The organism is Rubinisphaera italica, from assembly GCF_007859715.1.
Taxonomy (GTDB): domain Bacteria; phylum Planctomycetota; class Planctomycetia; order Planctomycetales; family Planctomycetaceae; genus Rubinisphaera; species Rubinisphaera italica.
Genome location: NZ_SJPG01000001.1, coordinates 5,129,816 through 5,187,486, shown reverse-complemented (window position 1 = coordinate 5,187,486; position 57,671 = coordinate 5,129,816). Strand labels below are relative to the sequence as shown.

Below are 57,671 nucleotides of genomic sequence, written 5' to 3'. Positions count from 1 at the left end.
TTGGAGTGTGGAATGTCAGCAGGGCAATATTACTCAGTCATTAATGAAGCATGAGAAAACACAAAAAACTGGTACGGAAATCACATATAAACCAGATCAAGAAATCTTTCAGGACTTAAAATTTGATGGAGAATTAATAAGCAATCGATTGCGTGAACTTGCCTTCCTGAATGCTGGTCTGGAAATTGAATTTGAAGACCAGAGAAAGAACTTCAGTGAGAACTTTCATTCAAAAAATGGTTTGACCGATTTCGTAAAGTTTCTCAATGAAGACGAACAAGTCCTGTATGACGAACCGTTTGAAATCTATGAAAATCTGAGCGAGTTGGAAACGGAAATCCATATCGTTTTTCAGAACATTATTGCTAACGAGGGAAGTGTTGCAGGGTTCGTTTGTGATCATCACACCAAGGAAGGTGGGACTCATATTTTGGGGTTCTTTAAAGGTCTCAATCAGGCGATCAGCGAATATGGAAGGCGTCACGGACTGATCAATGGAGAACCTCCCTCGTTTGATGTTTGTGTTTTCGGCGTCTCTGCAGTGGTCTGCTACAATGTTCCGAATCCAAATTACGAGTCTCCTTCCAAGTCCTATTTGGGAAATCGGAAAGTAATTGATTTAGTCTGTGGAGTCACTGAAAAACATCTCTCGCGTTATTATTTAGAACATCCAGAGATAGCAGAACAGATTGTATCCCGAGCCGTATTTCATCAATCGCAAAGGCGAATGTTGAACTCACAGATATAAACATGGAGATTCTTCAGGTTGTTCCTGAGGAATGATGATTTTGATTAATCAATTTAGTTTTTGAAGATCGAGCGTAATGGACGAAACGAAGAAAACCCAGGATTACGGGGCCTCCAATATTCGTGCTTTGGAGGGAATCGAAGGGATTCGATTGCGGCCGGCCATGTACATTGGCGGGACCGATCTGGTTGGACTGCATCATCTGGTCTTTGAATTGACGGACAATGTGCTCGATGAGTATGTCAACAATCATGCCTCGATGATGACGGTCAAAATCAATTCCGATAATTCGGTGACCGTTTCCGATGATGGTCGTGGAATTCCCGTCGGCACGATGGAAAAACAAGGGAACAAGTCGGCTCTGGAAATCGTGTTCACGAAAATTCATGCCGGGGGAAAGTTCGACCGCGAAAGTGGTTACGCGACTGGCACCGGTGGTTTGCACGGCGTGGGGATTACAGCCGTCAATGCCTGTAGCGAGTGGCTGGAAGTGGAAGTCCGTCGTGAAGGTCATGTCTGGACGATGGAATTCGCCAAGGGTGAAATGACAAGTGGCCTGACGAAACTTGGCACAACCGATCAGACAGGAACCAAAGTCACCTTCATGCCCGATCCGACGATCTTTCCGGATACCACTTTTGTCTATGAGACACTTCGCAAACGACTTCAGGACGCGGCTTTCCTGAATGCGGGGGTGAAAATTCGCCTGGTGGATGAGCGGTCTGGCCAATCCGATGAGTTTCATTACGAAGATGGACTTGTTGAGTTCGTCAAGCATTTGAATCGAGCCGACAATCCGCTGCATCCCGATGTCATCAAAATTGAAGGCAAGGATGGTGTGACTGTTGTTGATATGGCAATGCAGTACAACGATGGTTACTCCGAAAATATTCGCTGTTATGCCAACGGGATTTATAACCCCGAAGGGGGAACGCATCTGAGTGGTTTCCGGACTGCTTTGACTCGAACCCTCAATTCCTACGGCAAGAAAGAGAACATTTTCAAGGATGCGACGCTGACTGGCGAAGATTTCCGGGAAGGGCTGGCGGCTGTTATTACAGTGCGAATTCCGAATCCGCAGTTTGAATCGCAGACGAAAATTAAGCTGACGAATTCCGAAGTCGATGGAGCAGTCGCAACCATCGTTCAGGAACAGCTCAACAAGTTCATGGAAGAGAATCCGCAACTGGCCAAGAAGATTCTGCAGAAAGGTATCCTGGCTGCGGAAGCTCGGGAAGCGGCTAAAAAGCAGCGGGAAATGGTCCGTCGTAAAGGTGCCCTCACGACTGGTGGGCTTCCTGAAAAACTGCGGGATTGTCGCAGTCGTGAACTCGATATTACGGAAGTTTATCTCGTCGAAGGGGACTCGGCTGGTGGATCCGCCGATACCGGTCGCGATTCCAATACCCAGGCGATTATGCCTTTGCGTGGTAAAATTTTGAATGTCGAGAAAGCTCAGCTCGTCAAAGTGCTCGACAATGCGGAAATCTCGAACATCTTCAAAGCGATTGGAATTCCCCCAGGAGCCGAACTCGAAGATATTACTAAACGTCGCTATGGCAAAATCATTCTGATGACCGATGCCGATGTTGACGGTAGCCACATTCGCACACTCCTGTTGACCTTCCTGTTTCGTCACATGCGACTGCTCGTTCAGGAACGCTGCATTTATATAGCACAGCCGCCACTTTACAAAGTGACGCAAAAGAACAAGCAGGTCCGCTATGTGCAGACTCACGAAACGATGATGCGGGAATTGATCGAAGTTGCTCAGACAAACTCCAAACTGGTCTTCCGATCCGACGGAGCAATTTTTGAGGGTGAAAACTTCGCGAAGTTGATTGGCATCATGCGGGAATTGAATGAGCCACTCGAAACTCTGGAACGTCGCGGCGTGACATTAAGGTTCCTGCAACAGAACGATCTGTATCAGGATGGCAAGCTGCCACGATACCAGGTGCTCATCGGCAAAGATCCTCACTGGTTTTATGACAAAGCAGGCATGGAACAATTCCTCGAAGAGGAAAAAGTTCGCCGGGGAACCGAGTTTGAAGTGGCCGATGATCAGCAGAAGAAAACCGATCAGGAACAGGAGTTGGACGAGAAAGCAGCCGCGGCAAGCCAGCTGTATATGATCGACATGCACGAAATCCGTAAGATTAATTCCCTGCTGCAACAGCTCAAAGACTACGGCATCCAACTCAACGATTTGATTCCAGCGGGATTAAAAGATGGCGAAGTAGTCTATCCGTACTATCTCGAAACCGAGAAGAAAGAAATTCAACTGACCTCGCTTCGCGACCTGCTGATGGATATGCGAAAGCTGGGCGAAGATTTGATTCAGGGCCGCATCACCCGCTTTAAAGGACTGGGCGAGATGGATGCGGAAGAACTGTGGATGACGACGATGGATCCGGAAACACGAAATCTGTTGCAAGTGACAATGGAAGATGCCGCCGCAGCGGATGAAATTTTCCGTGTGTTGATGGGTGACCATGTGGAACCACGTCGGGAGTTTATTGAGAAACATGCACTCGATGTGAAAGAGTTGGATGTTTAGTAAATGGCGAGCCGTCGCAGTTATGCGACGGGTGGGTTCGAGTCATTAAGGAAGATGTTAAAATTCATTGAACACACAATAATCATGAGAATACCCGAGTCATAACTGACTCGGCTCGCCTTGAAAACTTATCGAGGACTTTGAAATGCGAAACTTGTTGTTGCTACTCCTGATTTTAACATTCGCTATATTCGATTCCTCCGTTCAAGCGGCTCCTCCAAATTTCCTGATCATCCTCTGTGACGACCTCGGCTACGGCGATCTCGAATGCTACGGGCATCCGCATATTAAGACTCCGAATCTGAATCAGCTGGCCAAAGAGGGAATACGATTTACTGATTTCTACAGTGCCGCTCCCGTTTGTTCTCCGGCTCGAGTTGGATTATTGACGGGCAAAACTCCGAATCGCCTGGGCATTTACGACTGGATTCCTCCGGGACATCCGATGTATCTCAAATCGGAAACGCCAACGATTGCCTCTCTGCTCGGTAAAGCCGGTTATGAAACAGCTGTTGTCGGCAAATGGCACTGCAATGGCGAGTTCAATTCCCCAAATCAGGATCAACCCGATGACAACGGATTCCAGCACTGGTTTGCCACACAAAATAATGCCGCACCCCGCCATCAAAATCCTGTCAACTTTGTCAAGAATGGAACAGCAGTTGGTCCTCTAGAAGGGTTTTCCTGCCAACTGGTCACTGATGAAGCAATCCATTGGTTAAATGCTCGAAAGGATTCCGAAAAGCCTTTCTTCCTGCATGTCTGTTTTCATGAACCACATGAACCGGTCGAAAGCCCGGATGAACTGGTCGAACAGTATCTGGATGTCGCAGAGAATCGGGATCAAGCTGAGTATTTTGCGAATGTTGCCAATGTCGATAAAGCAGTTGGCCGTTTGATGAAGCAACTCGATCAACTCGGGTTGAATGAAGAGACACTGGTGATCTTCACTTCCGATAATGGACCTGAAACGCTCAACCGTTATCGCAGTGCCAATCGATCTTATGGTTCCCCTGGCGACCTGCGCGGCATGAAACTGCACATTTACGATGGTGGTATCCGAGTCGCAGGGATTGCCCGCTGGAAGGGGACCATAGCCGAGAATCAAACCTCCAGTGTTCCAGCCTGCAGTCTCGATTTCCTGCCGACGTTTTGCAGTCTGGCTGATGTCAAAGTTTCAGACGATCTGGTGCTTGATGGAACCGATATCTCCGGCTTGCTTCATGGTGAAAAACTGACTCGCAAACAACCGTTGTTCTGGCATTATTATCGAGCGTACAGTGTCCCCAAAGTCGCCATGCGGGATGGTGACTGGAAGATTGTTGCTCATTGGGATGGCCCGCATTTGATTGAAGCCGGCAATTCACTGGGGCGTGGTGTGAATACAGAATCCCAAAAAGTGATCAAGACGGCTCAACTCGTCAAATATGAGTTGTACAATCTGGCAAAAGATCCCAGCGAAACCAATGATCTTGCTGAGAAACAGCCGAAGATACTAAAACGTCTGCAGGATCAGGTCGTGAAAAAATATCAGCAGGTGCAATCGGAATGCCCTGTCTGGGAAACGGACAAATACTGGCAGAATCGATAATCTGCAAATTTGTAATCAACATCTCGACCGACAAGGATGAACGATGGCGATCGTAGCCGGTGAATTTCTTTGCCCAAACTGTGCGGCTCGATTGAGGATTCATCAGTCCGGACAGAAGCAAACCGAAATTGATTGCCCCGAGTGTGCCGCTCATCTGCTTGTTGAAATGACCGCGGACAATCGGATTTCAGTCATTCCCCGTCCTGAGTTCGATGGCACTGTTCCGGTCGCTTCGCTTCATCGATTTCCAATCAGTGTTGCCATTGTCTTGATGCTCATCACTTGCACGGCTCTCTTTTTCCTCGTTGATTTCGATTCGAACGAACAGAAGTCCTCTGAAGAAAATCCTGAAATTGCCAATCAGAATCCTTCCGTTGCAGACCCGGAATTGACATCGAACGCAGTTGGCCCGGTCGCACCCGCTGTCCCAGAAAAAATTTCATTTGAGGACCGACTTCAGAAACTCGGCATTCGCATCAATGAATATCGTCTCAATACCGGTCAATTCCTTGTAGCTGGGTGGAAACCGAATCACGAGCCAGGAAAACCGACCGGACTAAGCTGGTTAGCGGGACTTGATCCCGAACTGGAAGCCGGCAGCAAATATTCACCGAACTGGAATGTGGATTGGCACAGTCCAGTTAATGATCGTTTCGTCAGACGTTCCCGCAGCGACTTACAGAATCCGGAACTGAAAACCGTTGTTGGTTCGGATCGCTATCCTGCAACGCATATTGTCGGAATTTCGGGCGTAGGAGATGACGCTGCTGAGTTACCGAAAGATGATCCGCGGGCAGGCATCTTCGGATGGAATCGTGTGACCCGTACTGAAGATGTCAAAGATGGATTGTCCAACACCTGGCTGGCAAGTGGGATTACTGAGCGATTCTCTTCCTGGGCGAATGCTTCCCAATCGATTCGACCAGTGACTTCAGAACCGTACATCAATGGACCCGATGGGTTTGGAATGGGATCTTCGGAAAGGATGCCGATCCTGATGGCTGATGGATCGGTTCGAGCAATGAATGATAAAACAGCTCCTACAATATTTCGACGACTGGCCGCCATGGCTGATGGACTTCCGCTCGATTCCAAAATTGCCGGGGAACCTGGCAAAACAGAATCAACTCAAGCAGATTTACTAACCAACAAACCAATCATGCCTGAAGTCGTTCCTTCAGAACAGACGACCTCTTCTCCACCGATTCCTCCAGAAACCGTTTCGCCAGAAGTTCAGCAGGCAATGCTGGAGAAATTGAATCAGAAGGTGCTCTCGTTTGAACTCAATCAGCCGACCGCTTTGAACGAGGTGCTTGTGGAATTGGAAGCGCTGGCAGGTGTGACCATCGATTTTGATGAGCAACAAATTGCTCAATCGGATCCCGTGCGAACACATTTGGTGATATTGAGTGGAAAAGGATTGTCAATTTCTGAAATGCTCGATCAAATACTGACTCCGCAAAACTTGATACTGACTCCTGCGAACGGTCGATTGCTCATTCGACGGGCAAAAAATGAATGATGGTAACATCTGATGAAATTTGATGATCTGATTGATGTTCTGAAGGAATTGATTCGTCAGCCCAGTGTCGTGGGTGCAGAGCACGCCTTCTTTCGAGTCCTTCAACGTCTGCTCGAAGAACGGGGCGCTCAGGTGGACTGGTACGATGGTCTTCTCGTGGCTCGAGGAAATAAACCGTTTCAAACCATGTTCTCTGCTCATATCGACCGGCACGGTTTAATCTGCACTGGACCTAATGAATTCCAATACGCCGCTTTCGTAGCTGGGCAACGATCCGATCTACTGGGAAATTCGGTTTCGGAACAGTTGATGAACAAGATTGTTGATCGTTTTGAAACTCAGGCGGTGTTGGCTTATGAGCCCTGGTCAGGGGCGTATCGCGGCAGTGGAGTGGTTGATAAAGCTTACATCTGCGAGTTTCGAAACAACTTGATTTTTCAGTTGCATGGACTCGATCATCTCATAGCCGGTACGCCAGTCGCATTTACAGATCGGCTTTCCATCGAAGACAATCGGTTCATCGGACAACTCGATAACGTCCTGACCGCAGCTGTGCTGGTGCATCTGTTCGCTCTCGATTTTGAAGGAACCGCTTTTTTCACGGCTCAGGAAGAATCGGGCAAGAGCTGGCGGTATCTACTGGAGTGGTTCCGTCGGTTTGGGTCGAGCCGGAATGAACTGATCGTGGTCGATACCAGTCCCTATCCTGATCGAACTGCTTCCGACTTACAGCACGTTGTTCTCCGGGGAAAAGATGCCAACGCCCCCTTCGATCATGAAATCACCGAACGACTCCGCACGAGTTGTGAAGAATTGTATGTGAAGTATTCATACAAAGATCGCTACATCGATGAGTCGAACGCAATTGCCATAGCAGAAGGACGTCAACCTGCCTCACTCGGAAGTACGGAAATGGGCCGTATTATCGCTGCCTCGAATGGGCTGGTCAGGGGCACGACTTTGCAGATTCCAACGATTGGCTATCACACAATGCAGGAGTCAGCCAGCGTGGAGTCCTGCATGGCTTTTCTGAAACTGCTAATGAGAATTTCAGAAATTGACGGATAACAAACGAAGCGTGGGCGGCTGAGGTCTTAGCGAAGTGCAGCCCCCAGAGTTTTCAGCCTGTTCTATGGAGAAACTTGAATAGTAGCGACTCACTCGCTTGCGCTTCGAGCTTGTAAATTATGGAATGGAAATCAATTCCCTGGAGGTTCGGTCGCACTGGAAGCGGTTTTGGATTGTGAGCTCAACTTGTTTTCCATCTCGCTGTTTTCGGAGAGTAGCTTTTCAAAGCGGGCGTGCAGGCTGGCGAGTTCTCCGCGTAATTTTTGAACTTCAGCCAGAGCCGCATTTCGAGTTTCTTCAGCTGCGTTCATCGTCGCAACCAGACCTTTGGTGTATTCATCCCCTGCTCCTTCGGGAGCCTCAGGATTACCGTTAAGTTCCTGCATCCGATTATCAAGAGCTGTCTTCGCAGCGGCCAGACTGTCCTGTTGAATGGAAAGGAATTGACGGCGATCGCTCAGACGTTGCTCAACCGTTGTCATTTTGAGGAGCAATTCACTGACCGATTTTCGCTTAGCAGGAGGGAGGGCATCACGAAAGCGCCACGTATTGTTGAAATTCCAGTTGTTGACTTCACCTTCACGAGGTGTCCGTGACAACTGCAAGGCTGCTCGATTGACATCGACTTGAGTCACACGGAACTCGCCTACGTAGCTCATCGTCCCATCGGCATTTTCCTGAAATGCATACATTTGTGGATACTGATCACCGGTAGCCGTTGTCTGAACAAGACCATCGTTGCGTCCGATTCCAATGTTAATCAATCCCCGGGCAATATTTACTGAGGCGGTGACTTCCACTTCATTCCAGTGTCGTCCCCATCCGAGACGCGACAATGTGATTTCTTCTTCAAGCTGATTCGCTTTATTCTCGACATCGGGCAATTTCGCCAGCGAAGCTTCATAATCGGCTCGGGCTTTCTCGACGCGACGATTCCATTCGTTTTGCTTATCAAGCGTTTTAGCCGTCAAAATGATCGCAGCTACCGCCAGGCAGAGCGTCAGAAAAGCAAAGATTTTTCCGGTAATGTGCATATCGAGTGCTCACGTTTTGTCTGCAGTAGGAGTGCTCACTCCACTGTTTGCCGTCGTTCAGACGCCAAAAGACTGTTATTACTATATTTTCAACTGCAGATCACTGCAGAGGTTTCTGATCCAACTCACTCCACTAGGTCAGGACGTGCCGTACCCATCAGGATATCGACACAATCCTCTATTATCTATGTCAGCATCTTTTCCCATGATACGGAAGCAGAAAATCTCTGGTCAATATGAAAGCTTGTCACTTCGTGGCAGTCCTGCAGAATATTCGGGTTAATCCAGCTGGGAAAAACAGACAGTGACACTGAATTTCCGAAAAATCAGACGAATCGAAAGGACTCAACCGATGCTTGGCAAGCAAGGCGATATTAAATCAGCACTTCCTTTTCAATGACTGACATCGATTTCCATTTTCCCCCACGATATCGCCACCACATCCCTATCCCGACAATAAAAATATAAAACGTGACGACACTCCAGGTACCAATAAGATTGCCACCCCACAGATACCAGATGACAGCCGAAGGGATGATCAGACAGAAAATACTGGACAGTGTGAAAAACAAAAATGGATACAAGGCATCGCCTGCTCCGCGAAGTGCGTATCCATACACAATAGCGAGAACATCAAACAGGCCATAAATGGCAATAAACCTCATCAGAATGACAGCAGTCTCTTCTATTTCCGCAAATTCATCTCCAGCGGCATAGGCCCGAAATGGAGTGATCAATAATCGAGGAATCAGGACATAGGCCACACACCACAGTCCCATGTAGGTGCATCCTAACTGCAACGCATGACGAACAGTTGTTTCGGCAAGAGCCGGGTTCTTTTCCCCGATTCTTCTCCCAACCAGAGTCATCACCGCAGTGCCGAGCCCCAACATCGGGATAAATGCCAATGAGTTCAGATTGAATGCCAGATTGGTTGCTGCCAGCGCAGTCGTTCCCATTTTGCCTACGAAGAGCAGAAAAATCGTGAATCCGAAGATATCGACAAAAATCTGTAAACCCATTGCCAGGCCGTAATACAACATCCGCTGACACAATTCGAAGTCGATTCCGAACTCACTCCGCATGGGGTACTGCTTGCGTGAGACTTCTCGAATCATCAGACCGACAAATAACAGGCAGGCCAGACAATTTGAGATGACAGTCGCCAGACCAGCCCCCCAGATTCCCAGAGGAGGAATGAATGCAAATCCAAAAATCAGCAGGTAGCCAAAGACAAGATTGATAAGCACTGCGGTCAGATTGACCCACATCACGACAGCGGTCTGTCCACGACCAGAAAAGAAACTCGAAAGGGACGTCATCAATAATGCAGCCGGTGCACCTCCGCAGAGCATGGAAAAATAGGTGACTTCATCCCGCTGGACATCGGCAGGGTGTCCTGCAAGCGCAAAGATGAGTGGAGCAGCCAGAGTAAACAAAGCCAGCAAAGAGCCCAGACTCAGACACAACCATATCGATTGCCACACTACACGGGCAACTCGATCCTTCCGTCCTGCTCCTTCATATTGTGAAATGAAGGTCCCTGTGTAACTCGCAACCCCCATTGCAAAACTGACGATTGACCAGTTCAACATACTGGCAGGCATCGTCGCCGCCAGAGCACTGCTGGAATACCAGGTTAAAAAAATCCGATCGATAAAGCTCATTACCGATTGCGATCCAAAACTGATCATCAATGGTAAAGCAATCAACAACAGTTCCTGAGCGGAACCGGGTCGCGCTCGAGTCACTGGAGTGGACGAAGACATGAGAACTGTTTTCAATAGTTGGGTATTCAGCTTGTACCACATGAAAAGTCATTTGGAACAAGAGAAATCATACAAGCACGAAGCGCAAGCGAGTGTGTCATGTCGTCCAGAACACACTCGCTTGCGCTTCGTGCTTGTAACGACACTTCAAACGTGTCGGCGTTTTCGAGGTTCGAACGAGTCGAAATCTTCAAACGTGTACTCGGGAATCATCCGATTGACGAGCATTTCAATGCGGGTCAACTCGCCTCCCTGATCCTTCGTTACGAATGTAAAGGCTCGTCCTTTGAAGTCTGAAGAGAGCCGTCCTGCTCGTCCGACACGGTGCACGTAGTCGTCGGAATGTTCGGGAATGTCGTAATTGATGATGTGCGAAATCCCGCCGACATCAATCCCTCGTCCCACAATATCGGTTGCAATCAGCAGCCGCACTTTGCGGTCACGGAAACTTTGCATCACTCGATCGCGTTTGGCCTGTGGCAAGTCTCCATGTAAAGCCGCCACTTGTTTAATTCGGCTCTTAAATCGATTGTATAACTCATCGGCTTTACGACGTGTGCGACAAAAAACAATCGCCTGTTGAGGTTGTTCTTTCCGCAGAAGTTTGACCAACAAACCCAGTTTGCGATGATTGTCGACGGTACAGAAAAACTGATCGACCGAATTGGAAGTCACATCTTTCACCGAAATATCGATGCGGATCGGATCTCGCATGAAGCGACTTGAGAGCCGTTCGACTTCTGGGGGCAACGTGGCCGAGAGTAATAATGTCTGTCGATCTTTTGGACAGTTTTTCAGAATGTATTCCATATCGGGACGGAATCCGATATCGAGCATGCGGTCGGCTTCATCGAGGACCACGGTTTTCAATCCGGCAAACGAAAGAGATTTTCGTTTGAACAGATCGATCACACGTCCCGGTGTTCCGACAACAATGTCGACACCCTGTTCCACCTGCTTCATCTGATTTCGCAGTGGCCGCCCGCCGACGACTACAACAATATCAATATCATCTTTACAGAGTTTGCGTGTCTCTTCAGCCACTTGCTCGGAAAGTTCGCGCGTCGGACACAGGACTAATACCTGTGGATCCTGCGTCGGATCTTCCAGGCGTTCAATCACAGGCAGCATGAACGCTGCTGTTTTACCAGTTCCCGTTTGCGACTGACCCAGACAATCGGCTCCGGTAACTGCCGGGGGTATAAACTTTTGCTGAATCTCGCTCGGATGAAGATATCCCACGGCTTCGAGATGCTTCACGGTCGATTTCTTCAAACCAAGATCCGCAAAGGTGCCAGCTGATTGATCAAAAAATACAGACTCCACGGGAAACTCCGCCTGATAGGCATTTAAGGTTGTCTACTCGGGTGGCCCAGATAGCTATGCTATCTGGGTGGACGAAGTCCATAAGCAGATTTCAATTAGTTTGTGAATATTATAAAGAACTTCTTACGGCTGCGCCGCCCCGAAAGAAACTTTCGGGGCCACCCAATTTGAGGCACAGCCTGACCTACAGCTTTTAACTCTCACCTTCGGCAATATCGTTCGATTTCCAATCGACTCGTTTGCCCAGAATTCGTTCCAGATCGTCGGAGTCGATAATCTCTTTTTCGATGAGTGCTTCCGAAATTTCATCCAGTTCTCGACGATGCTCGTTCAGTAGATTTGTTGCCTGATCCGAAGCCGCGAACAAGACCCGTTGTATCTCCTGATCCACCAGATGAGCCGTCGTATCGGAATACGATCTCATCTCGTGCATTTCCTTGCCCAGGAAGGGATCCGACTCGGCATGTCGAAAGGCAGCCGGACCGATTGTTTCGCTCATCCCCCAGTGGGAAACCATTTTCCGGGAAAGATCGGTTGCCCGCTTCAAATCGTCGGAAGCATTCGCAGTATATTCGTTGAAGACCAGTTTCTCAGCGGCACGTCCACCCAGGAGCATTGCCAACTGTTGATGCAGTCGCTGTTCTCCCACGCTGTGACGCTCTTCATCCGGTCGCAACTGAGTCACACCCAATGCTCGCCCGCGGGGAACGATTGTCACTTTATGAACCGGATCCAGTTCCGGCGAGAACCAGGCCACTAGCGTATGACCGGCTTCGTGATACGCGGTCATCTTCTTTTCTTTGTCGGACAGCACATCTTCTCGTTTGATACCCATCATCACGCGATCAGCGGCAGCTTCAAAGTCTTCCATCATCACTTTGCTTTTGCCGTTGCGGGTCGCATGGAGAGCCGCTTCGTTGACGAGGTTTTTCAGGTCTGCTCCCGAATATCCAATCGTACTCGCCGCAATACGATCCAGATTCACATCATCAGCCAGCGGAACCTTGCGGCTGTGAACTTTCAGAATGCCGAGCCGACCTTCTTTTGTAGGCAGGTCGACCACAATATGTCGATCAAATCGTCCCGGTCGAGTCAACGCTTTATCGAGAACATCGGGCCGGTTCGTAGCCGCAATCACGATGACGGCATCGTTCTGAGAAAATCCGTCCATTTCACTGAGGATTTGATTGAGTGTCTGTTCGCGTTCATCGTGCCCGCCGCCGTAACCGGCTCCACGCATGCGGCCGACCGCGTCGATTTCATCAATGAATACGATGCAGGGTGAATGTTCCTTGGCGATGCGAAACAAATCCCGCACACGGCTGGCGCCGACACCGACAAACATCTGAATGAACTCGGAACCATTAATGCTGTAAAACGGTACTTCCGCTTCCCCGGCAGTTGCCCGGGCCAGCAATGTTTTTCCAGTACCCGGCGAGCCCATCAGGAGCACACCTTTGGGGATCTGAGCTCCGAGCCGTTGAAACTTCGCGGGGTTTTTGAGGAACTCAACCACTTCCTGAAGCTCAGTTTTGGGATTTTCCATCCCCGCAACTTCATCGAAGGTTGTCAGTTTGTCAGACGGTTTGAACTCCCGAGCAGGGCTTTTCGTGAAGCTGCCGAACATTCCGGAAGACATCGGATCCGCCGAGCGTCGCATCATTGTCAGGAAGAACAACATCAGCAGCAACGTGCCGCCGAGCATGATCAGCATTTGAGTGCCAAAGGAAATCTGGGTCGTCACATCTTTGTAATTTTCAGTTCCAGAAGCCGCCAGCGCTTCCAGAAGTCGATCACTTTCGAGATGAGGAATTTGTGTATAGAACGTCTCTTCGAGAGGCTTGGCTTCTTTATCGGTTTCCTTTTCTGGGTTCTCAGGAACTTTCTTCCATTTTCCGGCTAGAACATTCCCTTCAAACACAACATCGGTCACATTGTCGTCTTGAAGCTGCTTCCAGAAGAAACCGTAATCGACTTTCGAGCCTTCGCGACCATTGTTGGCAGCCCAGATAATTAGAAAAGCGATGCCGACGAGCAGAATCAACGACCACGGCATGCGTTGTTGTTTGCTGGTTTTACTGGCGGACTCATTCGAAGGACTACTGGTTTTCTTCAAACCTTCCTGCAAAGGCCCCTGCTGATCTCGGACATCAGGTTCTGGAGGCAGGTTGGATCCCTCGGGTGTAATATCGTTCATCCGGTCTTCGTTTCTACTGCTCGTTGATAGTCTATGTTCGTTGTTTTGCGGTCAGGCTTTAAACTCAGTCGAATCTACCCTGCTTAATCCGCTAATCCATACCGAATAATGCAGTACAGGGCCTGAAAGCCATCTTTCCAGCCAATTTTTTTGCCTTGATCGTATGTCCGTCCTGAATAGCTAATCGACATTTCAAAAATCCGATGATTTCGACGAGCAATTCTCGCGGTGATTTCCGGCTCAAAGCCAAACCGGTTCTGCTGCAGTTTGGGCGCGATCTCCTGCAGCACTTCCTTGCGGAACACCTTGTAACAGGTTTCCATGTCCGTCAAATTCAAATTGGTAAAACAGTTGGAGAGCTGAGTTAAAAAATTATTCCCCAAATAATGCCAGTAGTAAAGCACCCGATGCGGCTGGTCTCCCAGAAAGCGGCTGCCGTAAACGACATCGGCTTTCCCTTCGACAATTGGCTTGATCAGCCGGGGATACTCGTGAGGATTATACTCCATGTCGGCATCCTGAATGATGACGATATCTCCCGAGGCTCTCAAAAATCCCGTCCGCAAAGCCGCCCCCTTGCCCTGATTCTTCTCATGATAGGCAAACACAAAGCAGTTCCGCGGATCCTGTTCTCCTTCTGCCTGGGCTTTCTCCATCTCCTGCAGTAAATCCCGAGTCCCATCCTTTGAGCAGTCATCCACCAGAATGATCTCTTTATTGATGGGGACTTCCTGAATCTTTTCCAGAATCAGGTGTAATGTCTCGCACTCATTATAGACAGGAACGACCACGCTCAGGAGCAGCGTTTCAGGGATTGCGTAAAATCCCATCTGCTCACAAGCGGCTTTACCCAGAACACTCTGTAATTGTTCCAGCCAACTCTCCGTAAACTGTGTGCCAACACTGCTTAAACTGGTATCTGACATTCTGACGTCTTTATTTCCTGTGCGATTGACGAATCCTGTTCTCTGCTCAATCCACTGTCGAGCGGTCTGCACAATTTGAACTCAAATTCATGAGAGATTGAACAGTATCGTAAGTCGAAGCGTGTCGACAAACAACTATCAGCCAACACTTTAAGTGTAAAAACCACCTCTGACGCACAGGCTTCCAGCCTGTCTTCCCATGATCACATCCCTAATCAACCCTGGTCGCTGGGGTCGCATCGCAGCGAAGACCCCAGAAATTCGATCAAATTAGCTCGGGTGTTTCATGATGATTATGTGTCGGGTTGTGAAAAATGTGATAGATGAACCGAACCCACCCGAGTCATAACTGACTCGGCTTGCCTAAAACATCATGTCCAATGCGACTTCTCTTCATCCGGATCTGTCGTCGCATCCAGTACCGCGAGTTCTTCTGGGGGAAAAATAAGATCCAACAGGCTTCGAACGGGCACCAGGAACGCAATGAAGATCGGAAACGTTAACCGCATCCACTTGTAGGGACTCAAATTAATCAGGCACAATACGATCAGGCACAGCAACTGTACGAGTGTAAACACGTGAATCAATCGAATTGGAACCCGGCGAATGTAGTGAGTTCGCGGGTAGAGTGACGAATCCATCAGCCACAGGCTCAACCGCTCGATAAACTGATTCCCCAGCAGCGAAACCACGCCCATATACAAAAACAGCCCAAACAGAACGGCCATCGGTGTATAAGCCAGAATATTCAAGGCCAACAATGACAGCCCAATCAACGCATGAATCGCAAATGCGGTCAGTCGATTCTCTTCCACGTGAATGAAGCGTTCCTTCTTCTCTCCCGAACTGGAGATCTGTTCTTCAACCGTCGCCAGTCCACGCACATGCGCCAGAGATCGGACCGTCGCAGCGACCAGCCAGGGTAACCCGAACAGTGAACAGATCAGCACAAGCACCGCCAACACCAGCAAATCCAGATGATAAGCCGCCCCCTTTTTCAATTTGAGATCCGGCCCATTGATCAGCCGCCCGGTTACATTCTGCACGAGAAAAATCAGCACAGCCGCCAGAATAGCTGGCAGGATCGCCAGCATTTTCAAGTTGAACGGCAACGTACTCCCATCAATAATCCACGACCGCGGATCGCCCGTTTCGGGATTCACCATTGTCGGTTGAATGGCAGCGGGAACCGCCAGCTGATCGAGCGGAATTTCTCCTCGAAACGCAAACCCAATGCAAGCTGTCGCGGCTATCGCAATGGTCGGCCCGAAGTCGGAAAGAAATTCCCGCATCCACGGCATCAAATACCGACTGCGTCGAAACCGGGACAAATTGAAGGCAATCATCGCCGTCCCGACTGCCAGTATCAGCGAGAGAAACGCTTTATCATGATTCACCGAACTGTCCGCAAAGCTCTCCTGAAAGATCATAGCGAGCGCTTTGACCGCTTCATAAATGAAGATCAGCGACATCAACACCGAAAAGACATCATCACTGAATCGTGTGAAATACCGCATCAAAACGGAAGCATCGCTCGAACAGAGGATCAGCAGAATGAGAGCCGTCCAGAAGCCGATCCACTGATACATCGGCAGAAACGGAATCGAGAGGTCCACGCACATCTGATACAGAATGCCCGTAAACACGAGCATTGGACCAACTCCACCCAGCAAAATTAAAGGCTGCCCGGAAAAGATCGCATAAATCATTCCCCCGGCTGCAGTCGCGATCAGCATTTCGACCACGCCGATCTGCTGATTCGTAATTGCTCCCATAATCCCGCCGAATGTCACAGCCGGTGCCAGACAGGCAAAGAACAAAAACACAGTCGCCGCCGCCGATTTACTACTCCAGCCACGCGTCCAGTCATCCCGATAATGGGGCCAGCGCCGTTTGAAATCATTCCAGACTCCCCCAAACGGTTTGCCGGAGAATTTCAGAACCTCTTCCGCTTTCTTGACCGCATCGGGAATGATGGGTGTATTTCGAAGATGAAAACGTTCAAGGGCATCAAGAACATTTTTTCGAGACCGCGACTGCAGCAGGTCGTAACGAAATTCTTCATCCGACATCAACCGCGCGATCGAAGTCAGCGTATCGAGATGTTCGGCTGCAAATCCGGTGGGGCCCAATAGAATAAAAAAGAACCGCGTCGGTACACCATCGGGAGCCCCGAGATTCAGCGGGCGTTTTAAACGGACAAAAAAGACTCTAGGCTGTTCGATCTCGGGCACATACGCATGAGGTATTGCGACCGCCTGTCCAATCGCCGTCGAGACCGCTTTTTCCCGAGTCAACAACGCTTGATGAATCACATCGCGATGCTCTTTTGCAATCAGATCCCGAGAAATGAGATGATCGAGAGACAACTCAAAAACTTCATTCAGCGACTCCGCTTCCATATCAAGCAGAAACGCATCATCATTCAGGGCGTTGGCCAGAAATTGCATAAAGAATGAATTTAGGTTAGAGAGGAGAGATTAATGTTGAGAGTCTGAGCGAAAATGAGAATTGAAATACTCTCACCTCGAATCTCTCACCACTAATCTATTCAAATAAAGCATGCGTCCACAAGGTTATATCTTGAGTGGTGGGAAAAGTCTTCGTTTTGGCAGCGATAAAGCCCGCCACAAAACGAATTCACAATCGTTGATCGAAAATCTCGATCAGAAACTTTCGCACTGGACCGGTCAAAAATCGATCGCCGTCGCAGATCGTTCCGACAAATACCTCGACCTCAACATTCCTACAATCCCCGATATCCATCCAGAAGCAGGCCCGCTTGCCGGTCTGCATGCCGCTTTGACTCATTCACAGAAAACAACGCAGGATTGTTGGATTGTCCTCATCAGTTGCGACATGACCGAGCTCAAACCCGACTGGCTCGACATCCTCTGGGAACGAGCTCAACAAAGTGAAGGTGCACTTTCTATTCACTTCATGGAAAGGAACTCAAAAAAATCTGAACCACGCCTACACCCTTTCCCAGGCTGCTATCACACCTCGCTGATCCCCATCCTGGAAACTCGACTGGCCACTCAACAGCGTTCGTTTTTCAAACTCTTTCAGCAACTGAATCAGAAATGCCATTCACTCCCGATCCCTGAAAACTGGCCGAAAATCCCTCAAATCAATACACCACAGGAATCCCTAGACTGGCAAAATTCACAGGATCATGACTCGGGATCCCTTCGATGATCCCGTTTCAATTCACGCTTTCCCCTCGCTGACGCTTCGGGTTAAGATGCTGCTATCAATTCCCAGATTGAAACATCCGTTGGGAACGTATAGCGTGCTCTACAGGTCTTAATCCATAAATAGTTAGACCCAGATATTTCTTAAACCTTTGACTTCGAGAATCCCTTGCAAATCATCGGCATCAGTCTCGTTGAACACGAAAATTGTTATGTTGTGGGCATTCGGCCGGAAGGGGCCGTGCTGGCTGGTTTCGCCGAGTTCCCCGGCGGTAAGCAACTCCTTCCTGAAAGTACATCCGAGACCGCCGTTCGGGAATGTCGTGAGGAAACCGGTTTGCAAGTCGAAGCGCTTAGGCTGCTCCACCAGGAACAATTTACGTACGAACATGGCGAGGTTCTGCTCGACTTCTGGCAGTGCAAGCTGGTCGACGGTCAATCTCCCGACTCCTTACAGGCACCTTGGAAGTGGATCCCACGAAATGAATTAGACTCCTATTCTTTCCCCCCGGCCAACGCTGTCGTTCTTGAACAGATTCGCATATCCACTCCAGTTGACTAACTTCAAATGACAAAGCAAACTCCAATCCTGAACGTCGTACTCTTTGAACCCGAAATTCCTCAAAACACGGGAAACATCGGTCGCTCCTGCGTAGCCGTCGGTGCTAAACTCTGGCTCATCCGTCCGCTCGGTTTCGAGCTGGATGCCAAACACCTTCGTCGAGCCGGGATTGATTATTGGCAATATCTCAATTGGGACGTTGTCGATTCCTGGCAGGAACTTCGCCAGCAATTGCCGGATCGAAACGTCTGGTGTCTGACCAAATTCGGCACTCGCACTCCCTGGGAAGCTCAGTTCGCTCGCGGAGATATTCTCCTGTTCGGAAAAGAGAGCGCCGGTCTGCCCGACGAAATTCGTAGCGAATATTCCGAGAACTGCCTGCGATTACCGATGCACCCGGAAGTTCGCAGCCTCAATCTGGCCAGCACCGCCAACACGATAATGTACGAAGCGGTCCGTCAGTTTGGTGGCTTGCCTGATTTGTAAGGGGACAGACAGGATTGATCTTGACGGGCGAGTCAGGATCGGACGTAATAAGGATGCCTATCTTAACCCGATGCGTCAGCGAGGGGACGGCTCTGCATGACTTAGAACGCATTCGGTTTAAGCGGATCGCGTTGACGTCAACAATTCAAGGTGTTTTTGCATCGCCAGCCGCTGCAGTAAAAGTAGACTTGGTCCAGGCCAATTCCAAACAGGATGTTAACAATGACTCACACAATCCGAACGCTTTTCTGCGGAGTCTGCCTCTTCCTGGTGATTTCATCAACCAGCCTTTCCGCCGATGAAAAACCGCCCATAGAGAAAACGGAAGCGCAAACCGCAGCCGCGCAGAAGAGTTTTGAACTTGGCAAATCTGCGATGGAGCTGGAGGACTTTGAAACTGCCATCGAACATTTTGAAGCAGCCGTCAAAGTAGAAGCGGAAAACGGTGAGTATCATCACGCCCTCGGACTGGCATACATGGCCAACCGCAATGCGAATGCAGGTTGGTATCACTTTCGCATGGCTGTCCGATACGCCCCGAAAAACGAAGCGGCTGTGATGGACTTCCTCCGCACCTGGAAATTTCTGGATGATCGCGGCCTCTTCAGCGTTGGTACGACTGCAGACACAATCATGAACGTTTTGGGCAAGCCAGATCAATTCGAGCAGAATGGCATCCAGAGCCGCGCCATCTACGGATTCATGTCCATCAACATGATCAACCAGCAGGTCTTTTCCATTCTCGACTTACGTAATCTTCCCGAAGGTGGATTACGCAGCGAAGATGGTCTCGCGTTTTCACTTCCTGAAGGCTGGCGCGTTGCCTATCGAATATTATCTTTCGAACAGGGCAACACAGAATTTACCAAAGGTGAGGAAACGATTCAAAACTGGACCGAACTCTTTTCCAGCCAGCGATTCATCGGAATTGTTGAAGAGCAATCGGCAAAAAAAATGATGGAAATCATCCGCGAAAGCCTGACCGGTTCCTTCAAAGAGGTGGAATTTGATGTGCTCAATGAAACCCCGGACGATGTGCTCTTCTTCTGGAGAATCAAGGAAACCGATGAGCACCCATCGCAATACGAAATGGTCCGCATCGTGAAAGGCAAAAGCGATATTCATCGAATTGCCTATACGAAAAAAGCCGATCAGAAAGACGAAGAGAACATCAAACTCTGGACCGAAACCCTCCGATCAGCCCGGTTAATGACTGCAGAAGAACTCCGAAAATATCAACAGCAGGCCGCCCTGGAACATGAGATACTTCAGGCGACTCGTTTTCAATTACAAAAGCAGGAAGAGTATATTCGGGATGGAAACATCGAAGAATTGAAGAAATTTATCCTGCCTGAAAAACAAAACGAAATTACGCCTGAGCTACTCAAGAAAATCGACAGCATAAATTTCTCAATTGATGAACAAACGATGGTGAAGCGTGTTGAACTGAAAGAAGAAGACGGCAAACGCAAAGCACGGATTTTCAATTCCAAAGACGAACAGGTCCTCACACTCATCGAAGAAGACAACACCTGGTACGCTACCGAACTCTGGTTTGTTAAACTCGCAGGAAAGCCATAATTCCGTAGGACAGGCTTCCAGCCTGTCAAAATGTGCGTTCCACGCTAGTTGACGTCAGACAGTGCCAGACCTGCAGATTGAGAATCCATTTGAAAATGTTTTAGAATGCCAAGTGAAATCGAAACATATCTCTACCGTGGATTAGGCGTTCATGGTGTTTACATTGCAACATTCCAAGAATCATCGATTGAACTAATGATTGCACCTTTTGAGGAGGAATCCAACAAGTTATTCGTCGAATTTCAAAATTCACGTTTAGTATATATTGATGGCTCTTACTCAGATTCTGATGACGATTGGGAGTTGCCTTGGGATATCATTGCATTTGATTGTAGACAGTCAGGCAAGCAATGGGAGTTCATCCTTCATTCGGATGTAATGGAGTTCACATTCATTGCAGATTGGCCAACAGTAAGCCCAAAAAAACACGCTTGAACGTGGGGTTCTATTAATTTGAAATCAGTAGGATAGCCCTGAAAGATTCTTTCAGGGCGGCGAAGCCGCAAGAACGCGGTGAGAAAATTCCATCATCCAACTGCAGTCCTCTTGTGGACTTCGTCCACCCAGATAGCGGAGCTATCTGGGCTACCCGTTGCAACTCACTTCGAAATCGCAACGCGCATAATCTCAGCTGCCGTCCACTCTTCCGTAGGACGAATCTCTTTCAATCGCCCCCGCGCCATCACACCAATTCGATCACACACCGCCTGCAACTCCGGCAGGTACGAACTGATAAACAACACCGCTTTTCCCTGAGCCGCGCACTCGCCCATCAGCCGATAGATTTCCGATTTCGTTCGGACATCAATGCCACGTGTGGGCTCATCGAGAATTAATAAATCGGCCTGCTGATGCAATACGCGTGCGATCGCGACCTTCTGCTGATTGCCCCCCGAAAGTGCCTGAATCGTCTGCTCGGGAGATTCCGCTTTGACATTCAGACGATTCATCCACTCGCGAGCAGATTTTTTCTGAGAGGTCAAATTCACCACACCGAACCGCGCATAGTCTTCCAGTCGTGATAATGTCAGGTTGTCAGCAATCGAACGATTTTGGGCGAGCCCTTCTGTTTTTCGGTCTTCCGAAACCATCCCCATCCCCGCTCGAATCCGAGCCCGCGGATTTGGAGCCGGTTGGATCTCTTCAATTTTGACAGTCCCCGACTTCACTGGATCCAATCCATACAGACACCGCGCCAACTCCGTTCGCCCGGCTCCGACCAGACCCGCCAGACCGACAATCTCTCCGCGACGAATCTGCAGCGAAACATCGACCGGCTTCTCTGAGCCGGTAAGATTAGTCAGATCCACCAAGAGTTCGCCCTGCTCATGAGGCACTGTCGGAAATAATTCATCGAGTTCTCGGCCAATCATCAGATGCACGATCTGATCATCGCTCGCCTCATCCAGCTTGCCAGCTCCCACACTTTGACCATCTCTAAGTATCACATAGTCATCGCACAGTTCTCGAATTTCTTCCAGAAAATGACTGATGTAAACCAGACCTAACCCACGTTCTTTCAGGATGCGTATTACCTTGAACAACTGCTGCACATCTTCCGACGTCAAAGAACTCGTCGGCTCGTCAAAAATCACAATCTTCGATTGATTGACCAAGGCCCGCGCAATTTCCACCAACTGTTGAGAAGCGGGAGACAGCAGGCGCGCCGGTATCGTCAGCGGAAACTGATCCAATCCAAGCAGGCGAAGAGCTTCCTGCATCCGCTCTCGCTGAGCCTTACGATCGAGCAATCCAAACCGGGATGACTCGCAGCCGAGCATCAAATTGTCTTCCAGACTCAAGTCAGGAGCGATCGTCAACTCCTGATAAATCATGCTCACACCCGCCAGTCGAGCAGAGTGTGGGTCGGCTGGTTCGTAAGCCTGCTGCTCCAGACACATTTGTCCGGAATCGGGTTTGATCGAACCACTTAAAATCCGCATCAAGGTACTCTTGCCCGCTCCATTTTCCCCAATCAAAGCCAGCACCTGGCCAGGCTGCACATCAATCGCGACATCGTCTAATGCGATGGTTGCTCCAAACCGTTTCGTGATTCCCGACATACTCAGAATGGAGGATGTGCTGATTGACATAATCGAAACAGTTTCAGAAAATGAGTGCTTGTGCTGAATTGGGAAAAGCGGAACTCGCTCCGATGAATCATAACTCGAAGTGTCAGCGAGGGGAAAGTGTTGCTTTTACGAACCCTATGTTCAGGCGTAAAAAAAGAGACACCCACAGGCGTCTCTTTTATGAATTCGAATCTGATAAGACAAAACTTTCAGAAATCCGATTTATTCTTAGTACTGACGAATTACACCAGAGACGACACCCATAATTTCGACATTGTTCGAGTAGATAGGTTGCATAGTGGAATTGGCAGGTTCAAGGCGAATCCGGTTTGGTTCTTTGAAGAAACGCTTCAATGTCGCTTCTGTGCCATCAACCAGAGCGACAACAATATCTCCGTCGTTGCAATTGGTGGTTCGTTCGACGACAACATAGTCTCCTTCAGCAATATGATCTTCGATCATCGAATCGCCTTTAACGCGGAGACAAAATTGATCCTGGTCGTTGAACAATCCGGAAAAGTCAATTGTTTCCTGATCTTCGACAGCCAGAACCGGACTTCCCGCTGCAATCTGACCAGCCAGTTTCATGGTTGTGGATCGCATTTGAGAGTGATCCGTCAACTGAATTGCGCGGGACATGTGTGATTCCCGAGTAATCAATCCCTTGCGTTCCAGTGCCTTCAGATGGCACATAACTCCATTGGGGGAACGAATTCCAAAGTGATTCCCAATCTCACGGACAGTGGGACCGTAGCCTCGGTTCACAATTTTTTCTTTTAAGAAATCGTAAATGGCTGATTGGCGTTCTGTAAGCGGTGGATGGCTTTTTTCTATCATGGTTTCATCCTTTAAAGATGTTTGGCCCAGTTAATTTGGATTATTGGTAGGAAGCAGAGCGTATAGTCAGGTCTTCTCGGTATGTTGAAAGCCTGACAACCGGTAATATTACCAATATACCACTGTCTATTGCTGAGGACAAGTACCACATCCACGCAAATGCAGGCATATCCCTGCATTTATAGTCAAGATTGGGCAATAATTGAGACTAAATCACCTAATTTCTCAAAATTATTAAACAATTGTGCGCATTATGCCACAAAAGACCAGTAATTATGCACAATGTGGTGCCTGATTATTTTATGAAAAATTCAAAAAATAAAACGAATATAATCATCAGAAATTCATTTTAAGAAAAAAATCTTGTTTCAGAATTGAATGTAAGGACCTGGATTGACAGTTTCGAGTCCATCAGAATTTGCCTGTTTCGTCCACAAAAAAACCCGAGCCGGAATTGGCTCGGGTGGTGATTTCATTTTGTGGATGTCGACATCGCATTAATTCTCAGCGGTAATAGATTTTTGTGTAGGCAATTTTGAGAGTTGTTCTACAGAAAGAGCTGTTGCACGAGCAATCCCATCCGCATCGACCAGCCAGTAGCTGGGAGCCTCGCTCACACCGAATTGCTTCGCAAAAGGCTGGTTGGCTCCACGGAGATCAGCGAGAGGATAGAAGATGTGCTGTCCGGGAACGTCGTGGCTCGACAGAAAATCCTGAAAGTTTTGCGGTTCGGAATCCAGATTGATGCCAATCACTGCATAGCCTTCGTTTTTTGTTAACTGGTTCAGAACGTCGAGATGGTTCACAAATTCATGTGACTTTGAAGACCAGAAGGCAATAATGACATGCTGACCCGCATACTCTTTGAGTGTGATGGTTTTGCCGTCAATCGACGGCCCCTCAATTGTCAGCTTTCGATTGACCAGACTGACTCGTCGCAAAGAAGCTTCAATTCGTTCTTTGAAAGGTGTCTCCGGAAAGGTCTGTTGAATAACAGTGTAACATTCTATGGCAGGCAGAATAATGTTTCGTTTTTCACACAGTTCTGCGGCGGAAATCAATTGAACAATGGCCCGGGCTTCTTCATTTCGGAAATTGGTTGCGAACAATTTGGCCTGACGGACATGCTCACTCAACCAGGGAGAATCGGCTTCATTTCGTAACGCCAATTTTTCCGCCAGTCGAACAATGGTTCCTGACGCGATGACGGCCGCTACGGAATCCGGTTGTTGTTTCGCCAGCAAAGCGGCATCGTTGTATAACTCCTGCAATGCCGCTTCGTCGCCTTGTAATGCCAACTGGAAGCGAGCTTCCATCAACGAATGGACGGCAGCATTGAACTGGGGAACCTGATCAGGTTCATCGTAAGATATGGAAATCGCATGTGAGGCCAGTGAGACAATTCTCTGATTGTTTTCACGAATCCGCACCAGCCGAGTACTCTCGGGCACTTCCGAATCCTCACTGATCAAAGCTTCCGATTCCGTCATTAATGCTGAGATTTGCTCGAGGTCCCATTCAGCTGTTCCAGAAGTCACCGGGACTTTTTCGGCCGGTAAACGCCGTATTAATTCCAGTGAAGCGGTCTGAATTTCCGGTCCGAGTTCCGTTTGAGTCGCCGGACGAATCGTCAATGCAGGGACGGTCGCCAGTGTTTGTGGATTCTCAGAAGAATTCTCGATACGGCCAAAGAGTTGATGATCCTCAGGCCCCAGCTGGACAATATTTGGAGCCGACTTGAGAGTCTTTTCCTGTTCCTGTTCGGAAATGGTTTCTGATTGTCCACATCCCGAGGCAAACACGATCAGACTCATCAGGCAGAATGTATGAGTAATTCCAAATGAAGCCCTTCGAAATGAGGGACTTAGATTCGTTGGTTTCATTACCAGATTCAATGCTGCCAGAACCATTGCTGTATATCCTGTTTCTGAACGCGTAATATGCCGTTCGTAATAGGCTTTGTCGATAAAATCGAGATCATCGACGCTTCCTCGGGTATTGTAATTCCGGGGTTTTTATGTGAAATTCCGAATACAGGTCAAGATGAGTCTAAGTAATATATTCTGATGTTTAGTTCGCAGTTGAGTGATGATTTCAAAAAATAGTCGCCTGCAGGGGGCGTTAATTGTCGTCGACCTCGTCTATTATCAATGAGTTTTTCTTCTATTAACATATTCTCGAAAAAACATAAACGCCATGTCAGCAGTCCCAGTGGAGTCAAACTCCCTTTCATTCTGGCAGTCCGCACTGCAAAAACAGATTTTTCGCGTTTTGGGCCAATTGAAGCATGGTCGGGTGATTATCGAGTCTGGTGATCAACGCGAGGCATTCGGCACACTGGGAAAAGACCATCTCGAAGTGGTCATTCGTGTCGAAAATCCCCAGCTCTATCGTCGGATGGCCTGGGAAGGGAGCCTGGGAGCGGCAGAGTCGTTTTTGCAGGGAGAATGGACTTGCGATAATCTCGTCAACTTTTTTCGTATCCTTTGCAGAAATATGGACCACCTGGCAAGCCTCGACTCAGGCTGGTCAAAACTGATGACAACCGTTGCGACCTGGGGACACCAAAAAAATCGGAATGACAAATCCGGCAGTCAACGAAATATCGCAGCTCATTACGACCTGAGCAACGATTTCTTCAAGCTCTTCCTCGACGAAACCATGATGTATTCCTCGGCTTACTATGCTCAGGAGGACATGCAACTTTCGGAAGCTTCGCTTGCGAAACTCGATTTGATCTGCCAGAAACTCGATCTGAAACCTGAAGATCATGTCCTCGAAATTGGTACAGGCTGGGGTGGATTTGCTCAATACGCCGTCGAAAACTACGGCTGCCGCGTCACCACCACAACCATCTCCACTCAACAGCACGACTATGCAAAACAGCGAATCGAAAACGCAGGCTTGACCAATCGTGTCACATTATTGAAAACCGACTACCGTGATTTGTCCGGTCAATACGATAAACTCGTTTCCATCGAAATGATCGAGGCGGTCGGAGCAGAATTTCTGCCCACATATTTCGAGAAATGTGAATCCCTCATCAAACCGGGGGGCTCGATGCTCATTCAAAGCATTCTCATGCCCGACCAACGCTACGATCGCTACTGCCGTTCGGTCGACTTCATTCAGAAGTACATTTTCCCTGGCGGACACCTCCCCTCGATCTCAGCTGTGCAACAGGCCCTTTCAGCCTCCACACAACTTCGATTGGTCGCTTTCGAAGAATTCGCCGAATCGTATGCGAGAACATTACGCGAATGGCGAAAGACGTTCTTCGATAAAATCGATCAGGTCCGCAACCACGGCTTCGATGACCGCTTCATCCGCATGTGGGATTACTACCTCTGCTACTGCGAAGGTGCATTCCTCGAACATGCCACCAGCGTCGGACAATTTGTCTGGATTAAAGCGGAGTATTGAACCGCCTGCGGTTCAATAAATCTTATTGTACTGAGCGGTGATTTCGGTTTCGAACGTTCGATTCAATCCGCCCTGCAATGGAACGGCTACGCCGAGGCTGAATGTGGATCGATTGCTGAATTCAATCGTCGTGCCGAAGGTGGCGTTGATGATATCCATGCGGTTGGCGGTGTTGCCGATGCGAATCGGGTCTTCTTCAATCACCGATTGCGGGACACTCGGATTGGGATCGCGATTGGCCAGCAGAACGGGCTCTCCCAGGAATGTGGAATTGGCTTCGAAGATATCTGCATCCTGTAAAGTTGAAGTCCAGTGCAATTCCATCAGGCCAGCCAAACCGGTTACGCGGCGGGCGGCAGGGTTGCGGTAAAACCAATAGCCGCCGCCGATGTCAAGATTCATCAGCATCTGATCGCGAATCTTGCCTTCCGATTGCGATGAGGAAACAAAGGGATCGCGTGTGGTCGTTCCAGAGCCGTTATTGATAATCAGGAAGCGGGCGAAGTTCGTTTGCTGAAATTCGACAGTGTCTTGTCCCAAAGGGAAGTCGAGCTGAAAGAAGCCGTTGAAAAATGTACGATCGGTAGGTGTTGCTGCCAGTGACAGATAAGGAGACAATCCGATCGTTTGATTCTTGACACGAATATCCCGTGACCGCAAGACATCAGCTAAGGGAGCCACACCATTCTGAAAAACTCGAATTGTGGGGTCTGGGAATCCATCGACAATGGAAAGGTTGGAGTCGGAAGCGGTCGGCAATTGCAGTCCAAAACCGGAGGAGAAAACGATACGATCGGAGGACCAGACGAGCGATTTAAAAATCAGCTGCATGTCCTTTATCGCAAAGTTGCCATTGCCGAGCGTCCCGCCATAAGGCGATACCAGATCGGCACGCGTATAATCGTCCTCAACAACCTGCGAAGCGGTCAGATCGAGATCAGAATTGACCGAGCGGGCAAAAGGCATCCGCATTTCGATCGATGCTCGATTTTCCCAGAAGGTCGATTCAAAACCGAAGTTGATCAGATTCACATTGAAATCGCGTTTCGCTTCCCGGATTTCCTGATTTCTCAGAACTCGGGTTAAATCGAATCCGTAGATGAGATCGTCATTATCGTCGATAAAAGAATACTGAGGGATGACCGCAGTTCCCTGTGAGTTGGAACCGGGATCGAAGCGAACACCAAACTGCCCCAAATCTCCCGGGGGAAACTGGTCATTCAATTCATCGATCTGGCTGGCCGGAATTTCAAACTGGAATTGTCCAAACTGAGGGTCAGGACTCAGGAACTGGACACCGGAAGGCAAAGTTAGACCGGGAGGCAATCCATTCAAGCCAATATCGGCAGCGGCAATTACTCCGGGGAAAACGGGATCGCCGAAGGGTTCAAGACCGGTAATCGTGGCCGCATCGCTGAAATAGTTGTAGCGAATGCTGATGCGGTTGCGGGGAAGAGCCGAGTTGTTCTCTGCCACTTTCGGATTGCGGCTCCGCAGTGTTCCGTTGGCTTCGGTCCCGGCGATATCTCCGGCCAGGTTATACGGAAACGAAAAGCTCTGATTGGCACGCAATAGGTCACCCAGCATAAACGGCATGCTGGAAAGTTGTTCGTATTCCTCGCTGACCTGCGGTTGATTGTCTGTAGTGTCATTATCGTTGGTCTGTGCATTTGGTTGAACCGCAGCAGCAGCGACTTCGGGAGCAACAGGCAAATTCTCGATCTCAGTCGTCAGATTTCCAGCATCTGGTCCAGGTAACACTGGTGGAGCGGCCGATGGGGATGTCCCGGGTTGACTCGGTGTCGAATTCTGATTCTGCGCAAAACCGACACGACTGAATACCAAAACTGGCAGCAGTAATAGCAGTGTCAGCTTTGAGAGAAACAAAATCTTCGACATTCTTGTCCTTCAGCGCGCACAGAGAGCCCGGTTTCCTAATCTGTGTATCGGATGAAGGCGAGATAAGCCGTGAAACGAGTTTGCACAATCGATCCAGATTGCCTATTCCCTCAAGGCGTCCTGCTTTTCTTTCAGTTTTCTGAAATCAGGATTCTCTGGAAAGTCTTTGGTCAGTTGAGCGAGAATTTCCAAACTTTCATTTCGAAGTGCATCAGATCGTTCGGGATCAGAGTCTTGGATCAACTTTGCCAGAGACGATAAAGAGACTGCCAAATCGCGATGCTCATTCGGCGTTTCCGTGAGAGACTGGCCATCCACAATCAAACGCAATTGCTCGATGGCGGCTTCAAGTGTCGTAATGGCCGATTCGAGTTCGTTGGTCTGTTCGGACCAGCGCGCCCGGTTCATCAGGAGTCGTGCCAGAGCTGCGTGGTAATCGGTAACATCGGGATTGGACATGATCAGCATTTCGAGAAGCCTGCGGCCTTCTGCATTCAACTGACCGGCGCGTTCCTGCTGCTTCTGGAACCAGAGCAGTTCCGATAACCAGGATTTGGTTTGAGCCAGCCGCAGTTGAATCCGAAAATCCTGAGGTTGAATGGCGACGACATTTGTAAAAACATCAACAGCTTTCTCTAAAGATTCCACTGCTGGGGCCATCTGCTTGAGCTGCAACTGGAACATCGCCTGATTGAAATAGCCCATTGCCAGGTCGCGCTGAATCAAGACATTCTCAGCATCTTTTTTCAATGAAGTCTGACGGACGTCTTGAGACCGCACGACTGATTCGAGGGCTTTCTCAGCCGAGCCCAGTTTCATTTCGACCAGTCCATAATTCATCAAAGTGTTAGCCAGTTTACGCTGATACTCGGTGTCCTCAGGGAATTCTTCTACCAACTGTTGACGAACGGCTGTGGCCTTTTCAAATACTTGCCCCGCTTCTTCCCACTGTTGCTCTTTGGTCAGTTGAGATGCGATTGCATTCTGAATATTCGAGAGCCGATATTTTTGCACCGGATCTTTCGCGTCCCGTTCCACCTGTTTGATTTGGAGTTCTTCGGCTTTTTTCAGGACTCCCAGGGCTTGTTCAGGCGATTCGATTTCACCCAGGATCTGCCCCTGATAATACATTGTGAGGGCTTGATCCTCTTGTAAAACCGGGTCGTCAGTCCGCTGTTCGAGGAAGCGTTTGTAATACACCAGTGCCTCTTTCAACATTTCTTCACGCACGGCTTGCAATCCTGGCTGATCGAGCAGAACTTCTTCACTGACCCGAACATAGAATTGATCGACCGCTTCTTTCGCCATGCGGAAATTTGTTTCTGCAATCTCTTTAGCAGCCGCTTCCCGTTTTCGAGCAGCATTCAACAACACCATTCCCAAAGTTAAAGCGGCAATCAAAACAACGGCAGATGTCGTCAGGCTGGTGAAAAGTGTGCGATGACGTTTCACCCAGCGGCTAAAACGAATCGAAAACGATTCTTTCCAGACGTTCACGGGCTCGTCGGCTAACCAGCGTTCCAGATCCTCCGCCAGTTCTTCGGCTGACTGATAGCGGTCGGCCTGATTGAGCTTCATTGCCGTCAGGCAGATGGCTTCAAGTGGCTTTGGAATGGACTTCTCAATTTCTGTAGGATTTGGGAAATTCCCACGACGAACATTCTTCAGGAGTTCCGTCAGTTGTTTTCCGACAAACGGAGGTTGACCCGTGAGGAGTTCAAAAAGCGTCGCTCCCAGGCTATAAACATCACTGGTGGCATTGAGTTGATTGATTGTGCCCATCGCCTGTTCCGGCGGCATATAAGCGGGAGTTCCCAATAAGGTGCCATCGAGAGTTTGTGTTTCAATAGAACCCGATAGGATCTGCGGACTTTCCGTATCGGACAGTTCTTCCGACGTTTCTCCCTGTAAACGAGCCAGTCCCCAGTCGACAACCAGTGTTTCTCCATACTTGCCAACCATGATATTGCCCGGCTTCAAATCCCGGTGCAGCACTCCACGCGAGTGGGCATAATGCATCGCATTGCAGACATCAATAAATCGCTGGAGCAATTGACGCAACTGAAACAACTTTTGTTCGGGAGTTCGGCCGGGCGTCGCAGGAGTGTGATAATTCTCAATCGCTTTCTGGAGGCTGTCTCCCTTGATGAATTTCATCGCATAAAACGGACGGCCATCGGCATAACTTCCCAGACCATAAACGGGCACAATACCGGGATGTTCCAGCTGCCCGGTCACTTCGGCTTCACGAAGAAACCGTACTTTGTCGGCTGGAGACAGTTTGGCATTGCCTTTGATTTCTTTCAGAGCAACATGCCGACTCAGTTCGATATCCTCGGCAATGAAGACCTCGCCCAGTCCCCCATGAGCATGCGATCGAATTTTATGAAAACGGATATATCCCTGACCTGAGCCGATGACATCATCGGAACTGGATCCAACGGATTGATGAGTCGGTTGATTGTGTAGCGTATTTAAACTGTTCTGCAAATCACTATCAATGATGGTTTCCAGATGCGTTTTGACAGAGCTGATCGAAGAAAGTTGCTGAAGCGTCTTTTCGGTATCCCCACCAAACTTTTCCAGATGCCGCTCCGTCAGAGCGAGAATTAATTCCCGTTCCTCAACTGTGATTGCATTCAGTGTCTGCATCACCTCGGCCAGACTTTTCGATTTATCGACCACCCACTGATTCATTGCCTGAACCAGCTGATGCTGATCCACAAATCCATTGTTGTAGGCAATCACGCCGATGAGCAGATTATGATCGGTGGAAAAATTCATGACAGTATTATTCTGGAGATGAAATCGATAATTATGGCTTGATCATCTCACTGAATAAAGAGTTTTACAAGCACGAAGCGCAAGCGAGTGTGTACTTCACGAAATGGACTCACTCGCTTGCGCTTCGTGCTTGTTTGATCAAACGATCTTATAATATCTATAAGCAATACGAATCGTTCGAAATCCTCAATTCATGAACATATCCCACGCAACCTGCCGACTCGAACAGTTATCGGGAATTCTTATCTCATCAGAAGAGCCCGAGACTGGATTCAGCGTGGATTACGATCGCTCAATTCTTTGAGATTCGAGAGTGCGAGGAACCCAAACAGGACCGCAGGATACATGTCTTCCCGCATCAGAAATAACGTGGCGACAATCGCTCCCACAAATCCGCCAATTCGTAAGGCCCACAAGTCTCCATCACGGCGAAACATCAGCAGGACATCTCGACAGATTTGGCCACCATCGAGCGGAAGTACCGGTAATAGATTCACCAGGCCCCAATACAGGTTGATCCACTCCAGTTGATACAGAGCAAAGTTGAGTTGAGGGGAGGGAAAGTAGTTGAAGGCCACCATCAGATATTCAATGCCGATGATGACACCATAAAACATGAACCCGGCCAGCGGCCCCGCAAACGAGACCGCAACGGATTTCCAGAGCGAGTAATTGTACCCGGGAATAAAAGAGGCATATCCTCCAAACTGATGCAGAACAATATGGGGATTGTACCCGAATGCACGAATCAAAATTGCGTGACCCATCTCATGGATCAATATGGAGACAAACAGACAGAGCATCCAGATGACAATCAAATCCGGACGTTGTAATCCCCAGCCAAAAACTAATCCCACCAACCAGAAAAACGGATGCACTCGCACCGGAATTCCAAACAGGTTGAATTCAATGTCGTAAGGAGTAGGTGAAGTTTGTCCGAGCATGTCTTTTTGATGTCAGTGTTTGAGAACGAGATGGGCGAGCCGAGTCAGTGATGACTCGGGTGGGTATGAGTCATCTATAGATCTGTTAATGCAAATTGGACAAAAGGTTCGTGAGAACACCCGAGGAATCACAGACTCGGATCCCCTAAAATTACGGATTCACCAGGAAGTTACAGACATCGCCATCCCGCATGATGTACTCTTTTCCTTCAACGCGTAACTTGCCGGCTTCTCGGATTGCTTTTTCGCTTTTGTATTCTTCGAGGTGTTCAATCGAGAAAATCTCGGCTCGAATGAATCCTTTTTCGAAATCGGTATGAATCACGCCCGCGGCCTGGGGGCCGGTTGCTCCCTGAGGAATGGTCCAGGCGCGGATTTCTTTCACGCCGGCGGTGAAGTAACTTTGATAACCCAGAGTTTTGTAAGTCGCCCGGGCAACAACGCTCAAAGCAGGCTCTTCCAGACCGAGATCGGCCAGCATTTCGGCTCGGTCGGCTTTGTCCATTTCACTCAATTCGGATTCAATCGCCGCACAAACCGGGATGACTTCCCCCTGCTCGACGCCGGCTCGATTTTTCAGCGCCTGTACATGTTCACTCTCACCTTTGAGATCATCTTCCGAAACATTCGCCAGATAGAGGACCGGCTTGGCGGTCAGCAGTGAGAAGCCTCTCAGAATTTTCCGGTCGTCGGGATTGTCGATTTCGAGTCCACGAATCGGCATTCCCTGATCGAGTCGTTCAAAACATTTATCCAGAATTGCGATTCGCTTTTTCGCATCGGAATCACCCGTGCGGGCTTTCTTTTGGGAACGATCTCGAGCGGACTCGACCGTTTGCAGGTCGGCGAGAATCAGTTCTGTATCGATGGTTTCGACATCCCGAAGTGGATCGACACTGCCATCGACGTGAATCACATCGTCGTTTTCAAAGCAGCGGACAACATGAATGATCGCATCGACATCACGAATGTTCGCCAGGAATTTGTTGCCGAGACCTTCCCCGACAGACGCCCCTTTAACAATCCCGGCTATGTCGACCAGTTTGAGAGCAGCAGGAAGAACGCGATCGGTTTTGATGTACTTATGAATGATATCGAGTCGGGGATCGGGAACTTCGACCACGCCGACGTTGGGTTCGATGGTGCAGAACGGATAATTCTCGCTGGCAATTCCAGCTGCGGTCAATGCATTAAACAATGTCGATTTACCGACGTTGGGAAGTCCGACAATTCCAGCTTCCATGAATAATTCGCTCCTGAGTGAAACTTAGAACGCCTGTCAAAAGATGATCAAGTCAAAATAATTGGGGGGGTGGCGGGGGCGCTCCGCGTTAGCGGAAGCCCCCGAAAGGTCTACGATTCGGGGGCCTTTCTGCGAAAGCGCCCCCGCCACCCTGGCTTGAATCTACAGTCGTGCCAGATGTTCTTAACGTATGAATTCGGGTTGATAACGCGGGCATTGTATCGGGTTACCGAGGGGACTGCATCCGAGGCTGTAGCGAAAATGGAGAACTCTTGCAGGGACAGATGCCGCGTTTTTTCTCAATCCACTTCTCAGCTGCTTTGTCTCTTGTATCAGATTGACTATATAATAGTATGAATAAAGATGTTGCGAAGCAGAATTCAAAGAAGAGAGTTTCTTAGCCCGAAGCGTCAGCGAGGGGGACGCGATTTTTGGCAGGAAGCTGATTCTCTATGAAATTCGTTTTTTATCTGGAAATGACACTAAGTGATTTCATGATTTGAGTTTGACCGAAATTTTGATTGGAAGTCGTCCCCTCGCTGACGCTTCGGGTTAAGATGTTTCGAAACTGTGACTAAGTGTGTCAATTGCTTTGGTGAGTCAGGTGAGTGGAGGCGGCGATGGCCGAAATCTGCTGTGAAAAGTGAGTAACGACTTCCTGTGATGGACGAGCCTAAGATCCTGTTCCTGACTTCCAATGAAGAAGTCCTCGCGTTTCCCGGAGACGCGAGCACTCTGAAAGTCTGTGAGGATTCGCTGCAGGAAGTCGCCCGGCTCTGGCGGGAAGACAAAATCTCTGGTCTGGTCGTGCCTCACGACAATAGTGAAGCGAGTGAGTCGCTCATCCATGTCCTCAATATTGCATCCAGCTTTACCGATGGACTGGCTCTGCTCGATAAAGATCAGAAAATCCTCTGGTGTAATACCCCGCTCATCAAAATGCTCGATGCTCCGCAGATTAATGTCGAACCTTCTTTCTACGATATGTTTGGCGATGTCGAACTACTCGACCATCAACTCTGCCCGATCGAAAGCTGTCGACTCTCCGGCGAAATGCGGACTAGCACTCTCAAGTTAGAGGACAAGCAGTATTTTGAAGTTCGGGTCGCTCCGGTCTTTTTCGATGAAAATGGAAGTGTCGAACAGTTTCTGGCCTGTGTCCGCAATACGACGACAGCGACATTTCAGCGGCAGAAGTTAAACGCCATTTATCAGGCTGGTCTCGAACTGGGTGATTTGTCGCCTCAGGAAATGATCGAACTGACGGTCGATGAGCGAATTGAGCTGCTCAAATCGAAAATTCTGCATTACACAAACGATTTACTCGAATTTGAAACGGTTGAAATTCGACTCATCGATAAAAATTCCACCCAGCTACGTCCCCTGCTGGCGATGGGAATGCAGGAAGTGGCCGCCGAGCGAAAGTTGTTTGCAGATGCCAAAAATAACGGTGTCACTGGCTTTGTGGCTGCTTCTGGGAAAAGTTATCTGTGCGATGACATCACGAACGACCCCCTGTATTTGCCTGGTGCTCCCGGTGCAAAAAGTTCGATGACCGTCCCGCTGATTCTGCATGATGAAGTTCTGGGAACTTTCAATGTGGAAAGCCCACTCGATCACGCCTTTGACGAAAACGATTTGCAGTTTTTAGAACTGTTCAGCCGGGAAGTTGCGGTCGCTTTGAACACCTTGGATTTATTGGCAATCGAAAAAGCGGCGACCGTTAACCAAAGTACACAGAAAATCCTGCAGCAGGTCGCCACCCCAGTTGATGAGATCCTGAACGATGCTGCCTGGATTCTCGAGCGATACATCGGCCATGAGCCCAATGTCGCCGATCGATTGCGTCAAATTCTCAAGCATACCCGCGATATCAAGCAGAGAATTCGCGAAGTGGGAGATACGATCACACCCGATGGAGCCCACCCCCGCTATAAACCGAAGGATGATCGTCCTCAATTGCGGGACAAACGCATTCTTGTTGTCGATTCCGACGAATCCGTTCGACGAGCCGCCCATGAGTTGCTGGGACGCTTTGGGTGTCAGGTCGAAACCGCTCACGATGGTGGCGAAGCCTGTCGTCTGGTGAAAAGTTCACTCTATGATGCCGTCATTGTCGATATTCGACTCGATGATATGACCGGGTTCGAATGCTTCTGCAAGCTCCGGGAAATCTATGACGATCTCCCCGTCATATTGATGACCGGTTTCGGCTACGACCCGAACCACTGCATCGTCAAAGCCCGACAAATGGGACTCAAATCAGTCCTCTATAAACCGTTCCGACTCGATCAACTCGTCAATGAGGTGGAAGCGGCCGTGGTGACGAATTCAAACCCTTCGGAATAATCTCTTGAAAGCGGAAGACGGAAAGCCGAGGGGCAAAAAACACGCTTTAATACGACCGGCTCTCCGTTTTCCGCTTTCCCGTTTTCAAAAGGTCTCGTTCATGTCTCAGGATTTTCCCAGTGAAGGGGCCTTATTGGGGATCGATTTTGGTACCAAGCGGGTTGGAATCGCCATTTCGACGCCCGATCAGTCGATTTCTTCTCCGCTGGAAACTATGCAAAGGTCGCAACCTGCCCAGGAGTCCAATACGTTCTGTAAGATCTGCAAAGAATATCGCATTAAGGGTTTGGTCGTCGGACTACCTGTTCATATGTCTGGAGACGAAGGCGAGAAGGCAAAAATGGCTCGTCAATTCGGCGACTGGCTCGGTTCGATCAGCGAACTTCCGGTGATTTACTGGGACGAGCGTTTCACTACCTCGTTGGCACAGCACCACTTACGAGAATTCGGGATGTCGAAGTCGAAGCAGAAATCCCGGCTGGACATGCTGGCTGCCCAAGTCATGCTTCAATCATTTCTGGACGCTCCCGACCGTTTTGCAGCCCCTTCGGCTATCTACAACTGAGTTCTTTAGCAAATCTTAAAAATTTATCTGGACACCCGCGAGCAGTTTCCAATATCACTCGCTTCTCAAACCTATCCGATCGCTCGCAGAATTCCTTCCCGCGAGCAAAATAATTCCCAATCACAATTCCTTTCCTAATTTCAATTTGCACCCCGCAAATTTGGAGTCCCTACGCATGAACGAGACTTCGGGATCGTTGCAGAATTTCCTGCAACGCAATCTGAGTCTGATCTTTCCAGTACTGATTATGACATCAGTCCTGGTGATCGTGGCCCCGCTGCCACCGATCATGATGGATATGTTACTGGCCTGTAACATCACGCTCGCAGTCATCATACTGCTGACCACCATACACGTGCGAAACCCTCTCGAATTTAGCGTTTTTCCGGCTCTTCTACTCGGCACTACACTCTCTCGACTGGTCCTCAATGTTGCTTCCACCCGGTTGATTCTGACCGGGGCATCGACCCGCGGTACCGAAGCTGCGGGTGGTGTGATTCAGGCATTTGGTGAATTCGTAGCTGGTGGTTCGCCGGCTATTGGTGTGATTATCTTCGTAATTCTGGTTGCGATTCAGTTTCTGGTCATCACCAAAGGGGCCACCCGTATCAGTGAAGTGGGTGCCCGATTTGCCTTGGACGGAATGCCGGGCAAGCAGATGGCGATTGATGCCGATCTGAATGCCGGACTGATTACTTCCGAACAAGCCAAAGAACGTCGCGATATCATCTCTCAGCAAGCCGATTTCTATGGGGCCATGGATGGTGCCAGTAAATTCGTTCGTGGCGATTCCATTGCGAGTATTGTGATTACGCTGATCAACATTGCCGGCGGTTTGTACATCGGCATGGTTCAGGAGGGGATGCCCTTCATGGATGCGATCAATGTCTTCACGACATTGACGATTGGTGATGGACTGGTCACTCAGGTCCCTGCCTTTCTGATTTCTCTGGCCGCTGGTTTGATTGTGACTCGTACAAGTGTCGACAGTAATCTGCCGACGGATGTGGTCAGCCAGTTGTTCCGGCATCCGGTGGCGATGTATCTGGCAGCCTTATTTCTGATTTCCCTCTCCTTCACCGGACTTCCCGCTGCTCCGATGTGGGCACTCGGGCTGGGATGTGCGACGATCGGATTCATTCTACAGCAAACGAATCTGCAAAAAGTTCATCAGAGCGAAGCCGCTCAGGAGAAAAAAGAACAGGAACCACCCCCTGCTCCAACTCCCGAAGATCACCTGCAGGTCGATCCGATGGAACTCGACCTGGGCATTGCACTCCTGCAACTGGCCGATCCTTCTCGCGGCGGCGATTTACTGGATCGTGTCACCCGAGTTAGAAATCGTATCGCACAGGACCTGGGCATCATCATGCCGAAGGTGCGAATTCGCGATAACATGCGGCTGAAACAAAAGGATTATCAAGTCAAGATTCGCAGCGTTCCCGTTGCCTGGGGTGAGATTCATCCCGATCGATTACTGGCGATCAACACAGGCATGGCCAACGGCGAGATTTCCGGAATCGATACGATTGAACCAGCCTTCGGTCGTCCGGCCAAATGGATTGAAGCACATTATCGGGAACGAGCAGAAATGATGGGATACAGCGTCGTCGAACCGACGGCTGTCTTAGTGACTCATCTGACAGAAGTCGTCCGCGATCATTCCGGCGAACTGCTCTCCCGACAACAGGTTCACGAATTATTGGATCATCTCAAAGAACATTCCCCCAAAGTGGTTGAAGATCTGGTTCCCGATGTTCTGAAAGCTTCACAGGTTCATCAGGTGCTCGAGAAACTTCTCAACGAACGTGTGCCTGTTCGAGACCTGGAAACAATTCTGGAAACCCTTTCCGACTATGCCGACAAAACGAAAGACCTGGGCATTCTGACCGAATACGTTCGACACCGATTATCCCGCACCATCTGTCAGCAATATCGCGATTCCAATCGCGTGTTACATGTGGTGACACTCGACCCGGCTCTTGAAGATATATTGGTCTCTGGTATCGAATTCGGAGAACGTGGTCTGACTGTCAAACTTTCCACACCTACCTGCGAAGCAATCAATCGTGGGCTGGCAGACCAACTCGAAAAACTGGTCCGCACCGGACATCCTCCTGTTGTGATCTGCACACCACAGATTCGCGCCGGTCTGAAACAAATCACCTCTTCGGAACTCCCAAAACTGGTCGTCATGAGCCTGAATGAAATTACCAGAGACACACAGGTGGAAGCCTTTGGGCATGTCAGTGCAAGTGTGCTACCACAATCCTCTCCTCACAAACCTCCTTCACCAAAATCCAGTCAGAATTCTCCACGATCTCAAGTGACATGATTAATTAACTCCCTCAATTCATTGCAACTCGTTCCCAGGGTCCTCCTTGGGAACGCACTGATCCGAAGCTCCGCTTGGGGTTATCAACATTCGATTCCACAACGACTTGAAGCTGAGCTTCAACCCCTGGTGTTCCCATGGAGGACCTTGGGAACAAGCAGCTGACAAAAACAACATAGGATAATTCCATGCCAGACTTCAGAACTTACCGGGCAGAAACAATGCAGCAGGCACTGCTACAGGTTCGCGAAGATCTGGGGCCTGACGCTTTGATTCTGCACACAAGGCAGGTTCCCATTCACTCGCGACTTCCCTGGCAGAAAGATCGAATTGTCACCGAAATCGTCGCCGTCCTCGAACAGAAAAAACGCGAACGACCTCAACCAGTTGCTGCTGTAAAATCAACATCCTCCACGCGGGAACAATCAGAAGAAACACCAGCACCCGATCTGTCTGCCTACAATCGAAAAGCCACTCTCCCCGTTCAGGAATCCAGACTTCCGATAGTCGAATCGCGTCTCCCAAGAAATGAACCCATAAATTCTGAACCGGCCCCGCCAGCAACCCCGAACCCCGAAACCCCAAACCCAAGTCCCGAACTCTCAGAATCACAAAAGCTCGAATCCCTCTTCAAAGAACGCATCGATTCCCTGCAGGCAATGGTCGAACAACTGACCAGCCAGGTTCGCACGGGCATGTCGACCGACATTCCACCCGAGCTGTTTTCGCTCTTCACCGAGTTGATTGATGCCGAGGTGGAGGAATCCGTTGCTCGTGAACTGATTGGACGACTCAAGCATCGCAGCGGCGTGAATGAATTGTCGGATAGCGAAGGGCTTCGACGACAGCTATTCGCGATGATCGAAGCCTCTATTCAATGTCGCGGGCCAATCGAAACGAAACCAGGACAACAGAAAATTGTCGCGATGGTCGGACCAACAGGAGTCGGAAAGACAACCACAATCGCCAAGCTGGCTGCTAATTTTCGACTGCGAGATAACGTGCGCATGGGGCTGATTACAGTCGACACCTATCGCATTGCAGCCGTCGATCAGTTACGAACATACGCGGAAATTATCGACCTGCCGATGAAAGTGGTCTCCACTGCAGTGGAAATGAAACAGGCCGTTGCAGAATTTGCAGGCATGGACCTTATTCTCATCGATACTGCGGGGCGCAGTCCTCGTGATGAAGTCAAGCTGCAGGAACTTAAAGCCGTTCTCGGAGATATTGTGGTCGATGATGTGCATCTTGTTTTGAGTGCGACCACTGGTTATCGACATTTACGAACGACAGCCGAACAATTCAAATCGGTCGGATTGACCTCCGTCATCCTGACAAAACTCGATGAAGCTCCAGGCCTCGGAGCGATTTTAAATATCACCAGCAAACTTGGCCTGCCTCTGAGTTATCTGACAACAGGACAAAATGTGCCTAAGGATATTGAACCCGCTCAACCGACTCGGGCGACGAGGTTGATACTCGGGCAGGAAAATTTAAGTTGATGAATGAGTTTGTTTGCTATCCTACTCCTTCGGGAACGGTTTTGCTTCCTTCTCCTTGGGGAGAAGGTGACCAAAGGCCGGATGAGGGGATTCCTTCGACGAGCATTAAAAAATAAAACGCATCCCCTCACCCTACCCCTCTCCCAGAGGGAGAGGGGATTGAAATGACCTAAGATATTTACAAAATAGATCTCTCCAGGATGGAAGAGTCGCATGACAACAAATTATCACGATCAGGCCACTGAACTCCGAGAGTTGATTCAACGCTCTCAGGAGACACGTCCTCGCGAGTCGAACAAGATCACCAGAAATCGTTCGGCTCGGACCATTGCCGTGACTAGCGGAAAAGGTGGCGTGGGAAAATCGGTGGTTGCACTTAATCTGGCAATCGCACTGGCGAACCAGGACAAACGAGTCTGTCTGTTTGATGCGGATCTGGGGCTTGGCAATCTCGATTTGATGTGTGGCCTCAATGGCTACTGGAATCTGTCGCATGTGTTGAGTGGTTCCCGATCGCTGAGCGAAATTATGTTGGATGGCCCTGCAGGAATTTCAATACTGCCTGGTGCGAGTGGTCTTGTCGAACTTGCAGACACCGCACAAGGCGATCGGAGTCAACTATTGCAACAACTGGCAGAACTCGACCACGATTTTGATTATTTAATCCTCGATTGCGGCACCGGCATTCATCATGGAACACGTCAGTTTGCAATAAGTGCAGACACTGTTTTGTTGCTCTCGACACTTGAAACAACATCGCTTGCAGACACCTATGCAGCTTTAAAAATCTATCATTCCAGTCAATTGGCTGATGTGCGTGTCGTATTGAATCGCTGTGCGGTTCGCGATGCTCAACAGGTCATTACAAATTTGAAAAAGACCTCTCGACAATTTTTGCAGACCGACGTACAAATCCTCGGCTGTGTGCCGAACGACGAAACCATTCGTCGTTCCATCGCAACCAGAAAGCCCGCCATGATGATGGACGCTCAATCTCCTGCCTGTGAAGCAATTTCACAACTGGGGCGTCTGTTGGCGGCACAATCAAACACTTACCTTCCTGCGGCTGTGCAACCGTTTGTGACACGTCTGTTTCCCAAACCAATCGCAGCTGCTTAAACCCACCACGTTTCCCCTCACTTCCCCCTCTCTTTTTCTCTCCCGATCAATTCCTGATCAATCTTTTAGTCCTTCCAGGGCTGAATCACTCAATCTCTTTTTTACTTTTTTTCAATTGTCAAAGTTTAACGATTAAAGAATTTACACGGAAAGGACTGAATTCTCACCCCTTGAATAGCCGATTCTTAAGAAGTGCGGTTTGAGCTCTGGAATAACTACAGAGTATTCGAGCAGCCCAACCTCATGCCAGCGGAATCGGATTATGGCACTTCAATTTGCGTTTCACCTTGGTTCACTTGTGTTTGCGGCTACTCTCATCCGGAGTGCCTGCGAACAAGTCACCTTCACGGACGGATTAACTTCTTCAGCAATTTTGGGATTGATCTTTTTTGGCATCGGTTTTGCCCTGGGAGAAATCAGTCGCCACATGATGGAAGAACTTGCCGCCCGCGAACTGGCTGCTTCAATTGAACTTCGTGAAGCCGAATTGTCCGGCTCGAAGTCACCCGCCAGTTCGACAGGTCAATAAGATCTGTCGGCCGGTCTGCGACCAGGACCGTGCAAGAAGTGCTGAGTAAATAGAGCTGAAACAAGGAATGCCAAAAGCATACAGGTCTTCAGTTATCACTGTTACTTGATGGTTATCCATCATCCAATCCGGGCAACCGTCTCTGAATGGACTCAGCAGCCGCGAGGCAACAACGAGACACTCTATGGAGGAGTCAATGGCGACTAAACTATCACCAGAAGAAATCCAGGAAATCTGGGTGACTTATAAAAAAGATCAAACGAACCAGCGTCTGCGAAATCGTTTGATCGAGCGTTACCTTCCTTTAGTTCGTTTCAACGCAGAACGCGTTTGGGCGAAACTGCCGGAAGGGGTCGATATGAACGACCTGATGTCGGCTGGCGTTTTCGGTCTGATGGATGCAATTGATGCATTCGACATGAGCCGGGGCGTGAAGTTTGAAACCTACTGTGTTCCACGTATTCGTGGAGCCATGCTCGATGAACTGCGATCGATGGACTGGGTGCCTCGCCTGGTTCGCAGCAAAGCGAGTAAGCTGGAAGCGGCCCGCAAAGCCGTTGAAGCCAAACATGGCCGCCCACCGACGGACAAAGAAATCGCTGCCAAACTCGAACTTCCGATGGAAGAATTCGACAAGATGAAATCCGACGCTTCCGCCATCAATCTCGTCAGCTTGAATAAAAAGTGGTACGAAACAGATAGCTACAAAGACGTTCGTGAAGTCGATGTTCTGGAAGATGGCAAGGGAGAAGACCCCACCACTGGCATCCAGAAGCGCGACATCATGAAACTGGTCACCAAAGGCTTGAACCGCAACGAGCGGCTCATCATGATTCTCTATTACTACGAAGAACTGACGATGAAAGAAATCGGCACGACTCTCGGACTCTCCGAGTCCCGCGTCAGCCAGATGCATTCGAGCATCGTCAATCGCTTGAAAGAACAACTCCGACAACGCCGACCTGAGTTTGCGTAAGTCTAAGAGTTTTCACTAGCGGGCCGAAATAAAAAGAGGAACGATTCAATCGAATCGTTCCTCTTTTTTTGTGATTGATGGGTTAGTCCTTAAATTCCAATATTCATGGCAAAAAGGATTCATCAATGCAATTCATAAACTAAGTTTGTATTGATGAATAATTTCAGTTACCGAACTACCCCTAAGGTCAAAGGTCATGAATCGAATTGAAAAACTATCACGCTTTCTAGAATCCTCTCAGTTGCTTGGAGCAATTGTCGTCCTCAGTGGTCTCACACTCTATTTCTGGTCAGCCGGACCAATGCTGGCAAAGTCAACGACTTGCAGTGTTGGAGAAACTCCAGACTTAACGCTTTACCGGACCTGTTATTATCCAGCAATCGTACTGCAGGATCACTGGCCGTGGTATAAAGAATTTTGTCATGACGAGTATTTGAAACGTCGAATTAGAGTTTGCCTTTATTAGTTGAGCTTGTACCCGACGGGTGATTTGGGAACGTCCGGGTGGCTGGGGTCGTAGCGAAGCGAAGTTACTAGAAGTTCTAGCACTCGTCCCCACGGCACTCAACATGATGCATGTATAATCCTAACCCGAAGCGTCAGCGAGGGGACGGCAACCAATCTACAATGGGGTTCAATCTATATCTTCAAGGTCGTTAAGTCATCTCATGCAAAAAGATGTCCTCCGTGGGAACAAGCAGAAACTTATTTATTATCGGACTTCACCGAAATATTATTCGGACGCCGTTCCCTCGCTGACGCTTCGGGTTAAGTTTTGAGCCGTAGGTCAGGCTGAGCCTGCATATCGATTACTCTTTCTTCTTCAAAGTCATCATGAACTCGACCACATTCACCAGCTCCTCCTCACTCATCACTTTCTGCAAGTCGGCAGGCATCAGCGAGATGTCCTGCTTAACGAGTTCATCGACATCGTCAGCCGGAATTGTTTTGACAAACCCATCGGCATTTTTCAGTGAGAGTTCTTCATCGGTCTGACTGATCAGCAATCCCGTGATGATGTTCCCGTCAAACGTGACAGCGGTGTAAGTCTCATAATTGTGACTGACGCCAGCGGACGGATAAAGAATCGATTCGAACATCGCCTGCTTGCTCAACTTCTTGCCGATTTCGGATAGGTCTGGTCCAATTTCTTTGCCTTGACCATTCACCTGATGACACTTCGCACAGGTGCCCGTTGTATGGAAAACGACACGTCCGGATTTGACATCCCCTTTGCGATTGGCCAGTTCTGAAAGTGGTGGCAGTGGCTTAGCATCTTTCGAAGGTGGCAGTGGGAATAGTTCGTTGGCAACTTCCTTCACATCTTTATAAGTCGACGCATGCATGACTGCAGCAATCGCCTGCTTGAGAGAACCGGGAGCCTTGTCTGATTGCGCGTATTTCATTACTTCGACTGTTCCTTTTCGCGTATAACCCAAAGCACTGGCGGCTGCTCGACGTACCGATGTGTTGACATCGTCATCCGTCATCACAGTTTGTAGAGGACCTGAAGCGGCGTTCTCCTGAGTTTGCCCCAATGCTCGTGCCAGCGCTGCAGCATCTTGAGGCTTCTGATTTCGTAACCCATCAAGCAGTAGTTTGGCTTGCTTCTTTTTCAGCAGAATTCGAGCCGCATCGATGCCGAGTTGTTCTCCTGAATGCTTGGTTGCAATACTGACTAACTCTGGATATTGCTCTTCGAGATTGAAGCGGTCGACAATTGTCAGAAACGATTGCGATTCCGACTGAGTAGCCAGCAGTTCATTTAGCGCCTGCTTATATTCCGGATGAGCATCAAAATTGAGATTCTTCAAACGGGAAATCGATTCCGAAACGATCAAATCGGTTCGGCCTGCTTCACCATGTTTTGAGAATGCAACTTTGGCCAAAGCATCCTGCGGGACGTTCGGGCAGAAATCGAGTGCCCGAAAATAGCGTGGTAATTCCGCGGCCGGAGTGGAAGGCTCTTCTATGATTTTCAACAACAAGGAAGCGGTCTGATCGGCTCGGGAACGCCAGATAATATCCCGACCAGCATCGGAGTTCCAATTGTTACCTACTCGGTCGAGCCAGCTTGCCAGATATTCGTCCCAGTGTTTCTCGGCGGCAATGCCGAGTGCTTCGAGATACCAGCGATTTTTTCCATCATACTGAGTGGCCAGATCGGTCCAGTATTGAGCCGATTCCGGGAGGTCCGTATCTCGTAATCCAATCAACATTTCCCGACGCACAGCTGGGGAGTCATCAAAAATATTCAACAGATCGACGAGATCCTGCTTGTTAATTTCACCCTGCAGTTGTCGCATCAGTCGAATGGCAGTAATCCGCAGATCGGGATTGTCATCCTGCAATGCAATTTCGAGATATTTGAGCTTGCTCGATTTATCGATCGAGAGTTTTCCAAGTGCCCATAAAGCACGTGCCCGATACTGGGGCACATTCGATTCCAGCATTTTCGCCAATGCTGTTTCTGCTTTCGGACCGGCTGCCTGCAAAGTTTTCCAGCCGAGATATCGAGTTGCCTGATTTGGACTTTGTAAAGCAGCAATCGCACCATTAACGGATTCATATTCAATAACAGCGATCTTGTAATGATTCTCGGGCGGAGCCAGTCGAAATACTCGACCATGTTCGACATCAGCCATCCGGTGACCACCGACGCCAGGATCGTACCAGTCGGCGACAAACAGCGAACCATCTGGGGCGACACATACATCCGACGGACGGAACCAGTTATCGCGTGCTCCATCAAGAATATTCACCATTTCAGCAGAATAGCCAGCGCCGTTAATCGTCGTAGGATAAGCTCGCACAATGTTGGGACCTGCATCGGAGTGGATGAGTGCGTTGTGGAAAACTTCTGGCAACAGGTTCCCTTCGTAAATCAGAATTCCCGTCGGAGATCCGGCTCCCGTTTGCAGCAGGTTGGGCATCACACCAGGATCGTTCAGGTGCCAGTGACGCAGAGGAATCTCTTCACTCCAACCCGTTCGGGGATCCCGCCAGCCAGCTCCCGTAAATTCGTCTTTGTATCCGTAGTTACCATATTCCATCACATAGTTAATACGCACACCACGGTTGCCATCATCGTCATTATCACTCTGCCACATCGTGCCAAAAGAATCGACACAAACTTCCCAGTTATTACGGAAGTTCCAGGCGAGCGTTTCAAAATCCGAACCATCCAGATTGCAGCGGAAGATCATCCCTTCCTGATACGGCTTGCGGGAATCGTTCACCAAGTTTCCCTGCTTGTCGACGATCGGCTGACCGTTCTTATCTTTGACCTGCTTCCCGGCATTACCGAAGTTGAAATACAGTTTTCCATCCGGTCCAAAGACAAATGCATGAATGCCATGGTCGTGCTGAGTGCCGCTGATGCCCGTAAAGAGAATCTCTTTTTTATCGGCATGATCGTCACCATCTTCATCGGTCAAAACAAAAACGTTTTCACCAGCAGAAACGATCACCTGATTTCCCAGCACGCAAATGCCGTGAGCCGAGTCGATATCCCGGCCCTGATAAAACGATGTTTTCTTGTCGGCTTTGCCATCGCCGTCGGTATCTTCGAGAATCAGGATCTGATCCCCTTCAACACGCTCTGCAGAGTCGGTATTGCGGAATTGACGATAGTTGATAACTTCACAAATCCAGACACGCCCCCGATTATCAATATCCATATTCGTCGGGTTGTACATGAACGGTTCACCGGCAAAGACGCTGGCCTGTAAACCGTCGGCCACATCCAACTGACTGATTGCATCGTCCAACTCATGACTGGCAGTGCCCCCCCCTGCAGCAGGGGCGCTTCGATGGGCCGCTAGAAATGCAGGTTCTGGTTTTCCGTTGAACACATGAAATCGAACGCTGGTTTGTCCGCCCCCTTGATTTGTCCCCCCGTTGTCCAGTCCACCGAAGGTCTGAAAGCGTTCGTAGTTGTGTCCTTTGGGAAGCTGAAAACCAATCACAGAATTTGCGTGCGTACCAAACCCATAAGCGACGGGTTGACCCGCCACTTTCAGTTCCCCACCACCCGCATTTCTATTCTTACGGACATCTCCCCATTCCGCCTCGGCTGAGATCCAGTTGAGATCAGTCAACTTGAGTTCACCCTCTGGTCCGGTCAGGCGAGGTTCAACCCAATCGGCCCAGTCACAACTGAAACCATTACCGCCATCGCTGACAACCAGATAAAGGAACTCGGTTCCTTGAATCGGTACATCGATTTTGACGGCATGGCCTTCGGTGCTGGCCGTTACTAACGGACTGGAGAATAACGGCGTTTTTACGGTTTTGCCGCTGGGTTCAGACTTTTTTTTTGAGGCAGAGGGAACAGGATCCAGCTTCCAGTTGGCTGGTTTTTCTTCGTCCTGATTCTTTTCCAGCTCTTCAACGGTTGGCGTTGAAGAAGGAACACCCGACTTCGGGATATCCACATGAGCGGTCCAGCAGATCGCATTCAACACTAGTTTGCGGAAGTCGTCCTGCTGCCAGTTTTTGTGGAAGTGACCTCCCGTAAATCCGAAGCCACGGCCGTCATTGGCTCGATCATAGGCCCAGGCAACGTGCTGAGGTTCTTTACGAACCAGAACCGCTTCGCGAACATGGGGATTGCCACTGTGAGCCCCATCAGGACGATTCAAAGTTTCTCGTGGAGGCATATCAGTCAGGATGGGAGTCACCCCTTTCATGCCTTCTGCAAACCGCATGTGATAGTACCACTCATCGTTGATTTCGAACGGCTGGACGCCCTGCGTAATCGGATGTTTGGGGAATTGATCGAACTTGGCAGTCCAATGAGGATTGACCGACCAATCGGGTTCAAAGAATCCTCCCATCCATTTGATGAAGTGATCCCCTTCCTTACCAATCACAGTTTCGACCCCATAATGCAGACAAACCAGACCAACGCCCTGCTCCATCACCTGATCGAACTCATCAATGTGATTATTCAGAAAGTGCCGTCCACCCCCATCGCAATAGCAGACAACAGTATCGGCATTATCAAACGCGGTGACATCGGTCGGCCAGCCGTTGAGATAGACAGCCGTTTCCAATTGAAGTCCAGCTTTATTGAGGGCCTCTGCCATTAACAGGCAACCAGCATTGTGTTCGTGAGAAAAGTAGCCGTGACTTTTACTACCTGCAACAAAGACAATTTTCTTGCGATCAGTTAAGGGAAGTCGTTTGAGTTCGATATTTCGAAATTCGACTTTCATAGGAGGGCCAGAGTGCAACTGCAATGCGAGGACACCCTTCCAGTCGCGATTTTCTGAGTCCCAATCAACAATGGAACAGGATTTCTTGCCATTCACTGAGAGTGTCAATTCATTTCCCCAGGCCACGATGTGATACTCATTCCAGCCATCAAGGTTGACTCCATCCAGAATCTGCTCGGCATTCCCGACTTGAAATTTTTCAATCGACTTCTCGGACTTTACGTCGTTACTCTCCCCGCGGGCGGCAAGAAGTCCACGACCGCGTTCGTCATATAAGCAGCCGAGCCATTTTCCAGCTCGATCAATATCGGCCTGATAACCAACCACATGCCCATCGGGTTCAACCTGAGACCGAAACTGAATTCCAGAGTTAGCCGTTTCCGAACCGCTGATTCGAAACTGAAGCTTCAATTCGAAATCATCAACTTCTCCAGCCGACCAGCGAAGAAAAGTATTGTGATTACAGGGATGCTCTTCGGTCGACTCAGCGACAATCGTTCCATCAACGACTTTCCAGAACGACTCATCTCCCGACCAGCCGGACAAATCTTTGCCATTGAAAATCGGTTTGAATCCCGCTGGAGATTCTGCTTTCACGGTGGCAGTTTGCAAGCACGCAAACCCAGATAACAGAAACAAAATTGCGAGACTGCGAGTCAGAACGCAGGCGGACAATCGGTTCATAATTCTAACCTCGATACTGAAGAACACTATTGGATGGTTTAGGAGCGGGTGGCGGTTTGTGCAATCTCTCAAATTTTCACACATCTCACGCATGAAAACAAGTTGATCTGTTACTATAGCAACCTGGAGGGGCTTGAGAAAAGTATGCACCTGTAGAAACTCTGCAGAATTCAGGCAGAAGCCAATCCCTTCATACGGGCACTCATCTCACGAATTTTTCTGTGAGACTCTTCCTCTGAAGAATGCAATGGCCAATCCGATGAAATTTATTTTGCTAATTTTCTGGAATTTCTAAATAATCGAAGAGGGATTGCACAGAGTTTCGACACTATTAGGTAACAGACATCTCTACTTAAAAAACAGCACTCAGCTATGCACTCGCAACCTATCTCAGAAATTGATATTGCAGACAAGATCTCCGATCACAACAGCGATTCAGAATTGCTGCTTCAGTATATTGAAGCAGGATCCGAAGCCGCTTTAACGGAGCTCATTACGCGCTACTCGGGATTGGTTTATGAAGTCTGTTCGCGTACCAGTATTCAACGAGTCGATGCCGAAGATGCCTTTCAAACGACATTTCTGATTCTGACAGAAAAAGCAAATCAAATTCGAAATTTGCACGCTTTATCAAGCTGGCTGTATGGAGTGGCTCATCGGACAGCAGTTTCAATTCGCAAAATGAAACGACAGCAAGCCACACAAATCCATCAGGAGCAACCCGCCAGTCGGCATGATCTGTTCCAGGAATTCGCACAGCGATATCGAAACGAGCAAGTCGATTCAGCAATCGCCTCTTTGGACAAACGGTATCGAGAACCAATATTACTTTTTTATCTTGAAGATCATTCGATTTCGGAAATTGCCACGAAGCTGAATAAGACAACTCGTTCCATCGAAGGTTTACTTCGCAGAGGACGGCAGGCATTGAAAGTCAAATTGATTCGTTCTGGAATCAGTCTGCCCGCGTTCGTCTCGACACTCACATTCCTGGGAACACAGTGGAAAGCAAACACTGTCGCAGCGGAGATGATTCAGGCGACATGCTCAAACTGTCTGCAACAATCCACTTTGGCCACGACTTCCAGAATTTACGAAACCCTACAACACTGCCGGGAGAGTTCGACCATGCTAACGAAAACAATGATGGGTCCAACGGGAATGATTGCCGGAATTGCCCTGGGGGCCTTAATCCTTACAGGACCAGGGACCGTAACGGGCGGCTCGAAACCTGCAACAGAGAGTACAGAGAGTTCTCTCGTCATTTCCACAATTTTCGATAAGGAACACGAAGAAAAGGAGCAACTTCTGGAAGCAAATCCAACTCCTTCAAAACGAACGGTAAAGGTGGACTATCCAATTCCACATGTGTTTGAAGAAAGTGGGATCGATATCGACGCAGCCGGTGTTGAGTTTGTTGAGTTTGATAAGGCGGTAACAAACAGCCCTGACACAAGTTCAAATCTCAATGTCGGAGAAAGGATTGCTCCAACAGTTAAAGAAAAACGGGAGGAATCCATACGACAGGTCCTGGAAGAAGATGTGCTCCTGGAATTTCTTGACACTCCTCTTTCTGAAGTCTTAGATTATTTTTCAGAGTTTCACAACATTCCGATACGCATTAATGTCAACAGCCTGGCAAGTACAACTACTTTCGGCCTGGGTAGCGATGGAATTTCACGACACGAACCAATCACCCTCAGCAGCAAGCAGCCAATCACATTGGAAAGTGCTCTCAATACAATCCTGTTACCTCTGAATCTGGATTACATTATCGAAAACGAAATGCTGACCATTGTCAGCTTGATGGAAGCCGAGGAGCATTTGGTTGTCCGGTTTTATGAATACCCCCACTCCAATCTCGATAACTATGAAGAGACGCTCACATCTCTGATTGCCGCTGATTCCTGGGAGGAAGTCGGAGGAATGGGAGTGATCGTTCAGCTGAACAATTCAAAATTTGCCATCAAGCAGACAGAGCGGGTTCATCGACAAATAGAAGAATTTCACAACCAGCTTGTTCGGGAATTAGCCGAGACTCCAATTAGTCCGTAATTTGCTCATCGGTAAGATTCTTCGCTGGCACTCTTCTTCTCAAAAGCCAAATGACCCCGAATGCTCCGACCATTGACAGAAGGACCTCGAGAATAAATATTGCGACAATAAGCGAAGGAAATTTCCCTAGAGATAATGCGGAATACTTTTGAGTGAGATAATCACGAAACGTAACTTCGTGCTGACTACGGATTTCCTGCCGCATCTCCTGAGCAAAAGCGGGCAGTTCCTCCAACTCTCTCGACAGTCTCTTCTCCTCTGTCATTCGGAATTGTCGATAAGACTCGACAGAACGGCCCGTTTCAGCCATACCCGCCAGCAAAACCACAACGATCAATTGCCAGCGAGAAATATTTTCTGGTCTCGATCCCGCAAAATGGCATGTGAGATAACCCAATGCTGCTCCCAATGCGATGGAAAACAGCCCGATCTTTTTGATGCCCGAGGGGAGCCAGACCGCGATCAGTGAGAGCGCGACTGCGATCATCATCACGATCAGCAGCCAGCGAACCGTTTGCATATTACCTTGAAGCATAAATACCTGCCGCAAACGCATTTGTTTTTCTGAGTGTAGAGATTAAATTGAGAAAGACTCACCGAATCTCAATCAGATAGGGCAATAAACCGCTCAGAACGACCGCGATCCCCCTCCTTTTTGACAGGATCTTATCGCAGGGTTCTCTTATGAGATTAGACAGAATATACTCGTTTCGATCGGGAAGTCAGTCCATTCTTTAATAAGTTCTCACAAGTTCGCCTAATTAATTGAGATAGACAACGATGACAAATCAGGAAGACTTTCGTCTGGAGTGGCATGGGGATGTGGTAGTCGTCACGCCAGCCAGCAATATTGAATCGATGAACTGGGACTTGATCGAGCAGGCCGCCGACCTGATCATGGCTCCTCTGAGAGACCAGGAAGTTCCGCTCGTGATTGTCGACTTGAGCGAAGTCGGCTACTTCGGCTCGGTCTTTCTGGCTTTGCTTTTACGATGCCACAAATTTGTGAAGAGCAAAGGGGGCGAACTCGTCCTCTGCGGTGCCAGCGAAATGGCAGCCGAACTTCTGCGCATCACTGCTCTCGATACCCTCTGGGCAATTTACGACACCCGCGATGAAGCGATGGATGCCATCAGTTAGTTTTTCTCAACACCACCCTTGGTGCCATGCTTGCATCGCGCAGCAGGGCAAGCATGCAATCGACGTCCCTTTTTCGTTGTCAAAATTATTCTCTATTGAGGGAATTCAATGACATCCGAGATACATCGAAAAGAATGCCACAGATACGACATTCCGGGGGATGCTCACTTCCTGACGTTTTCCTGTTTTCAGCGAAAACCATTTCTCAATCGCGATCGATCCCGAATATGGATGCTTGAAAGCTTACAGGTGGCACAAGAACGGGACCTGTTTGATCTCTGGGCTTATGTCATCATGCCCGAGCATGTGCATCTTGTTCTTTGCCCCCGTCGAGATATTGTGATTTCAAAAATCCTCAAAACAATAAAACAAAGTGTGTCTCGAAAAGCGATCATCTGGACTCAATCACACGCTCCGGAATTTCTTCGAAAAATGGAAGACCGACAACCTGACGGTAAGATCTCCCATCGATTCTGGCAGCGCGGGGGAGGATACGATCGAAATCTCAGATCAGTTCGCGATATCCATGAAAAAATTCACTACGTCCATAATAATCCCGTAAGACGAAACTTGTGTTCGAGACCAGAAGATTGGGACTGGTCCAGTTTCAATATCTGGAGAAATGAGACTCGTCAGCCTACAATAATTCATAAGCAATCTCTCCCGAAATTAACGATGCAGGATGAGGGTATCAATTCTGGCTTGATCAATCCATTCTCTCTGTAATTATTGAGAGAGGAACGACGAATCATGCTTGCCCTGCTGCGCGATGCAAGCATGGCACCGAATATTATTATTGACAACTAACGGAATGAAAACTCAGGAGTCAAGGATGTCTCAACGACCAAAACATTTTAAGCACGCCAATGCGAACGATTCGGAAGAGGATGTCATTCCGGATGTCGAAGAATCCTTCGAGACAGAGATCGAGTCGGATTCGGATGCTGCGGCCAGACAGCGGATACTCGATGAAATCCGTCAGACGACCGATAGGCTTGAGGCAGATAAAGCCAAGATCGTCGATTTGAAGATACTCAGTCGAACGTTGCGGGAACTGCGATACGCTTTCAAAGTTTTTACGCCCTATCGTCGCAATCGTAAAATTACAGTATTTGGCTCTGCTCGAACTCCGAATGACGATTGCAATTATCAGATGGCGGTCGAGTTTGGTCGGCGCATGGCTGCCGAGAACTGGTTTGTTGTCACCGGAGCTGGCGGCGGGATCATGGAAGCGGCTCATGAAGGAGCCGGCACCGATATGTCGATGGGGCTCAATATTATGCTCCCCTTCGAACAGTCAGCCAATCCGGTGATTGAGGGCGATCCCAAACTGGTCAATCTAAAATACTTCTTTACGCGAAAACTGATGTTCGTCAAAGAAGTGCATGCCATTGCTGTATTTCCCGGAGGCTTCGGAACACAGGATGAATGTTTCGAAACATTAACCCTCGTGCAGACCGGCAAACGGGATCTCATGCCGATCGTATTAATCTCAGATGCAGGAGATGAATACTGGTCGCGCTGGCAGAAGTATGTCCATGAGCAATTGCTCGACCGCGGCTTGGCCTCCCCGGATGACACCTCGCTCTATTGCATATGCAATAATGTTGAAGACGCCGTTGAAGAAGTGATGCGATTCTATTGCGTCTATCACAGCATGCGATACGTGAAAGGCGATCTTGTCCTCCGATTGCATGAGGAACCGAGCGACGAGTTCATGGAAGAACTCAACGAAAAATTCCACTCCATTTGCGAGACGGGAAAGATCGTCAAAACGACAGCCGATCCCGTCGAAGCCAGTGAAATACATTTACACGAGTTACCGCGTTTGCGCCTGCATTTCAATCGTCGGGATGTCGGTCGTTTGAGACAGATGATTGACTTAATAAACGATCGACTGGGGACAGAAGATTGTGAAAAGTCTGATGAAAAACGAGAGTCTGCAGATGAGTTCTGACCTGAGTTTCGCAAAACTCCAGTGCTGAGATTTCTGTAGTTCACTTTTTTTCGGGCAACAACAACGCCTGGTCGAGGAGTCGTTTGAGGCCATGCGAAATCAACTGATCTAACTGACCATCATCCATTTCGCAGGCTCCTTCCACATCGAATGTGGAAACGACGAGTTCCTTCGCTTCAATGCGCTGGCGAAAGTACTCTCGGCGTCCCGCTGCATCTCGATCGAGGCAACGCAGAAGATGCCGATCCATATCATTCAATTGAATCATTTCATGCTTGAGGTTGGTTACATAATCGCCGCTTTCCAGTTGCGATAAAATGAGAGGAGTGGTTTGAGGTGATTGCGGAACGGACATCGCCTGACGAGCAGGAGAAGAACGGATTTCGATCAGATCCTGTCCCCACAACTGTAACAGCATCGAGGCGAGTTCTTCATAATCCTGATTCAACTTGGCGGTGTCCCGGATCGTGGGAGTTTCCTGCGAGGCGATCAATCCGGGCAGGTCGTCAAAGCGAACATAAATCGGATATTTCTGACAGATCGCCGCCAGCCCCTGCTTCAAGAGTGGACTGGAAATCGTCGCCGTTAAACCAGCCGGGCTGGTGAAGCCGAGATCGCCCGGGCGATCCAGTGGTATCGATAGCGGCGGCAATTTGAGAGAGGAGCGAATTTTCATTCCTCGTAATTGATCCGCTCCTAAATCCCGTTGCAATTCTCGATCCTTACGACAGAGCAGTGTTCTGCGGAAGGTTCGGTTTCGCAAAAAGTCCAGATACTGCTCGGCATGGATGATATCCGAACTGAGTTTCTTGAGAGTTTGTGTGACTTCAGGCGAGAACTGACTCGGGATCATTTCGCTGAACTGAGTTTCGCACAAATACCGCAGCCCGGCTTTGTTGGCCTGTTCCATAAACTGATAAAAGAACATCGGCTCATTGTCCTGCTCAAGATGTTCATGATACAGATAGGAATTCTGCCGATTGCGAACAATTTCCAGCTCCCGCTGCAGCAGCATGTGATACGTCGGATCGTATTTACTCGCGGCCTGATTCAGAAAATCGAGTAGCGCTCTGGCCTGCTCAACCTGCGTATTGGGATCATCAAATTGCCGGGCATGAAAACAAAGCATCTGTCGAACCATCCCCCGCATAAACCAGCCAGGAAACGTGTTGTAGCTGATATAAGCCAGGCCATTTTCCGAAAGTGTTTCCTGACAGATCTGAAAAATCTTCGCACGCGCCTCTGCTGGCACCCACGAAAAGACACCATGGCAGATGATGTAATCGAACGTCTCCTCCGGCCGATCAAAATTCAGAATGTCGCAATGTTCGAGCCGAATATTAGTCAACCCGAGTTGATCAATCAGTTTCTGACCTTCTTCCAGTTCTTTGCGGGAAAGATCAAACCCCAGAAACTGACTTTCCGGCAGCGTAATCGCCATCGGAATCAGATTTCCTCCGGATGCACAGCCAATTTCGAGCACACGGGACTGAGCAGGATCGGGAGCCTCCAGGCCAAATATCCGCGCCATCGTCGCCAGATGATCCGGATGTGTCTTCTCGTAAGGATGGCTGTCGTAAGGAAGTTGATCGTAGGAGTATTCGATCTCAATGGACTCGGATGCTGACATCGGGAAAGCCGTATTCTGTCGAGGGATGTTGGGCGTATTGATTTTGTTTTCAACGCAAAGACACAAAGCTGCAGGTCCGACTGTACCAGATCGCTCATCGTGACTTCGTGCCTTGCTGGTTCAAATATTATCGGAATCGAACAGCAGAAGTAAGCAAGCGATGCCACTGCCGAAAAGCTGGTGTTCCAGAATTCTCAAAAACCAAGCGGATTGAAAAATTCCTCGGACCTGGTTGATTTGTCCTGCAGCCAAATCAATCTCTCGTGCCGGTTAGAGGATTGCAAATGCTCATGCATCAGCACACTGCTTACGGTAGCGCTGTTTCGGGATCAGCCAGTTAAAAGTCATAACATAGTGCTCAGCCGACGTCTTACGATATACGCCTTTTCCGCCATGCGGGTTCTCAGAAAACATGGTATTACAACTGTCGCTAAATGTCCCCGATTCTCTTATTCACAGTCAAAATAAACACTGATACACAAGCCAACGGTGGTACACATCAAGCGACATTGAACGGTCGATAGAGCAATCCTGTTTTCCTGGGATAACGCTGAAAACTAAAACAAAGAGTGCAAATTCAAAACGCGCAAGCGAGTCTGTTTCATTCCAAATTACACACTCGCTTGCGCTTCGTGCTTGTATTAATCTCTTTGCTGAAAACAATTCTATTTGCCACTGTAGCTCCATAGCATGCTTTAACGAGCTTGAGCGTGGCCCTTTTACGTTCTACCGCAGTAGAAACGGTCCCGTGCGGGGTTTCAGGGTATCTTCAATATCGACGGGCACGGTGACAGGTGTCGCGTAATTATGCAGCCAGCTTTGTTGGCTTGTTTCCAGCACATGAAACTTAAGTTTCTTCACCTGTTCCTGATCCATTGGCGTGGTGAAGTACAGCCGGGTGATCAGTAATTCGTTTTGTGAATCGACTTCAGTTTGGGTCGAAATCAAGGTTTCGGTCGGCTTGATGAGCAGGCTTGTGGAGCCGAGGTTCTGCACAAGGATGAGTAAATTCGGGTCCTCCCGAACCAGCTTTGCATCGAGCAGTGCGACACGGGGATCGGTTTTGAGTTGTGCAAGTGTTGAATAGGAATCGACTGGAATCACTTCCTCCAGAATCGAGCAGGTTACTTGTACCGAAGTTGCTTCGCGTGGCCAGTTCAAAGCAGAGATAGAAATTACGGGAGCTGGTTTGTCGGTCATGAAGGCATTCCCGGCAATCAGATACTGCTGTTGATCCAGAATTCTTTGTTTGGAAATCGGTCGCAGAATTACTCGGTAGGCGGTCGGCTTGCAGATTGGTTTTGAATCGACATCCTGAAGAGAAAGCTCAATGTTCATCGATTCCCGGGTGAGAATAGGTCGATGCACTCCCAGTTGATACCGGCTCTTTCCCGATGCATTTCTCAAATTCGTAAAGCTGGGTGAGCGATTTGTATAAGGCAGCGAATCGAGACGCCGCTCCTGAGGATTGGTCACTAACTGAAAATGATCGCCCGGAGTTAATACGAGACCGGCCTGATATCCATTAAAGTTCACGCTGGCAGGAATTCGTTGATTGAACTCGATATCCAATCGCACAGGTTGGCCGGCTGGTTGGGAAAAAGATTTCTGATCGACAAAGGTCTGCTCCCCAGCTGAAACCGTGTATTCCTGCTTATTAAAATATCCACTGGCTTTTTGCAGCAGGCTCCCAGCGTCGTTGATTTCCAGATACTCTCCACCTGTGCGACTGGCAAGTTGCTCAAATTCACTGGCCGCAGTTTGCGAGTCGGCTGCCTCAATCCCGAAACCAACTATGTTCACAGCAGTCTGGCCAAAATCTTCATTCAACAATGTTGAAAG

At 49.0% G+C, this 57,671-nt stretch carries 40 protein-coding genes (2 of these 40 running past the window's edge); 23 read left to right on the top strand and 17 right to left on the bottom strand.

The genetic code is table 11. The features are described 5' to 3' along the window. The 5 genes from Pan54_RS19745 to Pan54_RS19725 all read left to right on the top strand — a co-directional run. On the top strand, window positions 1–748 hold the 3' portion of the coding sequence (locus tag Pan54_RS19745; RefSeq protein ID WP_146505123.1) for an ATP-binding protein. It extends 407 nt beyond the left edge of the window; 748 of the gene's 1,155 nt are visible here — the last part of the coding sequence; its start codon lies beyond the left edge, outside the window; the stop codon is at window positions 746–748. 76 nt (window positions 749–824) lie between these two features. Further along, a complete protein-coding gene (locus Pan54_RS19740; protein WP_146505122.1) occupies window positions 825–3,308 on the top strand; it encodes a DNA gyrase subunit B in 2,484 nt (827 codons plus the stop codon). A gap of 145 nt (window positions 3,309–3,453) precedes the next feature. Then, complete coding sequence (locus tag Pan54_RS19735) at window positions 3,454–4,899, top strand: sulfatase-like hydrolase/transferase (protein WP_146505121.1); 1,446 nt, start codon at window positions 3,454–3,456, stop codon at window positions 4,897–4,899. A 43-nt stretch (window positions 4,900–4,942) separates the two neighbouring features. Next, the gene (locus tag Pan54_RS19730; protein ID WP_146505120.1) at window positions 4,943–6,421 is read left to right on the top strand and encodes a hypothetical protein; all 1,479 of its coding nucleotides are present in this window, start codon (window positions 4,943–4,945) and stop codon (window positions 6,419–6,421) included. 12 nt (window positions 6,422–6,433) lie between these two features. Continuing rightward, a complete protein-coding gene (locus Pan54_RS19725) occupies window positions 6,434–7,489 on the top strand; it encodes a peptidase M42 (RefSeq protein WP_146505119.1) in 1,056 nt (351 codons plus the stop codon). Between the two features lie 131 nt (window positions 7,490–7,620). On the opposite strand, the gene Pan54_RS19720 is transcribed toward Pan54_RS19725, so the two are convergent. The 6 genes from Pan54_RS19720 to Pan54_RS19695 form a co-directional block, all read right to left on the bottom strand. After that, a complete protein-coding gene (locus Pan54_RS19720; RefSeq protein ID WP_146505118.1) occupies window positions 7,621–8,523 on the bottom strand; it encodes a hypothetical protein in 903 nt (300 codons plus the stop codon). A 374-nt stretch (window positions 8,524–8,897) separates the two neighbouring features. Continuing rightward, window positions 8,898–10,292: an MATE family efflux transporter gene (locus Pan54_RS19715; protein ID WP_165441873.1), complete on the bottom strand. Its 1,395-nt coding sequence runs from the start codon at window positions 10,290–10,292 to the stop codon at window positions 8,898–8,900. 147 nt (window positions 10,293–10,439) lie between these two features. Next, window positions 10,440–11,618 (bottom strand): DEAD/DEAH box helicase, encoded by a 1,179-nt coding sequence (locus Pan54_RS19710; RefSeq protein WP_146505116.1) that lies wholly within the window; start codon window positions 11,616–11,618, stop codon window positions 10,440–10,442. 193 nt (window positions 11,619–11,811) lie between these two features. Then, on the bottom strand, window positions 11,812–13,815 hold the full coding sequence (ftsH, locus tag Pan54_RS19705) for an ATP-dependent zinc metalloprotease FtsH (protein ID WP_146505115.1): 2,004 nt from the start codon (window positions 13,813–13,815) through the stop codon (window positions 11,812–11,814). Window positions 13,816–13,898: 83 nt separating this feature from the next. After that, window positions 13,899–14,618: a glycosyltransferase family 2 protein gene (locus Pan54_RS19700; protein WP_165441996.1), complete on the bottom strand. Its 720-nt coding sequence runs from the start codon at window positions 14,616–14,618 to the stop codon at window positions 13,899–13,901. A gap of 494 nt (window positions 14,619–15,112) precedes the next feature. After that, the gene (locus tag Pan54_RS19695; protein WP_146505113.1) at window positions 15,113–17,191 is read right to left on the bottom strand and encodes a PTS sugar transporter subunit IIA; all 2,079 of its coding nucleotides are present in this window, start codon (window positions 17,189–17,191) and stop codon (window positions 15,113–15,115) included. Between the two features lie 112 nt (window positions 17,192–17,303). On the opposite strand from Pan54_RS19695, the gene mobA reads away from it, so the two are divergent. From mobA to Pan54_RS19670, 5 genes are all read left to right on the top strand, one after another. After that, window positions 17,304–17,939, top strand: coding sequence for a molybdenum cofactor guanylyltransferase (mobA, locus tag Pan54_RS19690; protein ID WP_146505112.1), 636 nt, complete (start codon window positions 17,304–17,306; stop codon window positions 17,937–17,939). A 213-nt stretch (window positions 17,940–18,152) separates the two neighbouring features. Next, a complete protein-coding gene (locus tag Pan54_RS26850; RefSeq protein ID WP_390621953.1) occupies window positions 18,153–18,497 on the top strand; it encodes an NUDIX domain-containing protein in 345 nt (114 codons plus the stop codon). Window positions 18,498–18,503: 6 nt separating this feature from the next. Beyond that, the gene (locus Pan54_RS19680; protein ID WP_146505110.1) at window positions 18,504–18,983 is read left to right on the top strand and encodes a tRNA (cytidine(34)-2'-O)-methyltransferase; all 480 of its coding nucleotides are present in this window, start codon (window positions 18,504–18,506) and stop codon (window positions 18,981–18,983) included. Between the two features lie 222 nt (window positions 18,984–19,205). Next, the gene (locus tag Pan54_RS19675; RefSeq protein WP_146505109.1) at window positions 19,206–20,564 is read left to right on the top strand and encodes a tetratricopeptide repeat protein; all 1,359 of its coding nucleotides are present in this window, start codon (window positions 19,206–19,208) and stop codon (window positions 20,562–20,564) included. A gap of 105 nt (window positions 20,565–20,669) precedes the next feature. Then, the gene (locus Pan54_RS19670; RefSeq protein ID WP_146505108.1) at window positions 20,670–20,999 is read left to right on the top strand and encodes a hypothetical protein; all 330 of its coding nucleotides are present in this window, start codon (window positions 20,670–20,672) and stop codon (window positions 20,997–20,999) included. Between the two features lie 164 nt (window positions 21,000–21,163). On the opposite strand, the gene Pan54_RS19665 is transcribed toward Pan54_RS19670, so the two are convergent. The 3 genes from Pan54_RS19665 to Pan54_RS19655 all read right to left on the bottom strand — a co-directional run bounded on the left by Pan54_RS19665 (window position 21,164) and on the right by Pan54_RS19655 (window position 25,383). Continuing rightward, a complete protein-coding gene (locus Pan54_RS19665) occupies window positions 21,164–22,657 on the bottom strand; it encodes a sugar ABC transporter ATP-binding protein (protein WP_146505107.1) in 1,494 nt (497 codons plus the stop codon). A gap of 207 nt (window positions 22,658–22,864) precedes the next feature. Beyond that, window positions 22,865–23,473 (bottom strand): transcriptional repressor LexA, encoded by a 609-nt coding sequence (lexA, locus tag Pan54_RS19660; protein WP_146505106.1) that lies wholly within the window; start codon window positions 23,471–23,473, stop codon window positions 22,865–22,867. A gap of 497 nt (window positions 23,474–23,970) precedes the next feature. Next, window positions 23,971–25,383, bottom strand: a complete 1,413-nt coding sequence (locus Pan54_RS19655; protein ID WP_146505105.1) for a TlpA disulfide reductase family protein — start codon at window positions 25,381–25,383, stop codon at window positions 23,971–23,973. Between the two features lie 286 nt (window positions 25,384–25,669). Here Pan54_RS19655 and Pan54_RS19650 point away from each other — a divergent pair, with 286 nt between their 5' ends. Continuing rightward, window positions 25,670–26,896, top strand: a complete 1,227-nt coding sequence (locus Pan54_RS19650; RefSeq protein ID WP_146505104.1) for an SAM-dependent methyltransferase — start codon at window positions 25,670–25,672, stop codon at window positions 26,894–26,896. A gap of 12 nt (window positions 26,897–26,908) precedes the next feature. Here the strand turns inward: Pan54_RS19650 and Pan54_RS19645 are convergent, their stop codons facing one another. The 4 genes from Pan54_RS19645 to ychF form a co-directional block, all read right to left on the bottom strand. Beyond that, the gene (locus Pan54_RS19645) at window positions 26,909–28,795 is read right to left on the bottom strand and encodes a hypothetical protein (protein WP_146505103.1); all 1,887 of its coding nucleotides are present in this window, start codon (window positions 28,793–28,795) and stop codon (window positions 26,909–26,911) included. A 102-nt stretch (window positions 28,796–28,897) separates the two neighbouring features. Next, window positions 28,898–31,579: a serine/threonine-protein kinase gene (locus tag Pan54_RS19640; RefSeq protein WP_146505102.1), complete on the bottom strand. Its 2,682-nt coding sequence runs from the start codon at window positions 31,577–31,579 to the stop codon at window positions 28,898–28,900. 272 nt (window positions 31,580–31,851) lie between these two features. Next, entirely contained in the window at window positions 31,852–32,523 is a 672-nt protein-coding gene (locus Pan54_RS19635; protein ID WP_146505101.1) for a site-2 protease family protein, read from the bottom strand. A gap of 151 nt (window positions 32,524–32,674) precedes the next feature. Then, window positions 32,675–33,766, bottom strand: a complete 1,092-nt coding sequence (gene ychF, locus Pan54_RS19630; RefSeq protein ID WP_146505100.1) for a redox-regulated ATPase YchF — start codon at window positions 33,764–33,766, stop codon at window positions 32,675–32,677. A gap of 663 nt (window positions 33,767–34,429) precedes the next feature. Between ychF and Pan54_RS19625 the strand changes: the two genes are divergently transcribed. The 8 genes from Pan54_RS19625 (at window position 34,430) to Pan54_RS19590 (ending at window position 43,610) form a co-directional block, all read left to right on the top strand. Further along, the gene (locus tag Pan54_RS19625; protein WP_146505099.1) at window positions 34,430–36,115 is read left to right on the top strand and encodes a GAF domain-containing protein; all 1,686 of its coding nucleotides are present in this window, start codon (window positions 34,430–34,432) and stop codon (window positions 36,113–36,115) included. Window positions 36,116–36,215: 100 nt separating this feature from the next. Then, entirely contained in the window at window positions 36,216–36,680 is a 465-nt protein-coding gene (gene ruvX, locus Pan54_RS19620; RefSeq protein ID WP_146506501.1) for a Holliday junction resolvase RuvX, read from the top strand. Between the two features lie 175 nt (window positions 36,681–36,855). Beyond that, window positions 36,856–39,015 (top strand): flagellar biosynthesis protein FlhA, encoded by a 2,160-nt coding sequence (gene flhA / locus Pan54_RS19615; protein ID WP_146505098.1) that lies wholly within the window; start codon window positions 36,856–36,858, stop codon window positions 39,013–39,015. Window positions 39,016–39,203: 188 nt separating this feature from the next. Beyond that, window positions 39,204–40,520, top strand: coding sequence for a flagellar biosynthesis protein FlhF (gene flhF, locus Pan54_RS19610; RefSeq protein WP_146505097.1), 1,317 nt, complete (start codon window positions 39,204–39,206; stop codon window positions 40,518–40,520). A gap of 213 nt (window positions 40,521–40,733) precedes the next feature. Continuing rightward, window positions 40,734–41,639 carry a MinD/ParA family protein gene (locus Pan54_RS19605; RefSeq protein WP_146505096.1) on the top strand — a complete coding sequence of 302 codons (906 nt, stop codon included), beginning with the start codon at window positions 40,734–40,736 and terminating at the stop codon, window positions 41,637–41,639. 262 nt (window positions 41,640–41,901) lie between these two features. After that, on the top strand, window positions 41,902–42,168 hold the full coding sequence (locus Pan54_RS19600; RefSeq protein ID WP_146505095.1) for a hypothetical protein: 267 nt from the start codon (window positions 41,902–41,904) through the stop codon (window positions 42,166–42,168). 196 nt (window positions 42,169–42,364) lie between these two features. Beyond that, a complete protein-coding gene (locus tag Pan54_RS19595; RefSeq protein WP_146505094.1) occupies window positions 42,365–43,144 on the top strand; it encodes a FliA/WhiG family RNA polymerase sigma factor in 780 nt (259 codons plus the stop codon). A gap of 196 nt (window positions 43,145–43,340) precedes the next feature. Next, on the top strand, window positions 43,341–43,610 hold the full coding sequence (locus Pan54_RS19590; protein WP_146505093.1) for a hypothetical protein: 270 nt from the start codon (window positions 43,341–43,343) through the stop codon (window positions 43,608–43,610). A gap of 343 nt (window positions 43,611–43,953) precedes the next feature. Here Pan54_RS19590 and Pan54_RS19585 read toward each other — a convergent pair whose 3' ends face one another. After that, window positions 43,954–49,047: a PVC-type heme-binding CxxCH protein gene (locus tag Pan54_RS19585; RefSeq protein WP_146505092.1), complete on the bottom strand. Its 5,094-nt coding sequence runs from the start codon at window positions 49,045–49,047 to the stop codon at window positions 43,954–43,956. Between the two features lie 372 nt (window positions 49,048–49,419). Here Pan54_RS19585 and Pan54_RS19580 point away from each other — a divergent pair, with 372 nt between their 5' ends. Further along, window positions 49,420–51,102, top strand: coding sequence for an RNA polymerase sigma factor (locus Pan54_RS19580; protein ID WP_146505091.1), 1,683 nt, complete (start codon window positions 49,420–49,422; stop codon window positions 51,100–51,102). On the opposite strand, the gene Pan54_RS19575 is transcribed toward Pan54_RS19580, so the two are convergent. Continuing rightward, the gene (locus Pan54_RS19575; RefSeq protein ID WP_146505090.1) at window positions 51,092–51,637 is read right to left on the bottom strand and encodes a hypothetical protein; all 546 of its coding nucleotides are present in this window, start codon (window positions 51,635–51,637) and stop codon (window positions 51,092–51,094) included. The genes Pan54_RS19580 and Pan54_RS19575 overlap by 11 nt on opposite strands. Before the next feature lie 245 nt (window positions 51,638–51,882). Here Pan54_RS19575 and Pan54_RS19570 point away from each other — a divergent pair, with 245 nt between their 5' ends. The 3 genes from Pan54_RS19570 (at window position 51,883) to Pan54_RS19560 (ending at window position 54,199) form a co-directional block, all read left to right on the top strand. Continuing rightward, window positions 51,883–52,242: an STAS domain-containing protein gene (locus Pan54_RS19570; protein WP_146505089.1), complete on the top strand. Its 360-nt coding sequence runs from the start codon at window positions 51,883–51,885 to the stop codon at window positions 52,240–52,242. A 108-nt stretch (window positions 52,243–52,350) separates the two neighbouring features. Beyond that, window positions 52,351–52,968, top strand: a complete 618-nt coding sequence (locus Pan54_RS19565) for an REP-associated tyrosine transposase (protein ID WP_146505088.1) — start codon at window positions 52,351–52,353, stop codon at window positions 52,966–52,968. Between the two features lie 106 nt (window positions 52,969–53,074). Continuing rightward, complete coding sequence (locus Pan54_RS19560; RefSeq protein ID WP_146505087.1) at window positions 53,075–54,199, top strand: LOG family protein; 1,125 nt, start codon at window positions 53,075–53,077, stop codon at window positions 54,197–54,199. Between the two features lie 40 nt (window positions 54,200–54,239). Here the strand turns inward: Pan54_RS19560 and Pan54_RS19555 are convergent, their stop codons facing one another. Continuing rightward, the gene (locus Pan54_RS19555) at window positions 54,240–55,829 is read right to left on the bottom strand and encodes a methyltransferase regulatory domain-containing protein (protein WP_146505086.1); all 1,590 of its coding nucleotides are present in this window, start codon (window positions 55,827–55,829) and stop codon (window positions 54,240–54,242) included. 726 nt (window positions 55,830–56,555) lie between these two features. Next, on the bottom strand, window positions 56,556–57,671 hold the 3' end of the coding sequence (locus Pan54_RS19550; protein ID WP_146505085.1) for a vWA domain-containing protein. It continues 3,672 nt past the right edge of the window; 1,116 of the gene's 4,788 nt are visible here — the last part of the coding sequence; its start codon lies beyond the right edge, outside the window; it ends in the stop codon at window positions 56,556–56,558.

What these genes read in the sequence shown, in the direction of transcription:
- Pan54_RS19565 (WP_146505088.1), top strand. Translation starts at nt 52,351, where the DNA reads ATGACATCCGAGATACATCGAAAAGAATGCCACAGATACGACATTCCG.
- Pan54_RS19635 (WP_146505101.1), bottom strand. Translation starts at nt 32,523, where the DNA reads ATGCTCGGACAAACTTCACCTACTCCTTACGACATTGAATTCAACCTG.
- Pan54_RS19625 (WP_146505099.1), top strand. Translation starts at nt 34,430, where the DNA reads ATGGACGAGCCTAAGATCCTGTTCCTGACTTCCAATGAAGAAGTCCTC.
- Pan54_RS19730 (WP_146505120.1), top strand. Translation starts at nt 4,943, where the DNA reads ATGGCGATCGTAGCCGGTGAATTTCTTTGCCCAAACTGTGCGGCTCGA.
- flhA (WP_146505098.1), top strand. Translation starts at nt 36,856, where the DNA reads ATGAACGAGACTTCGGGATCGTTGCAGAATTTCCTGCAACGCAATCTG.
- Pan54_RS19605 (WP_146505096.1), top strand. Translation starts at nt 40,734, where the DNA reads ATGACAACAAATTATCACGATCAGGCCACTGAACTCCGAGAGTTGATT.
- Pan54_RS19560 (WP_146505087.1), top strand. Translation starts at nt 53,075, where the DNA reads ATGTCTCAACGACCAAAACATTTTAAGCACGCCAATGCGAACGATTCG.
- Pan54_RS19555 (WP_146505086.1), bottom strand. Translation starts at nt 55,829, where the DNA reads ATGTCAGCATCCGAGTCCATTGAGATCGAATACTCCTACGATCAACTT.
- ftsH (WP_146505115.1), bottom strand. Translation starts at nt 13,815, where the DNA reads ATGAACGATATTACACCCGAGGGATCCAACCTGCCTCCAGAACCTGAT.
- Pan54_RS19740 (WP_146505122.1), top strand. Translation starts at nt 825, where the DNA reads ATGGACGAAACGAAGAAAACCCAGGATTACGGGGCCTCCAATATTCGT.
- Pan54_RS19590 (WP_146505093.1), top strand. Translation starts at nt 43,341, where the DNA reads ATGAATCGAATTGAAAAACTATCACGCTTTCTAGAATCCTCTCAGTTG.
- Pan54_RS19680 (WP_146505110.1), top strand. Translation starts at nt 18,504, where the DNA reads ATGACAAAGCAAACTCCAATCCTGAACGTCGTACTCTTTGAACCCGAA.
- Pan54_RS19600 (WP_146505095.1), top strand. Translation starts at nt 41,902, where the DNA reads ATGGCACTTCAATTTGCGTTTCACCTTGGTTCACTTGTGTTTGCGGCT.
- Pan54_RS19720 (WP_146505118.1), bottom strand. Translation starts at nt 8,523, where the DNA reads ATGCACATTACCGGAAAAATCTTTGCTTTTCTGACGCTCTGCCTGGCG.
- mobA (WP_146505112.1), top strand. Translation starts at nt 17,304, where the DNA reads ATGCGTCCACAAGGTTATATCTTGAGTGGTGGGAAAAGTCTTCGTTTT.
- Pan54_RS19675 (WP_146505109.1), top strand. Translation starts at nt 19,206, where the DNA reads ATGACTCACACAATCCGAACGCTTTTCTGCGGAGTCTGCCTCTTCCTG.
- flhF (WP_146505097.1), top strand. Translation starts at nt 39,204, where the DNA reads ATGCCAGACTTCAGAACTTACCGGGCAGAAACAATGCAGCAGGCACTG.
- Pan54_RS19695 (WP_146505113.1), bottom strand. Translation starts at nt 17,191, where the DNA reads ATGCAATTTCTGGCCAACGCCCTGAATGATGATGCGTTTCTGCTTGAT.
- Pan54_RS19650 (WP_146505104.1), top strand. Translation starts at nt 25,670, where the DNA reads ATGTCAGCAGTCCCAGTGGAGTCAAACTCCCTTTCATTCTGGCAGTCC.
- Pan54_RS19640 (WP_146505102.1), bottom strand. Translation starts at nt 31,579, where the DNA reads ATGAATTTTTCCACCGATCATAATCTGCTCATCGGCGTGATTGCCTAC.
- Pan54_RS19725 (WP_146505119.1), top strand. Translation starts at nt 6,434, where the DNA reads ATGAAATTTGATGATCTGATTGATGTTCTGAAGGAATTGATTCGTCAG.
- ychF (WP_146505100.1), bottom strand. Translation starts at nt 33,766, where the DNA reads ATGGAAGCTGGAATTGTCGGACTTCCCAACGTCGGTAAATCGACATTG.
- Pan54_RS19580 (WP_146505091.1), top strand. Translation starts at nt 49,420, where the DNA reads ATGCACTCGCAACCTATCTCAGAAATTGATATTGCAGACAAGATCTCC.
- Pan54_RS19595 (WP_146505094.1), top strand. Translation starts at nt 42,365, where the DNA reads ATGGCGACTAAACTATCACCAGAAGAAATCCAGGAAATCTGGGTGACT.
- Pan54_RS19570 (WP_146505089.1), top strand. Translation starts at nt 51,883, where the DNA reads ATGACAAATCAGGAAGACTTTCGTCTGGAGTGGCATGGGGATGTGGTA.
- lexA (WP_146505106.1), bottom strand. Translation starts at nt 23,473, where the DNA reads ATGATAGAAAAAAGCCATCCACCGCTTACAGAACGCCAATCAGCCATT.
- Pan54_RS19575 (WP_146505090.1), bottom strand. Translation starts at nt 51,637, where the DNA reads ATGCTTCAAGGTAATATGCAAACGGTTCGCTGGCTGCTGATCGTGATG.
- Pan54_RS19670 (WP_146505108.1), top strand. Translation starts at nt 20,670, where the DNA reads ATGCCAAGTGAAATCGAAACATATCTCTACCGTGGATTAGGCGTTCAT.
- Pan54_RS19655 (WP_146505105.1), bottom strand. Translation starts at nt 25,383, where the DNA reads ATGGTTCTGGCAGCATTGAATCTGGTAATGAAACCAACGAATCTAAGT.
- ruvX (WP_146506501.1), top strand. Translation starts at nt 36,216, where the DNA reads ATGTCTCAGGATTTTCCCAGTGAAGGGGCCTTATTGGGGATCGATTTT.
- Pan54_RS19665 (WP_146505107.1), bottom strand. Translation starts at nt 22,657, where the DNA reads ATGTCAATCAGCACATCCTCCATTCTGAGTATGTCGGGAATCACGAAA.
- Pan54_RS19715 (WP_165441873.1), bottom strand. Translation starts at nt 10,292, where the DNA reads ATGTCTTCGTCCACTCCAGTGACTCGAGCGCGACCCGGTTCCGCTCAG.
- Pan54_RS19645 (WP_146505103.1), bottom strand. Translation starts at nt 28,795, where the DNA reads ATGTCGAAGATTTTGTTTCTCTCAAAGCTGACACTGCTATTACTGCTG.
- Pan54_RS19585 (WP_146505092.1), bottom strand. Translation starts at nt 49,047, where the DNA reads ATGAACCGATTGTCCGCCTGCGTTCTGACTCGCAGTCTCGCAATTTTG.
- Pan54_RS19735 (WP_146505121.1), top strand. Translation starts at nt 3,454, where the DNA reads ATGCGAAACTTGTTGTTGCTACTCCTGATTTTAACATTCGCTATATTC.